The sequence below is a fragment of the Bradyrhizobium sp. 14AA genome (assembly GCF_054185205.1).
The window spans coordinates 1-55,946 of the sequence record NZ_JAVAYM010000013.1; the positions used below are offsets into that span (position 1 = coordinate 1).

Annotated in this window: 57 protein-coding genes and 2 pseudogenes (1 of these 59 running past the window's edge); 35 read left to right on the forward strand and 24 right to left on the reverse strand. The window is 60.8% G+C overall.

The genetic code is table 11. The features are described 5' to 3' along the window. A partial coding sequence (locus RAD15_RS22775) for an aminotransferase class I/II-fold pyridoxal phosphate-dependent enzyme (protein WP_458180436.1) occupies positions 1-662 on the forward strand: 662 nt, incomplete at its 5' end. 21 nt (positions 663-683) lie between these two features. Further along, positions 684-1,349, forward strand: a complete 666-nt coding sequence (locus RAD15_RS22780; RefSeq protein WP_458180437.1) for an RraA family protein — start codon at positions 684-686, stop codon at positions 1,347-1,349. 576 nt (positions 1,350-1,925) lie between these two features. Here RAD15_RS22780 and RAD15_RS22785 read toward each other — a convergent pair. The 3 genes from RAD15_RS22785 to RAD15_RS22795 form a co-directional block, all read right to left on the reverse strand. Then, on the reverse strand, positions 1,926-2,837 hold the full coding sequence (locus tag RAD15_RS22785) for a nucleotidyl transferase AbiEii/AbiGii toxin family protein (RefSeq protein ID WP_458180438.1): 912 nt from the start codon (positions 2,835-2,837) through the stop codon (positions 1,926-1,928). Then, positions 2,834-3,571: a type IV toxin-antitoxin system AbiEi family antitoxin domain-containing protein gene (locus tag RAD15_RS22790; protein WP_458180439.1), complete on the reverse strand. Its 738-nt coding sequence runs from the start codon at positions 3,569-3,571 to the stop codon at positions 2,834-2,836. The genes RAD15_RS22785 and RAD15_RS22790 overlap by 4 nt, the downstream gene beginning before the upstream one ends. Positions 3,572-3,880: 309 nt before the next feature. Beyond that, entirely contained in the window at positions 3,881-5,080 is a 1,200-nt protein-coding gene (locus RAD15_RS22795; protein ID WP_458180440.1) for an RHE_PE00001 family protein, read from the reverse strand. A gap of 2,099 nt (positions 5,081-7,179) precedes the next feature. On the opposite strand from RAD15_RS22795, the gene repA reads away from it, so the two are divergent. From repA to RAD15_RS22815, 4 genes and pseudogenes are all read left to right on the forward strand, one after another. Next, positions 7,180-8,394 (forward strand): plasmid partitioning protein RepA, encoded by a 1,215-nt coding sequence (repA, locus tag RAD15_RS22800; protein WP_458180441.1) that lies wholly within the window; start codon positions 7,180-7,182, stop codon positions 8,392-8,394. After that, entirely contained in the window at positions 8,391-9,410 is a 1,020-nt protein-coding gene (gene repB / locus RAD15_RS22805) for a plasmid partitioning protein RepB (protein WP_458180442.1), read from the forward strand. Before repA ends, repB begins: the two co-directional genes overlap by 4 nt. A 197-nt stretch (positions 9,411-9,607) precedes the next feature. Further along, positions 9,608-10,840 carry a plasmid replication protein RepC gene (repC, locus tag RAD15_RS22810; RefSeq protein ID WP_458180443.1) on the forward strand — a complete coding sequence of 411 codons (1,233 nt, stop codon included), beginning with the start codon at positions 9,608-9,610 and terminating at the stop codon, positions 10,838-10,840. Between the two features lie 521 nt (positions 10,841-11,361). Then, positions 11,362-11,642: pseudogene (locus tag RAD15_RS22815) on the forward strand (mannonate dehydratase); the annotation flags it as partial. A 1-nt stretch (position 11,643) separates the two neighbouring features. Here the strand turns inward: RAD15_RS22815 and RAD15_RS22820 are convergent. Then, the gene (locus RAD15_RS22820) at positions 11,644-12,369 is read right to left on the reverse strand and encodes an alpha/beta hydrolase (protein ID WP_458180444.1); all 726 of its coding nucleotides are present in this window, start codon (positions 12,367-12,369) and stop codon (positions 11,644-11,646) included. 159 nt (positions 12,370-12,528) lie between these two features. On the opposite strand from RAD15_RS22820, the gene RAD15_RS22825 reads away from it, so the two are divergent. Next, positions 12,529-13,512 (forward strand): helix-turn-helix domain-containing protein, encoded by a 984-nt coding sequence (locus RAD15_RS22825; RefSeq protein ID WP_458180445.1) that lies wholly within the window; start codon positions 12,529-12,531, stop codon positions 13,510-13,512. On the opposite strand, the gene RAD15_RS22830 is transcribed toward RAD15_RS22825, so the two are convergent. The 3 genes from RAD15_RS22830 to RAD15_RS22840 form a co-directional block, all read right to left on the reverse strand. Beyond that, complete coding sequence (locus tag RAD15_RS22830; protein WP_458180446.1) at positions 13,460-14,446, reverse strand: YihY/virulence factor BrkB family protein; 987 nt, start codon at positions 14,444-14,446, stop codon at positions 13,460-13,462. The genes RAD15_RS22825 and RAD15_RS22830 overlap by 53 nt on opposite strands. 70 nt (positions 14,447-14,516) lie before the next feature. Then, a complete protein-coding gene (locus RAD15_RS22835) occupies positions 14,517-16,430 on the reverse strand; it encodes a diguanylate cyclase (RefSeq protein WP_458180447.1) in 1,914 nt (637 codons plus the stop codon). Positions 16,431-16,702: 272 nt separating this feature from the next. After that, positions 16,703-16,993: a hypothetical protein gene (locus RAD15_RS22840; protein WP_458180448.1), complete on the reverse strand. Its 291-nt coding sequence runs from the start codon at positions 16,991-16,993 to the stop codon at positions 16,703-16,705. A 477-nt stretch (positions 16,994-17,470) separates the two neighbouring features. On the opposite strand from RAD15_RS22840, the gene RAD15_RS22845 reads away from it, so the two are divergent. Further along, the gene (locus tag RAD15_RS22845; protein ID WP_458180449.1) at positions 17,471-17,596 is read left to right on the forward strand and encodes a hypothetical protein; all 126 of its coding nucleotides are present in this window, start codon (positions 17,471-17,473) and stop codon (positions 17,594-17,596) included. Between the two features lie 11 nt (positions 17,597-17,607). Here RAD15_RS22845 and RAD15_RS22850 read toward each other — a convergent pair whose 3' ends face one another. Together RAD15_RS22850 and RAD15_RS22855 are read right to left on the reverse strand one after the other, a co-directional pair. Next, complete coding sequence (locus tag RAD15_RS22850) at positions 17,608-17,856, reverse strand: hypothetical protein (protein WP_458180450.1); 249 nt, start codon at positions 17,854-17,856, stop codon at positions 17,608-17,610. Further along, positions 17,849-18,079: a hypothetical protein gene (locus tag RAD15_RS22855; protein ID WP_458180451.1), complete on the reverse strand. Its 231-nt coding sequence runs from the start codon at positions 18,077-18,079 to the stop codon at positions 17,849-17,851. Before RAD15_RS22855 ends, RAD15_RS22850 begins: the two co-directional genes overlap by 8 nt. A 163-nt stretch (positions 18,080-18,242) precedes the next feature. Between RAD15_RS22855 and ku the strand changes: the two genes are divergently transcribed. Continuing rightward, positions 18,243-19,169 carry a non-homologous end joining protein Ku gene (ku, locus tag RAD15_RS22860; RefSeq protein WP_458180452.1) on the forward strand — a complete coding sequence of 309 codons (927 nt, stop codon included), beginning with the start codon at positions 18,243-18,245 and terminating at the stop codon, positions 19,167-19,169. Between the two features lie 209 nt (positions 19,170-19,378). Beyond that, a complete protein-coding gene (locus RAD15_RS22865) occupies positions 19,379-20,065 on the forward strand; it encodes an alpha/beta fold hydrolase (RefSeq protein WP_458180453.1) in 687 nt (228 codons plus the stop codon). 148 nt (positions 20,066-20,213) lie between these two features. Here the strand turns inward: RAD15_RS22865 and RAD15_RS22870 are convergent, their stop codons facing one another. Then, positions 20,214-21,098: an NmrA family NAD(P)-binding protein gene (locus tag RAD15_RS22870; protein ID WP_458180454.1), complete on the reverse strand. Its 885-nt coding sequence runs from the start codon at positions 21,096-21,098 to the stop codon at positions 20,214-20,216. Positions 21,099-21,891: 793 nt separating this feature from the next. Here RAD15_RS22870 and RAD15_RS22875 point away from each other — a divergent pair. Further along, positions 21,892-22,317, forward strand: a complete 426-nt coding sequence (locus RAD15_RS22875; RefSeq protein ID WP_458180455.1) for a hypothetical protein — start codon at positions 21,892-21,894, stop codon at positions 22,315-22,317. 5 nt (positions 22,318-22,322) lie between these two features. Further along, positions 22,323-22,454, forward strand: coding sequence for a hypothetical protein (locus tag RAD15_RS22880; RefSeq protein WP_458180456.1), 132 nt, complete (start codon positions 22,323-22,325; stop codon positions 22,452-22,454). A gap of 3 nt (positions 22,455-22,457) precedes the next feature. Here RAD15_RS22880 and RAD15_RS22885 read toward each other — a convergent pair. Then, positions 22,458-22,663 (reverse strand): annotated as a pseudogene (locus tag RAD15_RS22885) (SOS response-associated peptidase); the annotation flags it as partial. Between the two features lie 827 nt (positions 22,664-23,490). Here RAD15_RS22885 and RAD15_RS22890 point away from each other — a divergent pair. After that, positions 23,491-23,802 (forward strand): DUF736 domain-containing protein, encoded by a 312-nt coding sequence (locus RAD15_RS22890; RefSeq protein WP_104464661.1) that lies wholly within the window; start codon positions 23,491-23,493, stop codon positions 23,800-23,802. Between the two features lie 62 nt (positions 23,803-23,864). Then, complete coding sequence (locus tag RAD15_RS22895) at positions 23,865-24,008, forward strand: hypothetical protein (protein ID WP_458180457.1); 144 nt, start codon at positions 23,865-23,867, stop codon at positions 24,006-24,008. Between the two features lie 18 nt (positions 24,009-24,026). On the opposite strand, the gene RAD15_RS22900 is transcribed toward RAD15_RS22895, so the two are convergent. Together RAD15_RS22900 and RAD15_RS22905 are read right to left on the reverse strand one after the other, a co-directional pair. Beyond that, positions 24,027-24,149, reverse strand: coding sequence for a hypothetical protein (locus tag RAD15_RS22900; protein WP_458180458.1), 123 nt, complete (start codon positions 24,147-24,149; stop codon positions 24,027-24,029). A 105-nt stretch (positions 24,150-24,254) separates the two neighbouring features. Further along, the gene (locus RAD15_RS22905) at positions 24,255-24,515 is read right to left on the reverse strand and encodes a WGR domain-containing protein (protein ID WP_458180459.1); all 261 of its coding nucleotides are present in this window, start codon (positions 24,513-24,515) and stop codon (positions 24,255-24,257) included. A 738-nt stretch (positions 24,516-25,253) separates the two neighbouring features. On the opposite strand from RAD15_RS22905, the gene RAD15_RS22910 reads away from it, so the two are divergent. The 11 genes from RAD15_RS22910 to RAD15_RS22960 all read left to right on the forward strand — a co-directional run bounded on the left by RAD15_RS22910 (position 25,254) and on the right by RAD15_RS22960 (position 36,743). Next, positions 25,254-26,015, forward strand: a complete 762-nt coding sequence (locus RAD15_RS22910; RefSeq protein WP_458180460.1) for a ParA family protein — start codon at positions 25,254-25,256, stop codon at positions 26,013-26,015. Then, entirely contained in the window at positions 26,005-26,982 is a 978-nt protein-coding gene (locus tag RAD15_RS22915; protein WP_458180461.1) for a ParB/RepB/Spo0J family partition protein, read from the forward strand. The genes RAD15_RS22910 and RAD15_RS22915 overlap by 11 nt, the downstream gene beginning before the upstream one ends. Positions 26,983-27,406: 424 nt before the next feature. Continuing rightward, complete coding sequence (locus RAD15_RS22920) at positions 27,407-27,925, forward strand: MobC family plasmid mobilization relaxosome protein (RefSeq protein ID WP_458180462.1); 519 nt, start codon at positions 27,407-27,409, stop codon at positions 27,923-27,925. Then, on the forward strand, positions 27,922-28,995 hold the full coding sequence (locus RAD15_RS22925) for a relaxase/mobilization nuclease domain-containing protein (RefSeq protein WP_458180463.1): 1,074 nt from the start codon (positions 27,922-27,924) through the stop codon (positions 28,993-28,995). Before RAD15_RS22920 ends, RAD15_RS22925 begins: the two co-directional genes overlap by 4 nt. A 431-nt stretch (positions 28,996-29,426) precedes the next feature. Next, complete coding sequence (gene qatA / locus RAD15_RS22930) at positions 29,427-31,373, forward strand: Qat anti-phage system ATPase QatA (RefSeq protein ID WP_458180464.1); 1,947 nt, start codon at positions 29,427-29,429, stop codon at positions 31,371-31,373. 206 nt (positions 31,374-31,579) lie between these two features. Next, positions 31,580-32,272, forward strand: a complete 693-nt coding sequence (gene qatB / locus RAD15_RS22935; protein WP_458180465.1) for a Qat anti-phage system associated protein QatB — start codon at positions 31,580-31,582, stop codon at positions 32,270-32,272. Then, positions 32,269-33,621: a Qat anti-phage system QueC-like protein QatC gene (gene qatC, locus RAD15_RS22940; RefSeq protein WP_458180466.1), complete on the forward strand. Its 1,353-nt coding sequence runs from the start codon at positions 32,269-32,271 to the stop codon at positions 33,619-33,621. Before qatB ends, qatC begins: the two co-directional genes overlap by 4 nt. 8 nt (positions 33,622-33,629) lie before the next feature. Further along, positions 33,630-34,376 carry a Qat anti-phage system TatD family nuclease QatD gene (qatD, locus tag RAD15_RS22945; RefSeq protein WP_458180467.1) on the forward strand — a complete coding sequence of 249 codons (747 nt, stop codon included), beginning with the start codon at positions 33,630-33,632 and terminating at the stop codon, positions 34,374-34,376. A 160-nt stretch (positions 34,377-34,536) separates the two neighbouring features. Beyond that, entirely contained in the window at positions 34,537-35,022 is a 486-nt protein-coding gene (locus RAD15_RS22950; RefSeq protein WP_458180468.1) for a hypothetical protein, read from the forward strand. Between the two features lie 8 nt (positions 35,023-35,030). Continuing rightward, on the forward strand, positions 35,031-35,855 hold the full coding sequence (locus RAD15_RS22955) for a hypothetical protein (protein ID WP_458180469.1): 825 nt from the start codon (positions 35,031-35,033) through the stop codon (positions 35,853-35,855). 12 nt (positions 35,856-35,867) lie between these two features. Next, entirely contained in the window at positions 35,868-36,743 is an 876-nt protein-coding gene (locus RAD15_RS22960; RefSeq protein WP_458180470.1) for a pPIWI-associating nuclease domain-containing protein, read from the forward strand. A gap of 42 nt (positions 36,744-36,785) precedes the next feature. Here the strand turns inward: RAD15_RS22960 and RAD15_RS22965 are convergent, their stop codons facing one another. Continuing rightward, complete coding sequence (locus RAD15_RS22965; protein ID WP_458180471.1) at positions 36,786-37,958, reverse strand: hypothetical protein; 1,173 nt, start codon at positions 37,956-37,958, stop codon at positions 36,786-36,788. Positions 37,959-38,787: 829 nt separating this feature from the next. On the opposite strand from RAD15_RS22965, the gene RAD15_RS22970 reads away from it, so the two are divergent. The 4 genes from RAD15_RS22970 (at position 38,788) to RAD15_RS22985 (ending at position 42,900) form a co-directional block, all read left to right on the forward strand. Then, complete coding sequence (locus RAD15_RS22970) at positions 38,788-39,429, forward strand: type IV toxin-antitoxin system AbiEi family antitoxin domain-containing protein (protein ID WP_458180472.1); 642 nt, start codon at positions 38,788-38,790, stop codon at positions 39,427-39,429. After that, entirely contained in the window at positions 39,422-40,306 is an 885-nt protein-coding gene (locus RAD15_RS22975) for a nucleotidyl transferase AbiEii/AbiGii toxin family protein (protein WP_458180473.1), read from the forward strand. Before RAD15_RS22970 ends, RAD15_RS22975 begins: the two co-directional genes overlap by 8 nt. 216 nt (positions 40,307-40,522) lie before the next feature. Continuing rightward, a complete protein-coding gene (locus RAD15_RS22980) occupies positions 40,523-42,037 on the forward strand; it encodes a 5'-methylthioadenosine/S-adenosylhomocysteine nucleosidase family protein (protein ID WP_458180474.1) in 1,515 nt (504 codons plus the stop codon). A gap of 68 nt (positions 42,038-42,105) precedes the next feature. Continuing rightward, a complete protein-coding gene (locus RAD15_RS22985) occupies positions 42,106-42,900 on the forward strand; it encodes a hypothetical protein (RefSeq protein WP_458180475.1) in 795 nt (264 codons plus the stop codon). Between the two features lie 68 nt (positions 42,901-42,968). Here RAD15_RS22985 and RAD15_RS22990 read toward each other — a convergent pair whose 3' ends face one another. Further along, positions 42,969-43,985 (reverse strand): hypothetical protein, encoded by a 1,017-nt coding sequence (locus RAD15_RS22990; RefSeq protein WP_458180476.1) that lies wholly within the window; start codon positions 43,983-43,985, stop codon positions 42,969-42,971. Between the two features lie 406 nt (positions 43,986-44,391). On the opposite strand from RAD15_RS22990, the gene RAD15_RS22995 reads away from it, so the two are divergent. Beyond that, positions 44,392-45,801 carry a DUF2130 domain-containing protein gene (locus tag RAD15_RS22995; protein ID WP_458180477.1) on the forward strand — a complete coding sequence of 470 codons (1,410 nt, stop codon included), beginning with the start codon at positions 44,392-44,394 and terminating at the stop codon, positions 45,799-45,801. A 146-nt stretch (positions 45,802-45,947) separates the two neighbouring features. Here RAD15_RS22995 and RAD15_RS23000 read toward each other — a convergent pair whose 3' ends face one another. From RAD15_RS23000 to RAD15_RS23015, 4 genes are read right to left on the reverse strand one after another with little or no spacing between them, the layout of a single operon-like run. Beyond that, positions 45,948-46,667, reverse strand: coding sequence for a DUF6602 domain-containing protein (locus RAD15_RS23000; RefSeq protein WP_458180478.1), 720 nt, complete (start codon positions 46,665-46,667; stop codon positions 45,948-45,950). Then, entirely contained in the window at positions 46,664-47,476 is an 813-nt protein-coding gene (locus RAD15_RS23005; RefSeq protein ID WP_458180479.1) for a nucleotidyltransferase, read from the reverse strand. The genes RAD15_RS23000 and RAD15_RS23005 overlap by 4 nt, the downstream gene beginning before the upstream one ends. Positions 47,477-47,489: 13 nt before the next feature. Then, the gene (locus RAD15_RS23010) at positions 47,490-47,753 is read right to left on the reverse strand and encodes a DUF1883 domain-containing protein (protein ID WP_458180480.1); all 264 of its coding nucleotides are present in this window, start codon (positions 47,751-47,753) and stop codon (positions 47,490-47,492) included. Positions 47,754-47,755: 2 nt separating this feature from the next. Continuing rightward, positions 47,756-47,917: a hypothetical protein gene (locus tag RAD15_RS23015; RefSeq protein WP_458180481.1), complete on the reverse strand. Its 162-nt coding sequence runs from the start codon at positions 47,915-47,917 to the stop codon at positions 47,756-47,758. Positions 47,918-48,076: 159 nt separating this feature from the next. Here RAD15_RS23015 and RAD15_RS23020 point away from each other — a divergent pair, with 159 nt between their 5' ends. Together RAD15_RS23020 and RAD15_RS23025 are read left to right on the forward strand one after the other, a co-directional pair. Then, positions 48,077-48,430, forward strand: coding sequence for a helix-turn-helix domain-containing protein (locus RAD15_RS23020; protein WP_458180482.1), 354 nt, complete (start codon positions 48,077-48,079; stop codon positions 48,428-48,430). Between the two features lie 9 nt (positions 48,431-48,439). Beyond that, complete coding sequence (locus tag RAD15_RS23025; protein ID WP_458180484.1) at positions 48,440-49,012, forward strand: ImmA/IrrE family metallo-endopeptidase; 573 nt, start codon at positions 48,440-48,442, stop codon at positions 49,010-49,012. A 129-nt stretch (positions 49,013-49,141) separates the two neighbouring features. On the opposite strand, the gene RAD15_RS23030 is transcribed toward RAD15_RS23025, so the two are convergent. Continuing rightward, positions 49,142-49,291 carry an NYN domain-containing protein gene (locus RAD15_RS23030; protein WP_458180485.1) on the reverse strand — a complete coding sequence of 50 codons (150 nt, stop codon included), beginning with the start codon at positions 49,289-49,291 and terminating at the stop codon, positions 49,142-49,144. Between the two features lie 306 nt (positions 49,292-49,597). Between RAD15_RS23030 and RAD15_RS23035 the strand changes: the two genes are divergently transcribed. Next, complete coding sequence (locus RAD15_RS23035) at positions 49,598-50,008, forward strand: hypothetical protein (RefSeq protein WP_458180486.1); 411 nt, start codon at positions 49,598-49,600, stop codon at positions 50,006-50,008. 437 nt (positions 50,009-50,445) lie between these two features. On the opposite strand, the gene RAD15_RS23040 is transcribed toward RAD15_RS23035, so the two are convergent. The 4 genes from RAD15_RS23040 to RAD15_RS23055 all read right to left on the reverse strand — a co-directional run bounded on the left by RAD15_RS23040 (position 50,446) and on the right by RAD15_RS23055 (position 54,048). Continuing rightward, on the reverse strand, positions 50,446-51,036 hold the full coding sequence (locus RAD15_RS23040; RefSeq protein WP_458180487.1) for a Cap15 family cyclic dinucleotide receptor domain-containing protein: 591 nt from the start codon (positions 51,034-51,036) through the stop codon (positions 50,446-50,448). Between the two features lie 451 nt (positions 51,037-51,487). Continuing rightward, the gene (locus tag RAD15_RS23045) at positions 51,488-52,606 is read right to left on the reverse strand and encodes a hypothetical protein (protein WP_458180488.1); all 1,119 of its coding nucleotides are present in this window, start codon (positions 52,604-52,606) and stop codon (positions 51,488-51,490) included. After that, positions 52,587-53,231 (reverse strand): Cap15 family cyclic dinucleotide receptor domain-containing protein, encoded by a 645-nt coding sequence (locus tag RAD15_RS23050; RefSeq protein ID WP_458180489.1) that lies wholly within the window; start codon positions 53,229-53,231, stop codon positions 52,587-52,589. Before RAD15_RS23050 ends, RAD15_RS23045 begins: the two co-directional genes overlap by 20 nt. 565 nt (positions 53,232-53,796) lie before the next feature. Further along, positions 53,797-54,048, reverse strand: a complete 252-nt coding sequence (locus tag RAD15_RS23055) for a hypothetical protein (RefSeq protein WP_458180490.1) — start codon at positions 54,046-54,048, stop codon at positions 53,797-53,799. A gap of 530 nt (positions 54,049-54,578) precedes the next feature. Between RAD15_RS23055 and RAD15_RS23060 the strand changes: the two genes are divergently transcribed. Beyond that, positions 54,579-55,844 (forward strand): ABC transporter substrate-binding protein, encoded by a 1,266-nt coding sequence (locus tag RAD15_RS23060; protein ID WP_458180491.1) that lies wholly within the window; start codon positions 54,579-54,581, stop codon positions 55,842-55,844. A 96-nt stretch (positions 55,845-55,940) separates the two neighbouring features. Next, a protein-coding gene (locus RAD15_RS23065) for a branched-chain amino acid ABC transporter permease (RefSeq protein WP_458180492.1) crosses the window boundary here: on the forward strand, positions 55,941-55,946 show its start. It continues 891 nt past the right edge of the window; only the first 6 of its 897 coding nucleotides appear in the window; the start codon lies at positions 55,941-55,943; the stop codon falls past the right edge of the window.

Below are 55,946 nucleotides of genomic sequence, written 5' to 3' on the forward strand. Positions count from 1 at the left end.
ACTCGGCGGCGGAATATCGCAAGCTGGCCGACATTCTCGCACGGCATCCCCACGTGCTGGTCATGACGGACGACATCTATGAACACATCCGCTTCGATGGTCGCGCAACGCCGCACCTGCTGAACGCCGCACCCGAGCTGGCGGACCGCGTGCTTGCGGTCAACGGCGTGTCGAAGACCTACGCGATGACAGGCTGGCGGATCGGCTGGATCGCCGGGCCCTCCGATCTGATCGGTGCGCTGAACACGCTGCTGTCGCAAGCAGCCGGCAACGCCTGCTCGGTCAGCCAGGCCGCCGCCGTCGAAGCACTCAACGGAGATCAGAGCTTCGTGTCCGAAAGCGTCGCGATCTACCGTACCCGCCGGGACCGCATGCTGACGCGCATCAACCAGATCGAGGGCTTGAGCTGCCTGCCGCCCGACGGCGCGTTCTATCTCTACGTCAATTGCGCCGGGTTGATCGGTCGAAATACTCCGGCCGGAGCGTACCTCGAAACCGACAGCGACGTCGCGATGTACCTGCTCGAAAGCGTTGGCGTCGCCGTGGTTCAAGGCAGCGCCTACGGGTTGTCGCCGTACTTCCGCATCTCGATCGCCGCGTCGCTCGATGTGCTCGACGACGGCACCAACCGGATCGCTCACGCTGTTTCCGAACTCCGCTAACATCCCGATCGAAAGCATCTCATGTCAGACACCGGCATTGCAAAGCATCCCTCGGCTCCGCAGGTCGATCCGGCGGTGATCGCAAAACTGCGGGGCATCGCGGTCGCCCTGCTCAGCGATCAGTTGCACCGCAATTGCGGCAGCACCGGGCTGATCCCCTTTCACTTGCCGGCGCCGATGGTGGGTACTGCGGTGACGGTGAAGACGCGCGGCGGCGACAACCTCGCCATCCTTCGTGCCTACGACTTCTGCCGTCCCGGCGACGTGATGGTTGTGGATGCCGGCGGTGATATCTCCAACGCACTGGTCGGTGGCATCATGACGCTCGGCGCAGCCTCGCTCGGGCTCGCCGGCATGGTGCTCGACGGCGCCATTCGCGACGTCGCGGAGATTCGTCAGCGCACTTTTCCCGTGTACGCTCGCGGCGTGACTCATCGGGGTCCCTACAAGGACGGTCCCGGAGCGATCAACGTCCCGATCACTGTCGGCGGTATGCCCGTGAACGCGGGCGACATCATCGTAGGGGATCAGGACGGACTTCTCGCATTCCCACCGTCCCTGGCCGCAACGGTCATCGAGAAAGCATTGGCGCAGGAGCAAAAAGAGCAAGGCACCATCGATTCGATCCGCGAAGGCCGATGGGATCGCGCCTTCGTCGATGCGCTCGAGGCGCGCTGCGCGAACTGAACGGCAAATGATGACATTCTGGCCGCGCAGCAGGCCGACTTGCTCGCCGCAACATTCAAACTACGACGCGCACATGCTCGATCTGTACCATTGGGTTTGCGCGCGGTATCTCGTTGAACTGAGGGGTGCGTAGAAACTGGCGAAGAGAGTGGAGTCAAGCCCACGAATCGCGATCATTTGACTTCGGACAATCGAGACCGCGCCAGCATTCGTCCGCCGCCTGCCCTCGGAAATTCAGGTCCTGCACATGCGGCGCTCTCGCTCCAATCATGGGCTAATTCGAGCTAGTTCCCAGGCAGAGAATAAATGGTCCGCCTTTGCGCCAACAGCTGCCACTTCTCCCAAGTCAGCTCATGGCCATCTGCGACCTCGGAGAATGTCCGCACTTCAGCCGCGATCGGGGGCGAGCGGACATCAATCCGCCAACCGATTAATGATGAATACATGCCTGAACCCATGGGCGACGGCCCATCGCTTACATAGAAGGAATGCTGGGCGTTAGCGGTGCGGAACGGCTCCCGCGTGGAAGCATCCCTGTCGAATGGTTGAGGAGCGATTTTTCAAACTGATGCTTACCTATAATAGCCGAGCCAGCGCATCCGATTGCTCAGCGAATTTTCGGGCATTGGTCTTCCGAAGCCGTTCCAGGTTTTGCAGCTTCCATCGCAACCCGGGAAGCCGCTCCAAGTGCGGCACACCCAGTAGCGACCATTCGGGCGCTGCTGCAACCAGCGACAGCAGGAAGCGGCGCTCATCGGCGCTCAGACCTTGCTGCAGTTCGCGCATCATTCGCTCGCGCGCGGCCAAGAGTGCATCGAGTTCAACGGGCTCGGCAGTCATGCCCGCGAAATTGTGCTCGAAATCCTGTCGGATGTCGCGCAGCGACGGAAACAGGACTTCGTGCACCGGCCGGTTATGGCTCGCGAGATAGATGACGAAAGCACGACGGATGCCGGGCGTGATTCCCTCATGCGCGAAAAGCTGTGTGACGTCGAACAGATCGCGAGGATGCTGCCGGTCCATGGCCGCAACCAATTTGCCGCCATACACGTCTTCGAACGACACCACCGGGACTTCGAGATCCGCCTGCAGCGTGTCGCGCGCAGCCTCTGTCAGCGACGCCATGTGCACCGGGTGAACGGTACCGCGCATGACGAAATTGACCTCGATCTTCACTTCGATGCCGCCTCGACGCACCAGCAGCTTCGTCTCGCCGGAATCCGTTGCGGCCGGCGCATGGGTCTGGAAGCCCTGCTTCTGCAGGCGCGCGGCCGACTGGCGGATGGCCTCGTTGATGTGCTGCAGCGCCTGCTCGCGCGGCAATGTATGGTCGGGAAACACCAGATCGAGATCGACCGACAGCCGCGGCATGTCTCGCACGAACAGGTTGATCGCCGTGCCGCCCTTGAGTGCGAAGGTATCCTCGACGAGCACCAGCGGCGCCACGCGTGTCAGCAACCGTGCGCTGTCGAGGTAGATCTGGTTCATGGCTTCAGCACCAGGAGTCCATCACCGGAGCGTGACACCCAGGCCCTGTCGCTACCCTTGGGCAACTGAGACGGATCGAGCTTGCCGGCCCAAGGCTGGGCAAGTTCGCGGCCGAGCTGCAAGCACAGGCGAACGGTCTTGACGCTGGTGCAGCGCTTGAGCAGGTCTCGCAGCAAATCGGCACGCAGGTTGTAAGTGCTTTCGACCAGCTCGCGCGCTTCTTGCAACGGCTGCCGGACGCCGACTTCGCTTAACACCTCCAGCAATGCGCGTTCCGGCGTCGAGACGAGCGGGGCGCCCTTGCGGTTCTCGAAGGGTTGGACATGAAGCAGCGCGCCGGGCTGTTCCTCGAAGAGTCGCTTGCGGTGGTACTCGGCCGGGAAGCGCTCGGTGAACCACTCCGGAAGGCGCCCCGCTTTCCAGCCATAGAGGTGGAGGACAGGCCGTTGGGACAGGTAGTGCCGTATGCCGTGCCAGTCGAGCGCCGACTTGCCGCCGACATGCAATCCTTCGAAGCTTCGCTGCAGCAGGACGAGGCTCGGATGCAAGGCGGGCGGATCGTTCGGCCGGCAATACACGCCGCGGGCCAGCCGTTGTAGCCAGCCGGCACGGACATAGTGGACGGCTAGGTCGGCCGAGATCCCGAGCGCTGCGAGGTCTTCGGAAGTCAGCGGCGTGCCGGGTGCAAGATAGGTATAGAGCTTATTTAGTTTGTCCCTTTGAGTCGTAGCCATACTACGATAATAGGAACTATTCCAAAAACTTGCAAGGTTTAGATTTGATGCGATTATCGTAGTCTGGCTACGATACATCATGTCAGCATAAATCCTGTTTCGGGGCCTTCCTTTCCGCGAGGGTCCCCATGGATTAAAGGCCTTGGTCCCCGGGTATTGAGTGTCACCGGGGTTTTGCATCACACCCTCCCGGGGCTGGAAAAGGCCGCCGCCTGCGCTGAATTTCAAGCGGGCGGCGTTTTTGTTGTTGTCTTATTGACCCCAGCGAGGCGGCCTATCCGCCGAGCATCCACAGCCCAACTTTCGTCTCTACAGGACACCCCACGCCCGATAGCGTCCTCGGCCCGTCGCCTCGCGCAGGCCGAGCTCGGCGACCAGGTTTTGGGCGGCACGGGGAGTAATCCCGAGTTCCGCCGCGATCATCCCCGCGGAGACGATCGGCCTGGTCAGCACGTAGTCGAGGAGAGCCGGCAGTTTTGAAGTGGCGCGACGGCCGGCGAGTTTGCGGGCAAGCAGATTGCGGGTCATCAGCCAGCGGTCGTGGTCCTTACGGCCAGACTCGGCGGCGGCGGTCATGGCCTCGAGGTGCACGACCAAACGCGCGGCGGCGTCGCGTGGCCGCCGACGCTCGCGCGGAATACTTTTCAGCCCAACATGCGGGCACAGCAGATGCGAGCGCGTTTTGCCGCGGTCCCTCAACAATGCCGCGGCAAGCAGGCGGCCGAGCCAAGGCGTGTGCTCGAGCGGTTCGATCACGCCCCAGGCGTCGGCGGCAATCGCCCCCGCAAGGGTCGGCGGCAAGCCACGAGTCTGGTTGACCACGTCGCGCCAGTGATCGAGGCGTCCCTCCTCGTCCCAGTCGGAATCGTAGATGAGGGAATCCCGCTCCGGCCGGAACCGGGTCTCCTCGGCAAGCCGACGCTCCGTCCTGGCATTTGCGGCGTCGACGGCAGCGAAGGCGGAGGCCAAATTGGAATCGGCCTCGATGGCACCGATCGGCTCTTCGAGATCCACGTCGTCCCGCTCGCCGTCCTCGTCGAGCTCAAAACTTCCCTCACCTGCCTTCCAATTGCTCCTCTCCTCTTCTCGCTCGCTCCGGCCGCGCAGGTTGGCGAGTCCGGTAGCTGACAGCGCCCAATCGGGCTTCGCCTCGGCGATGCGTCGACGGGCGCGTAGCACGGCATGGGCGCGGGTCAGTTCATGGGTGGGAGCGCGGACGTCCATGCCGGCGTCGTGGAGCACGAGGTCTTCGAGGTGGACAAGTTCGCCATCTAGCCACAGACTGGCGCAGGCGTCCGTGAAGTGCGTCCGGCTGAGTGCGCCGTCGCGGATTGGACTTTTGGCCAGCCGCTCATCGAAGCGGGCCACAGCATCCTCGGCGGCGGCGAGCGGCCCGATGAGCTGGGCCCAGGGCAGCGGATCGGGGATTTTGTAGGTCGGCAGCAAGGTCCTGATAACCTTAATGGGAACCATCGAAACGGAAGCTAACATGGCTTTGGCTTCCGTCATAGCAATGTCGGTTCCGGGCCGTGCGGGAGTTTGATTCCTAGCAAACCAAGGGGTTCGGCGGGCTCTAGCTAGGCTGGTCACCGCGGTCGAGACGGATGGGTCTTGTCAGCCCCCCTGCCTCTTCCGGACGCTTTCGGCCATCGTCCTCGTGATCGCACTCAGATGGCTTTCATTGGTCAGAAGAACAGACCGAGCGGCTCCTCAGTTACGGCTTTCCGGCTGGCTTTGCGTAAATTCTGCGCGGTGACTTTGCAGCGAATCACCGTTCATGACTTCTGCCATGCCCAACCCCGCTCCGATAGTAGCGTTCATTAGCGCCTGAACATCAATGGCTCGCCAAGATATCGGGCGCATGCAGAGGCGAGACAGTCCCCGAAATTGAGCCGAGCCGGGTCGTAGCGGTCGTTGGCGTGGAGCGCAGTGCGGTCCGCTTCGGGTGCCACATTCACCGTCTTCCGGGAGGATTCACGCCAAATCTGCGTGATAGGGTCGCAAATAGGCGCAGGGGGCATAACTCTTATGGTTAGGATTCTATGAATCCCGGGCCTCCCCTCTTTCGGTGCTGTGTCCCCAAAAATCACGCGGCATGTCCCGGCTCGAGGCGAGAACGATCTTGTCCGGCCTTTCACCTTCCGCGCGGTGTGAATTCATCGGACGCGGATCGACGAGGCTGTTGCGATGCCGGCTTGCCTCAACTGGACGGACGTGCCTCGGGGACTTGGATCCAAATGGACCGCGGGGCACAGATTGTTGTCAGCTGACAACAATGCTTCAGCAGCTGGGTAGCTGGCACCGCAGTCGACTTTTCCCCTGCCCGATCGATCCCGTTTGACCCAACTCCGGGAAATTGGATTGTTGGTCCGCCCTGTGGCCCGCCAATGGAGTGCCGTTCCGAGGCCGGACGCCGCGGATCAACTTCTCGACGGATCGGATCGAGGCAGTGCCGCGAGCTCAGCCTGGCTCGTCGCCCGGGTCCCTTCCCCAGATGCACGGTCACGGCTCGATCGCCGATGGCGACTAGATCGTCTAGGGTCCGGCTTTCGCCCCCCGGCCGTGACACCGCCACCCCCTTGGGGGCGGCCCGGACCAAAGGAGCGGACGTTGTCAGCTGACAACAATCTGTGGGGCCTCCCCCGATGGACGGCGTCCCGCGATTCGAAGCGCCTTGCCCAAGAAGGGCCCGGGAAGGAGCCCGAAATCCGACGCGGCGCACCGATCCGCAGCGCGGCTTGTCGACGACGTGGTGGCCCGAGGCCACATGGCCTCTCTTCATGGTAAAGCAGCGCCGGGCGAGTGGTTGGCTTTGCGGCCGGAGGTCCGGGCCCCTCGGTGTGATCAGGCGGCGCAACAGCCAGCCGCGGATGCCTTCGGAACGGAGTCGGTCGATTGCTCGACACCTGATCGTCCGACCGCTTGGTGACATGTTGCCGTGTGGCGCTCACTTGTGCCTCGGACAAGCTGCGCCAGCGCGGTGCTGCGGTATCGTGTCGATCAACCGAGATCGCCCAGCCTCCCGCGAGACCTGCCGAGCCAAACTCCCGCAACGCCCCGCCGCTCGCAATTCTGTCCGGGTGTTTCAACCAGCCGGGGAGGGCGCTTTTCGCGGGACCGTCGCTCCCCGGCATCGGGTTAAGTAGCTGAACGAACTCCCCGTACTTTATGAGCGACGCGATTCTCCGGGGCAACGACTGGCGGGAAGGGGGAAAGGGACGCTCGCGCGACGATAGATCCACCGCTCATCAAGCGCCAGTGCGCGCTGGCTCGACACCAGCGGGAGGTTTTTGCTGTGCATACAAGGAGGCGCCAGCGCATCCACACGGTAGCAACACAGATCCGTGCCGCGGTGCAAAATGACGCTTGGGATCCGTGAAGCCCGGCCGAATCACGCTATAGTAAAGACTCGCTCCGCCGACCGGGGTCGTTGTTGTCAGCTGACAACCGCAGGGCGATGCCCAGAAAGACGCGGCGCGCTGTTGGGCACGCCATCGGCCGTTAAGAACTCGTTAACCCTTTATTTCTTGCTCAAATCATAGAATCGTGGCCATCTCTCAAGACGGATATTAGGCGTCTGACGCGCAGAAACCGTCTCGAGAGAATAGATGACGAGCTTAGCGGAAGAATCGGCGACGATGAGCGAGACTGCGTCAGCGCGGATCTCCCGGCATGCCGGCATTTTGTCCGGTCAGCTTCGCTCGCTCGCGACGACGCTTTTCCCGCCTTCAGCAAGCAAATCGCTCCGGTCGTTCACCTCAGGGGAGGTTGCGCGAATTGCGGGCGTTTCCGATGGGTACCTTCGTCAGCTCTCTCTCGACGGACTTGGACCGACTCCAACGACGGGGATCGGTGGGCGACGATCTTATACTCTGGCCCAGATTCACGAGCTGCGCGGGTATCTAGCCACCGCACGGCCTCGAGAAGCACTGGAATTCCTCCCGCGGAGGCGCCCAGGCGACAAGCTCCAAATCATCACCGTCGCGAACTTCAAAGGCGGCTCCGCCAAGACGACGACGGCATTGTATCTTTCGCAATACCTCGCCCTTGCCGGCTTTCGGGTTCTCGCGATTGACCTCGATCCGCAGGCGTCGTTGTCAGCAATGTTCGGATACCAACCCGAGTTCGACATCGCCGCGAACGAAACCCTCTACGGTGCCATACGGTATGACGAGAACCGGCGGCCAATGCGCGAAGTCGTTCGGCCAACCTATTTTGATGGGATAGGTCTCGTGCCAGGCAATCTCGAACTTATGGAGTTCGAGCACACCACGCCTCGAGCAATGGTCGAGCGGCGTGAACGCGGGCACGACCTATTCTTTCGCCGTGTCGCCAGCGCCATCGACCAGGTCGCCGACGATTATGACGTCGTCGTCGTCGACTGCCCACCCCAGCTTGGTTACTTGACCATGGGCGCGCTAAACGCGGCGACCGCGATGCTCGTGACTATCCATCCTCAGATGGTCGATGTCGCATCCATGAGCCAATTTCTCCTCATGACCTCGGACCTCATGTCCGTCATCGAGGAAGCGGGTGGGCGTCTCGATCACGATTTCATCCGGTATGTCATCACGCGTCATGATCCCAATGACGTGCCCGAAGCTCAAATCGTGGCGCTCCTCCGCACCCTTTTTGGATCGGATGTGCTCCAGGCCACGGTGTGGAAATCGACCGCGATCGCCAATGCTGGTCTCACCAAGCAATCACTTTATGAGCTGGAGCGAGGCGCCGTAGGGCGGGGTGCTTACGATCGGGCATTGGAATCGGTCGACGCGGTCAATGCCGAAATCGCGCAACTTCTTAAGAAGGTGTGGGGCCGATGAGCAAACGTACTGACACCATCAAGAGCCTGTTCACGGCCCCGCAGCCACCTGCGTTGTCAGCTGACAACATGCCCGGTGCCTTGCCGCGGGTCTCCTCGGGCTCAGTCCGCTCGTTGAAGGACACTTTTTCCGGAGTCGAGAAAGAGAACGAGGAGCTTCGTGACAGGCTCGCGTCCGGAGCTATGATTCTTGAGATCGATCCCTCGCTTATCGATCCATCACCGCTGGCCGACCGGTTCCGCGACCAGGATGATAGCTCGTTCGAGGCGCTTAAACAGTCGATCTCACAGCGCGGCCAAGAAGTGCCCGTACTCGTTCGGGAGCATCCCGAAGTAAAAGGGCGCTTCCAAAGTGCCTACGGTCATCGCCGCGTCCGCGCTACGCGGGAGTTGGGTATTGCCGTCAAAGCGATTGTGCGATCGCTGTCAGACGAAGCGCTTGTCGTGGCGCAAGGGCTCGAGAACGCACCGCGCGAAGATTTGAGCTTCATTGAGCGCGCCACCTTCGCGATGCATATCGAGGATGCCGGGCATAGCCGGTCAATCGTACAAGACGCGTTGTCAATTGATAAAGCAGAGACCTCGAGACTCCTCGCTGTTGCTCGATCAGTTCCAGCCGAAGTTGTTCAAGCAATCGGGAAGGCTCCGAAAGTTGGTCGCCCCCGCTGGCAGACGTTCGCTGAATTGATCAAGGATGCCGCGGCGCTCAAACGAGTCAGAGCGGCGATCGCTGAACCGAAATTTGCAGAGCGAGAGACCGATGCACGGTTTCTCGCAGCATTCACAGCGGCAAGCCGTCCATCTTCTGCGGGGACATCGAAGACTTCCGAAGAGAAGCCAGTCTTTTCCGCATCCGGCGATAAGATCGCGCACGTGCGCCAGGCCGAGCGCGAATTGAAGCTTACCCTCGACAAGACTGTCTCGGCGACATTCGCGGCATTTCTCGTCGACCAACTCCCGGCGCTGTTCGACGCCTTTTCCAAGACGAGCAGCGGTCAGGAAACTAGCGAGGCCTGACGGCCTCGTCCCGTAACCACGAACCAGGAGCAGACAAGGCAAAAGAAAAAGGCCCCCGAAACGGAGTTCCGGAAGCCCTTCTCTTCAAGTTTGGCGACTGACAGAGAATCACTTTCGCGAATCGCAGTCAAGAGTTTCTACGCGATTTTATCGTCGTTTCGGCGAGCAGGTTTCCTTTGCCCAGCTGAGGCAAAGACATGCAGTCACACTCTCCAACGACGCCCTTCGGGCGGCGATCGCTGACGCTTGCCCATGTGGCAAGCCAAATGGTCGCAACAGAACGCCCTCCCGAAAAGATCGTCCACAAATGGAAGATCTTTCACGCCATCTGCACGGCACGGCCGCGCCTTGGCGTGTCGGAGCGATCGCTCTCCGTATTAAATGCACTCCTGACTTTCCATCCCGAGACCGCGCTTACAGGAGAGGATGATCTGATCGTCTTCCCGTCGAACCATCAGCTCAGTCGGCGGGCGCACAGCATGCCGGCATCGACGCTGCGGCGTCACCTGGCTGTGCTGGTCGATGCGGGACTGATCGTTCGGCGCGATAGTCCAAATGGCAAGCGCTTCGCGCGGAAGGACAATGCCGGCGAAATCGAGCTCGCCTTCGGCTTCGATCTGTCACCGCTTGTCGTGCGCTCGGAAGAATTCGAGAGCCTAGCGGCCGATATCGAAGCGGAAGCCCGAGCACTCAAACTGGTGCGTGAGCGGATCACGCTGTGCCGGCGCGATATCACGAAGATGATTGCAACTGGCATCGAGGAATGCGTTCCAACGCGAAGGGCAGGGCAGGGGCCCGCTGATTGGCAGGAGGTGCATGCCGCCTTCCGCGAAATGGTCGCTCAGATTCCGCGCACCGCGACGCGCCAAGAGCTTGAGCCGATCGCTGACGAGTTGTCGCAACTCGCTGACGACGTCCTCAATCTTCTGGAAGCACACATCAAATCCAAGAATCCGAGCGCCAATGAGTCCCATTCTGAGCGCCACATACAGAATTCAAATCCAGACTTCCCTATTGATCTTGAACCTAGCCTTCGAGAAGGCAGGGCGGCGGGAGCTGAGCCAAAACCTCAACCATCGCGAGTCGGGGAAGCGGCGTATCCGTTAGGAATGGTCTTGAGTGCGTGCCCAGACATCGTCGACTATGCCAAGGGTGGAATTTCGAACTGGCGCGATTTCTTCGCCACGGCGGCTGTTGTGCGGTCGTCGCTGGGGATCAGCCCAAGCGCCTGGGAGGAGGCGCAAACCGTCCTGGGTGAAATGCAGGCGGCGGTCGTTGTCGCCTGCATCCTGCAGCGTGGCACAGCGATTAGATCGGCTGGTGGCTACTTGCGCGGGCTGACCCGGAAAGCGGAGGTCGGGGAGTTTTCGCTTGGGCCGATCCTGATGTCGCAGATCAACTCCCGGCTCCATGAAAAACGAACGGCCTGACGGATGCGCCATGGCCTTGGCTCGGGCTGACGCGTCGTGGTCTGAGTTTGCGGTTAAGGCCAAATGGGGCCCTTGGCTCCGGCGTCAATCCCTATCACGCGCTGCCCAGGCGACTGGGGCCCCGAGATCGTCCGTGTGGCGATTGCGGGCGTTGAGGTCGCTATGCGCGGGGGCGCGGGGGCACCCGTCTTCAACTAGTCATGACGCACTACCGGCCGAGCATGCGGATGTTCGAGGCGTTTGGCGATACGAGCGCTGCGGCGACGCGCGGCTCCAATCTTGCGGCTAGCGTGTTGGCGGTCGGCCCTAACTTTGGCCGGAGACGGCGCGCGGGCTTCTCGTACATTCCGCGGAGTGGACTCCGGCAATGCGCGCGCTTCGACGCCGCCGCTACCTAGGCCCGGAAAAATGGCGATGCTGCGGCGCTACGGCTAGGGGCTAGGGCGTGCCCGACCTTGGTCGGGCTCTATGGAGCGCGACGGACGAGGCCAACTTAAAGGTGGAGGACGCGTTGCTGCACCAAGTCGCCCGACGGCTCCTTCATGGAGGCCGAACATCTCGGCGGCGACTTCGACATGGTCGCCGTCGTCACGACGCTGCTCAAGGGGCAGCGTCCGTCGCAAGCAGGCCGGCGACCAGAACTGGCGGATTCCGTTCCGTCCTGAACCACGGCCATGGGTTGCTCGACGACATCGGTCGCGGCACCCATCCAGGCTATCCCCTGATCGGGCGCCTGAAGGGGCTTGCCGAAATCCGCGGCGTGATGACGGCGGTGGCATCCAACGCCGGTTTGCCGATGTGAACTAATCCCGGCCCGCGTCGAGGAAGGCCTGCGCCAGGCGCTGCGGATTGGAGAAGCACAATTCGTGGCTGCCCGGCACCTGGACCAGGCGGAACAGGCCGAGCTTCTCCGAGAGCCGCGGATGCCAGGGCAGGCCGTGCGGCATCGCCGTATCCTCCGTGCAGTTGACGTAGGACTTTGCGATTGGCATCTCGGCCGGATTGCTCTTCAGCGAAATCCTGTCCTGAAATGTCTTTAGCGGATGCGGATTGAGCACGTCGTAGGCGCGCTGCGCCGTCTCGAGGTCGGCATCGTTGATGAAGGCTTCGCGCCAGATCGGGAAGGGCAGCACCACCGAGCCGTCACCACGCTCGGCACGGATCGCGTCGAACAGCCCGACATAGTGCGGCGGCACCATGTCGTTGAGGCTCTCGCCATTGTTGGGCACGAAGGCATTCCAGTAGACGAGGCGGCGGATGCGTTCGCCGGCGCGATCGGCGACACCGGTGATGACCATGCCGCCATAGCTGTGCCCGACCAGCACGACGTCCTTCAGATTCTTCTCGGCCAGATAGTCCACAATGGACTGGATGGCTTCGGCGAGGCCGGTGTCCTTCCTGTCGCCGGGGCGATTGCCCTTGATGGTCGGTGTGTGCACCTCATGGCCGTCTTTGCGGATCGCTGCGGCGACTGGCTCAAACTCCGTGCCGGTATGCCAGGCTCCATGGACAAGAACATAGGTCGACATGGTGTGCTTCTCCAATTGTGCTTCTTCATGCGGTTTGATTAGATCGACGCCTGCTTCCTGTTGTGGCGCGACGTTCGTTCGGCGGTTTGTTAGATATTGCGGTGGCCGAGCCGGTCGCGCTTGGCCGAGGCTGCACTGGACTAGGCTCGGAGTGAACTGATGCAACAAATCGCTCGCTCGGGTCCTGCACCGGGCCTTGCCTGGAATACCGAGGATGTCCGGCCCTCGGAGCAGTTCGCTTATTACCGGGAGGCGATCTGTCAGGTGTTCATGAAGCTGACGCCGGAGCCGACCGATCGGTCCAGCTTCCCTGCACGGATCGAACGGATCGGGCTTGGCGCCGGTGCCATCAACCGCGTCAGGTTTCCTGGGCATCTCGTGCTTCGCTCGGCGAGCGATATCGCGGCCTCCAGCAGTAGCTGCTTTTACCTCAATCTCAAGCTCGCCGGCCATTGCCGCATCGAGCAGGACGGGCGCAACGTCGACCTGTCACCGGGCCAGGTCGGTATCTTCGACAGCGCACGGCAGTTCGCGCTGCGTCACAGTCACGGGACATCCTTGCACGTCGCGTCCTTCTGGGTCCCGACGCAACTGCTACAGGATCGTCTGCCACCATCGTTCGCTTTCGCGCCGGCGCGGGTGTCCGATGACCCGCTCATCGGGCATCTGACCGTGGAGACCGCGCGCGCGTTGAATTCAGCGGCGCCGAACACGTCGGGAGAGGAGAATGCGCGGCTGTTCGGCGTGCTGCTCGACCTTGTGGCGTTGAGCCTGACGCGCGGCAGCCGTCGCGGCGCGGAGTCCATCGGTCTGGTCGAGGCGACCTGGATTGCGTTGCGCCGCGCGGTTGACGGCGGACTGCGCGAACCCGGCCTGACCGTCGCCGCGGTTGCCGCATCCGTGTCCATCAGCGAGCGCTACGTGCACAAGCTGTTCGAGCGCGCAGGCACGACATTCGCCTGCTACGCAATGGAACGACGCCTCGAAGGCGTGGCGCGCGATCTCAGGGATCCGGCGATGGCCGGGCGCGCAATCGGCGACCTTGCATTCGACTGGGGCTTTGCCGATCTCTCCCACTTCGCGCGCCGCTTCAAACAGCGCTTCGGCGCGACGCCGCGGGATTGGCGCCGCGGCACGTTGTAGGATAGTCGGAGAACAGCCCGGACGCGCCGAGCCATAGGATGGTCGCGATTACGCTGCCCCAGGTGATCCAGCGCCAGCGTGGCGCTTCGCGGCTCGGCCCGAAGCGATAGATGAGCGCGAGCGCCAGCGCGACCGCGGCGAACATCGCGGGCCATCGAGCGATCCGAACGAGAAGATCGGCGGCCTTCGATAGTCCGATGAAGTTCAGCACCATGGGCAGGACAACCACCGCGCCGAGTGCGATCAGGACGAAGGCGATGCCGGCGAGCGTGAAGGAGAGGGAAAGCGCGTTCAGCTTCACGAAGCCTCGCTTCTCTTTCTCGCCGTAGACGATGTTGAGTGTGTCGAACAACGACTTCATGGCCGCGTTCGCGCTCCACAGCGAGACCGCCAGGCCGATCGCGAAGGTGAGGCCGAGCGTCTGATTGCCCTTGGAAGCGACGCGGGTGAGCTGCTGCCTCGCGACATCGACGGCGTCCTCGGGAAGGAATCCGGAAACCTCGTCGAGGTGCTTGGCGATGCTGCCCGGATCCGAGAAGAGGCCGTAAATCGCGACGAGGGCCGCCAGCGCCGGAAAGATGGCGAGCAGGCCGTAGTAGGTCATGCCGGCGGCGAGGGCGAGGACGCGGTGCTCGGAGATGTTGCCGTAGACCCGCAGCAGGATGTCTTTCCATCCGCGCGCCGGGATCTCGGAGGGTGCGGAAGCGAGCCGGCCGCGGTCCTTGCCTTCCGTCGCGACAACGGCGGGCGAGGCGTCCCGACCGTGCTCCAGCTTCTCGGGAAATGCTTCGTCTTTGTCGCGCGGCGGGGCCACGTTGTCGGACGGGGCAAGGCGATCCCATATGAAGGCTACGGTGAGCAGTCCCAGCGCTGCCGCCAGACTCCATCCGCGGTTATCTGCAGGCGGGGCATCCGACTTCGAGATCTTTGCCATCCTCCGCGGAACTCAATCGCAGCCCGGAGAATGAGTTCCTCTCGCTTGCCTCCGAGCGACGGAGGCAGGCTCAGGCGCTCTTGGCGCCGGGCCAGGCGACCACCTGTCCGGACATGACGAGCCGGTCGCGGCCGCTGTCCTTGGCGGCGTAGAGCGCGCGATCGGCCGCCGCCACCAGGGAGCCGCAGTCCATCGCACCCTCGGAAGGCATGTTGGTCGCGCCGCCAAGGCTCACCGTGACGATCTTGGACGGCTGATTCAACGTGTGCAGCATGCCGAGGTCGCGCACCGCCCGGCGCACGTTCTCGCCGACAAGTTCGCAGCCATCCGCGTCCGTGTTGGGCAGCAGCAGCGCGAACTCCTCGCCTCCGTAGCGCGCGGCGAGATCGGCCGGTCGGCGCACCTGCGCGGCCAGGATCCGCGCCAACGCGCGCAGGCAGGCGTCGCCGGCCTGGTGGCCGTATTGGTCGTTGAACTTCTTGAAGTGGTCGACATCGATCAACAGCAACGAGAGCGGAGTGCCGTCGCGCTTGGCGCGCGCCCATTCTTCCACGAGGCGCTCGTCGAAATGTCGGCGGTTGGCGATTCCGGTCAGGCCGTCGGACGTGGCGAGGGCGGAGAGCTTGTCCTGCAGGTCCTTCTGCTCGGTCATGTCGCGCGAGATCGCCACGACGCCGTCGATCTCATGGGTTTCCGAAGACCGGGTGACGCGCAGCGCCGTCTCGACCCAGATCTCCTTCTTCTGGCGGTGATTGGCGCGATAGATGATGCGCGCCTCTTCGGCCTCTCCGGCCTTCAGAGCCGAAACGACCTGCTCGACGCGCGGCCGGTCCTCCGGATTGACGCCGTCGAGAGCCGAGGTCCCGAGCAGCCTCACCGGGTCCCAACCCAGGATGCGGGCGCAAGACGGGGAGGCGTAGAGAATGCGCTCGTCGAGCCCGACGCGCATCACCACGTCGCTGCACTGTTCGGCGATCAGCCGGAAATCGCCCTCCTTGGCGACGAGGGCCGCGGCCATGCGCTGCCCCTTCGAGAGATAACGCACCAGGAAGAAGCCGATCAAGGCCATCGACAAGGTCAGACCGGTGACGATGCCGAAGCGCGTGACGGCCTGCTGGCGCCACGGGGCCAGGACATCGCTCTGCGCCTTCGTCGCGAGGACGACGATCGGATACCGGCCGCTTTTCTGGTAGAAGCTCAATCGCTCCTGCCCGTCCAACGGCGACTTGAAGTAGTAGGCCCCCGCATCCGGCCGCTGGCCCATGGTCCGGAACAAGGGCGAGCCCGACATGTCGCGTCCGACATAGGCGCCCTCGTCGTCGCGACTCCTCGCCAGCATGATGCCGTCGGCGGTCAGCAGCGAAACCGCGCCGTTCGGGCCGATATCGAAGCGCCGGTAGAACTGCATGAAATAGGCGACGTCGACGCTCGTCAGCACAACGCCGGCGAAGCTGCCGTCGGGATGATTGAAGCGGCGCGACGCGGTGACGATCCACTGTCCGCCGGACCGGCTCTTCACCGGCCGACCGATCCACGTCCCGCGGTCTGCCGCGGCGCGATGGCGTTGGAAGTAGTCGCGATCGCTGTTGTTGAAGCTGGAGTAGTCGCCGTCTTCGGTGGTCGCCAGCCAGCGGCCGCTTTCGTCGTAGACGAAGATGCCGCGGATGCGTTGCCTGTTGTACTTGCGGGATTGCAGGAAGCTCTGGATCTTCGCCACCGCAGCCGGGCTGGTTCCGCCGACCTCCATCCGATCGACCATGCCTGCAAGGATTGTGTCCGCGAGCTCGAACGTGTCCTCGGCATGCTGCGTCAGCGACTGTGCGAGGTTGGCCATGTCGACTTCGGCGTTGCGCAGCTCGACCTGGCGGGACTCCCACTCGCGCCATCCGCTCAGCGCCAGAATGGCGACGCAGGCGAGCGCCACGAAGCCTGCCGCCCACAACGGGAAGCGAGCCTTCTCGACCTCGCGGCGGCTACTTGGCATCTGACGGTGGCTCCTTTCCACGCAAGGTCCCATCCGGGCGTTAATGGCGGGTTTGCAGCCGCGGCAGCATGCGGGGTCCGGGTAAGCGTTGCCTCATCGTGGTGTCCGGGATCTTACGCGTCATGGTGATCGTCCGTTAACCAGGTGCAACCGGGCCGCGAGAAGCGGGTTGAGTTGCCAAGACGCGAAGACCCGATTGCTCGCGGAGGCCCAGGTGCCGGCGCCTGTCGGCCTCGATCAACGATCCGGACGTCGCTGCGCGGCTCAACGCGCTAGCCGACGAATACGAACGGCGTGCCAACGCTTCGCAAGCCGCGAACGGCGGAAACGGTGAGCTTTCCCGTCAGGTCTCGCCCGACGTGGGTAGGGCCGTGACCGGTGGCGATTCGCAGCGGCGGCAATGGACGCTCGGTGGACCGGGACACCGGTGAAGGCTTGCCGCCGTTGGCGTCGTATCGTTCCGCCAGCGCCAGCAATCGCCTTCGGGTAAATGGGTCGGCTCTTCCGGCGAGCTCACGCACGCGATGCGCCATCGTCCGGTAGAATTCCTGCTCCAGCGCCACGACCCGCCACCCCACCAACGCTACCGAAGCGTGAAGTTGAGTAAATCGGCCGGTGCCGTCAAGTGGCATCCGCTCGCTGCGGCGTGCTCGGCGATTCCTCTTGAGCGAGCGCTCGTCGCGGAATTAAGCTGGTCGCGGTAGGGGAAATCCAGATGTCGGAGCTACACCTGATCCGAAAGCGGTGTCCGCACTGTGGGAGAGCGATGAAGCTTGTCCCCGAGCCGACAGGCCGGGGCGACGAGCGATACGTCTGCCACGCCTGCGAGGAGGACCCGCTGCACGACCCGGCTGCTTTGAAGTGGGTCGAGAGTCCGCTGCGGCCGCCGGCGAAGTAGCGCTCGGCATGGGCCGCCGATCGAGGCGACAGGACTGGCGGGATGGTCGCCGGCGTACCAAGTCTCTGGAAGATGCCGCTCAGAACCCCGGGGGAAGTCGATGTCGACGGTCGCGAATTTGCTTGCGCGGAAGGAACGGCTCATGGAGCAGCTCGACAGCGATCCCGGGCCGAACGAGCGCGCGGAAATCGAAAGGCTGCTCGCGAAGATCGAGACCGCGCTGAGCCTGCTCGAACCGGGAGAGGCCGCCAGTCCGAGCGACGAGTGAGCTGCCGTCGGTTAGAGCGCGCTCAGGTCGTCCGGCACGTCGCCGAACTTCCGGATCAGCTTGGCGTCACTGAAGTCGCCGCTGGACGGGTCCCCGGTCTGGGAGAATGCGACGGCTCCGGCGTGGCCCGGCTTCCGGGACAGCGCCTCGGCACGCATGACCGCAGCGTTGGCGCTGAGGCATTCGGTCGCCTCGCCTGCGGCGACGCCGTCGTCGGAGAAAACGAACGGTAGGGCGACGAAGTACGTCACGTCAGTCATCTGGCTCGCTCCTCCGCTCGCGCGCCCCTGGGAGCCGTCCCCGGGCGTAGCCCGTCGATACCTTCCTCCGGAGGCCGTCGAGTTGGGCCTCGAGGAAGTCGTTCGCGACGATCAGGGCCTTTACGGCTTCCCGCGCGCCGCCGCCGCAGGCCGCGATCGCCTGGTCCGCGGCGGCGTCGAAATCGTCGGGGGCCGGCCCCGCCTGCTCGGAGATGGCGTTCATCCGATCATGTTCCCGTTTTGTTCAAAGAGTCAAGAGATCCTCTCCCGAATTCCCGTGGCGCAGCGGACGTCGAATGAATCTCGGGGATGGCAGGCCGGCCTGTCGGAACTGGCAGTGCTCGTTCGTCTTGAATCCAGGCCACCACCAACGGAGTTCTGCGTACATGGTGCCGCGTGCCAACTGGAAAGGGTTCTTGAGGCTTTCGCTCGTCACATGTCCTGTGGCGCTTTATCCGGCGACCTCGGAGAGCGAGAAGATCTCGTTCAACCAGCTCAATCGGCAGACGGGTCACCGCATCAAGTACCTGAAGCTCGACGCAGATACCGGGGACGAGGTGGCGAACGAGGACATCGTCAAGGGCTACGAACTCGAGAAGGGCCAGTACATCGAGGTCTCGAAGGAGGAGCTCGAGGAGATCGCGCTGGAGTCCACGCGTACCATCGAGATCGACGAGTTCGTGGACAAGGCCGACATCGACCCGCGCTATCTGATCCGGCCCTACTACATACGCCCGGACGGCAAGGTCGGACACGACGCCTTCGCCGTAATCCGCGAGACCATCCGCGAAATGGACAAGGTCGCGATCGGGCGGGTCGTGTTGACGAACCGCGAGCACATCATCGCGCTCGAGCCGATGGACAAGGGGCTCGTCGGCACGCTGCTGCGCTATCCCTACGAGGTCCGCAGCGAGCAGGAGTATTTCGACGAGATCCAGGACGTGAAGGTCACCAAGGACATGCTGGATCTCGCGAAGCACATCGTGAACCAGAAGGCGGGACGCTTCGATCCGGAGAAGTTCGAGGACCACTACGAGACCGCGCTCATCGACCTCATCAACAAGAGGCGCGCCGGCAAGCCGATCACGCCGAAGGAGCGGCCGGCATCGACCAACGTCGTCGATTTGATGGAGGCGCTGCGCCGATCCGTTGGCAAGCAGGCAGCGCCGGCGAAGGCGACCAAGCCGGCCAAGAAGCCGCGTAAAGCGGCGGCCGGCCAGAAGGAAATGCTGATGCCGATCGAGGGACGGAAGCCGGCCAAGGAGGTCCCAGCGAAGAAGCCGGCGGTCAGGCCGCAGCGGAAGTCGGCGTAGAACTCTCTTGGCACGGTCCTTGGTCCGCGCCTACGCACGGGAGCGGACATCAACCAACCATCCCCGCCGAAATCGGCCCTAAGCCGAGGATCAGCCTCGGTCCCCTCGATTTTGATTTGGCAATGAACGAACTCATTGAAGGATCAATCTTGATCAACAAAGCCCCCCATATTGCGCATCTAATCCGGCAGTAACGGAGGAGAACCCAAATGACATCATTCGTCCTTATCCCAGGGGCGGGCGGCGTGGCTTGGTATTGGCACCGCGCGGTGCCACTCATTCGCGCGGCGGGGCATGAAGCCATCGCGGTCGATCTACCAGGCGACGACAGGTGCGCCGGTCTCGCAACGTATGCGGACATCGTCATCCGCGCGATCGCGGAACGAAGCGACCTTGTTCTGGTCGCTCAGTCGCTGGCGGGCTTCACCGCGCCCCTTGTTTGCGCGCGTGTACCGGTGCGGATGGTCGTGTTCGTCAACGCGATGATTCCAAAGCCGGGGGAGACCGCTGGTGCGTGGTGGGGCGCAACTGGCGCGGTCGAGGCGAGGGAGCAAGCTGCGGCGCTGCGCGGCTATGCGACGGAATTCGACGTGGGAACGTACTTTCTGCACGACGTGCCGCAGGACGTGCTGCGCACCGGCCCAGAGCAACCACGCCAGGAAGCCGAGACCGTCTTCCGCGAACCCTGTCGCTTCGAGCGCTGGCCCGACATCCCCATTCATGTTCTTGCGGGGCGAGACGACCGCTTTTTCCCAATCGAGTTTCAACGGCGTGTCGCGCGTGAAAGGCTCGGAAAGGAGGTGGAGGAAATTCCTGGTGGTCATCTCGTCGCGTTATCGAATGCGGAAGGGCTGACCGAGCGCGTCCTCGCGTATGGGAAGGGCCTGACACCCTAGTCCCTTTCCCTTGTCGTTCAGCACAAAGCCAAACTTGTCTGTTGGCCAAGGCGGCGGCGGGGGGGGGGGGACAGCCCGCGTGCTTCTCTGCGATGCAGACGGCAGGCTACGCCTGGTAATGATGAGCACTGCAATTTGCGCTGTAACACTACTCCCCTAGAGCAGCGTGCGAGCCGCGCGACTTGGCGACAAGCGCGCGGATATAATCTTCGAGCGTGGTCTCCCCGCGTTCGAAGGGCTCCGACATGGCAAAGCCACTATCGACGCTGACCGCGGTCATTCGCGCGTAAGACTCGGCCGCTGCGACAGAGAAGCCCAGCTTCCTATAAGCCGCGATCCATTGGTCGCGCGGTATGATCTCGACTTTCACAGGATTGCCAAGCACGGCCGCGAAGGTGTCCGCGACATCCTGCGCCGAATACCGCTCGGGTCCTTCGACGTAATGCACATCCTGATCGTGGGGCGGCTCCAGCAGATGGCGCGCGGCCGCTTTGCCGAGATCGGCGGGCGCGACCATCGGGATCTTCATGTCTGCCGGCAGCATGGTCGGCAACACGCCGTCCTTCGCCGCATCGAGCACTGCGTCCCAGTTGCTCATGTAGTAGGCGCCTCGCTGGATGGTCGCTGGTATCGGCTGCGCGGCAAGCGCCTGCTCGAAATCGTAGAGGATATTGAGATCGCCGCAGCGCTCGCCCGGCTGGGCGCCATAGGTGGATGCGGCCACGACCTTCTCGAGCCCGGATCCTTCGAGCGCCGCGACGATGCTCCGAACAGTAGCATGTTCCTGACGATCCGTGTCCGTCGAGACATCGGCGTTCGGGTTAAGCAGGAAAGCGCGCGCGCCTCTCCTGAAAACCGCTCGCAAGTCATCGCGGTCGCGTACGTCCACGACCGCAGTGTGTGCGCCGCGTTTGCGCCAACCGGCAACGCTGTCGCTGCTGTGAAGCAGGGCCGTGACCGGCCGACCCGAATTCAGCAATGTCGACGCTACCGCCGATCCGACACGCCCGTTTGCCCCGATCACGATGAACACCGCTCCACTCCATAAGGCTGAACCGAGTAAAGATTCCGCTTCCCGCAAAGTTCCGCAAATCGAGGCCAATCGGACAATGGGACGGGCGCGAACCACAGTCGCGCTGCCTCATCCCGCTTGCCAGGTCGACGCGCGGGCTGGCACGGTAGGCGGCAACAGGAGGGGTTTTGCACCGACCCGGTTGGACTAGGGTCGCGCATCGTCCAGCTCCTCGCCCAACAACTCGATGGCGAAATCGCGTATGAGCGGCTGGATCCGGGTCTGCGCTCCGGGTGCGGGCGCGTCCGCGTTAGCGGGACGTGGCTCTTTCCTCGGACGCACTGAGCCGATCAAGCAGAGATTTCAGGGACGGAGGAAGTTTTCTCTCGACGGGCATCCACGGGCGCAGCCGCTCGCCGATTTACGCAGCGATGGCGCGGCTTTCCTTGGCATCAATCGCGATCTGGTTCCGCATTGGATTGGCTAGGCTCCTCGATGCTGCCAACCTTCGAACTTCCGTTTAGTTGCGGCCCCCGCCAATGTTCACTTTTGAACATTTCCACGGAACGAATCGCTAAAGTTGTACTTTCCGTCTGGGAGCTGAAATCCGAATAGCGACTGTTGGGAAAGCAAGACGTGGCGGGACGGGAGTATCTGAACCGACAGGCGGCCACCCTGCTCAAGTTCGCGAAGACGACCACCGATCCGGTGGTCGCCGCCGGCTTGGTCGAGAAGGCTGCCGCGTTCCGCGCTGCTACCAACAGCCCAGAGATTCGAAATCACCGGGGCTGCGCTTTTCCACGTGTTCCCCGCTGTGCTGATCGAGGAACAAGGTGTGGCGCCCATTGAATCGGTGCGTGTGAGTTGCGTAGAGTTGGCCGATGACCGCCGAGAAGCGGGTGCAGAAAGCCGTCGAGCGGGCCAGGCCATCCTGGCGCGCTACCTAGAACCGGGCGAGCGGGACTGCGAGCGCACGACCAACGATCTCCTCGACGTTCTCGATCGCGATGAGGTCGTCGGTGCGGTGGAGGAGCTCGAACGGCGCGGCGAGGCCGTCGACGAGCTTCGGCGCCTTCTTGATCGAGGTCCGCCTTCTTGGAGTTCTCCGCCCCGCAATGCGGCCGATCCCGACCTGCCGCCGATGCCGCCCGAGAAGCGGCCGCAGGATCCGGGCATGGAAGGCAGCGACATGCGCTTCGGGGGCTACCGCGTGGAGACCAAAGAGCATGCCGGCGAGTAGACACGATGCCGCAGGTCATCGAAGTCACCGACGCCGAAGGCCGGAAGGCGGCATACCGGCCGCTCAGCCGCGACGGCAAGGTCGTCGAGAGTTCGGCGGTCGTGGACAAGCTCAAGCAGTGTGAAAACGGCGACTGAGACTTAGGCCGCGGCGGGCTCGTCTTCCTTCACGCCGGGGCGGCCATCCGCACCGTCCCATCCGGAAGCGGCCGCTGTAGCTTCAGGGTTTTCTTCCGCGGGCCCAGTTATCCAGGTCTCGATTCGTCGGGTGTCGTCAGGATTACGGGCATCGCTTTGGGATGGATCGCGTCGACCTCGGCGTTCGCCTCCGTCGTCAGGAATGCGATGGCTGCGCTAAATCGAGCCGCACGCTGTGTCTGTCGTGCGGAAAGGCGATGACGGCCATTCCGCACGATGTTGCCGATGGGCGCCAGCGTTAAGTTTGCCTTGCCTGTGAGGACGATCCGCTTCACGACCCCGCCGCCCGGAAGTGGGCGGATAGTCCGATGCGGCCGCCGGCTAAATTGAATAGAGTCCGAACGACATCGAGCCCGGCAGCGGGATTGCTGCTGAGGCCGAATGTGCTCACAAAGCTATCCAATCTTGCGGCGTCGCAACCCGCACTTCCAGCTTCGTTCCATCGCGCGTACTCTGTCCGACACCTCGCATGGAGATGAGTCGCATGGATGCGAAAGGAGGCGAGGTTGCGTCCACATGGCAAGTACGTCGGCAGCCTCTAATCGATCTTGCGATTGCGACTTCGACAGGTGCACCGAGGTTGCCGACACGATGACGCGGCTCCTAGGTGGCCTGCCTAAGGTGAACTGCGTTTTGCTGGTACGTCCGTTGCCTTGAGATCCGAATGGCTGAGATTGGGGCCGCCTGTCTTCATCCCATGTGTTTTCGCGAGGGGCGCACCCATCTGCGTCCTCGATAGAGGCTGGTCTGACCGAAGGCCGATCCCGCTTCGCGGGCTCTCGATCTTGTCCCCGCAACGTCCGTCCTCGACTTTCTTCCCCTGGCGCTGCGCACCATTCCTCGCGGTCCAAGAAAGTCGCTGCCGGCCGCCCTCCATTTCATTTCGGCCCTGCGCGTGCAGGTCGATCGCCTCCGGTCTCACGACCGCCATCGAGGTCGCGATAGGCGCGGCCCGAGTAAACAAGGGAATGAGACAATGGCTACCATCGGCACCTTTACCTCCACGGGCAACGGCTTCTCCGGCGCGATCAAGACGCTCAACCTCAACGTGAAGGCCAAGCTGATCCGCGTCGAAAACCCGTCCGACAAGGGACCGCACTTCCGCATCTACTCGGGCAACGTCGAGTTGGGTGCGGCTTGGCAGAAGACCGCCAAGGAAACCGAGCGCGACTACCTCTCCGTCAAGCTGGACGATCCGAGCTTCCCCGCTCCGATCTACGCCACCCTGACCGAGGTCGAGGGTGCCGAGGGCCTCCAACTGATCTGGTCCCGGCCGAACCGGGACTGAAGCTCAGCTAGCAGGCTCCGCCGCAAGGCGGGGCCTGCTTCCCTTCGACAGGAGAAGCGATCATGGCCATCGACACCATTGAAGAATTGCGCGCCGAGCTGCGCGAATGCGTCTTCACGCCGGCGGAGCGCAAGGCGCTGGAGAGCGAGCTGGCCGAACTCATCCGCCAGCGCAACGAAGCGCTCGCAGCCGAGGAGGGGGCATAAGCCCCCTTGTCTTGCGACTTACAACGCACCGTCGCTAGGGGCCGCTCCTCCGTTCAGAACATCCTTGATGGCTTTGGCAGGCGTAAACGTCAGCTTCTTGGAAGCTGCGATCGTTTCGGCGATCTCATTGGCAGTCGTCATAGGATGAGTTCCACTGGTTTCGATTTTGCTCGTCTGACATCAAAGCGGTGGAACAGATAGGGCCGCCATCAGAGGTGGAGCCGCAGTCCCGGATAAATTCCGGGACTATGGTAGCTTTTCGTCCACTGTAGCGTAACCGCGCCTCCGCTTGGGACGCTCCAACCGTCGGAACGCTTCGATCGCTTCTGCACTGCCATCGAAGGTCTGCATCATGGTCTGGCCATTCGTGCCAATCCGGCCCCAATTGCGGATCAGCGACATTTCTCCGAACAAGATCGGCTGCGTAGATAGCGCATAAAACCGCCGCATGTTGCAAGCGGCATTGATGCGTCGCAGATGAAGCGGTTCTGGTTCGGGTTTCGGCACGGACGGATTTTTGCTTCCTTCGCAAGCGCCGTCCAATGAGTTTTAAGAATCGACCGGGCAGTTCGATTCGTTTTATCGATAGGTCAGTTGCTCCGGAAAAACCGGGACCGGTGCCTGATTAAATCTTCCCAACGGAGACTTCGCTTTCGGGACGCGCGCGTCGCAACGCCAAGCTTGCAATTGCTCCGGTCTTTATCACAACAGCCGGCCGCAAGAGATCGGCCCTTGATTCAAAGCTTCCTACGGCCAGTTTTTGGCAGTGTCGGAATTTTTGTCGCTATAGCGGGCGGCCTCAAGAGGAACGACACGAATCTTTCTCGCGATGCGTAGAACGTATTTCCTTCGATGCAGATAGCCCTCGTATAGAAGAAATCGTTCCAGCTTCTCCACTCTTGCAGCGGTATCCGCTTGGGCGAGCCCCTCCGGAGACGGCTCAACTCGCGCCGCCGCGGCGACGCTCCCGGAGCCCACAAGCGGTCTCCGCGCATTCGCGTGACGATCCTCTCGCGACGGCGTCTCAGTGCCACAGTAACGAGCACGATCCAGTCTCGCTTCCCAGGGTTTTCTCCTCCCGATGCCCGGAGTGACCTGACTCTTCTGGCAGGGGATTCGCTGGATGAATTTGGGGATCGTTCCCACGATCGGATTCGCGATCGCTGTTGGTTCAAACCAACATCCCCCACGACATGACGGACGATGGATACCCCCCGCGCCGTCAGACCCATTTCGGACCCTAATATGAAGACCATTGTCATCAACAATCAAAAGGGCGGGGTCGGCAAGACGACTCTCGCTGTGCATTTGGCTTGGTTCATGGCGGAAGCGAATCTTCGTGTTCTCGTGATCGACGTTGATGCGCAGAGCAATGCGTCAGACACTTTGAGGCAGTACGCCGGTTCGACGTTGGCCGCGGATTTGTTTAAACCGGGGATACGGGTCGTACCTCGAGCCGATGAAGGCCTGACGCTCGCGCCGGCCGATAGCTCATTGACTGATCTCGATCGCAGCAATGCGGCCGCCATAACGACCCTGCAAGAGAACCTTGCGATCGCGTCGGGTCAGTTCGATGCCTGCGTGATCGATACGCCGCCGTCACTTGGACTTCGAAGTGTCGGCTGTTTGGTTGCGGCGTCGCATGTGCTGGCCCCTATCTATCTGGAGGACTATTCGATCAAGGGCGTCAAAGGTCTGATGCAGACCGTGATCGGCGTGCAGAGGCGCTACGGGCGCCAGGATACGAAGTTCCTCGGGCTGCTGCCCTCGAACTTCAACACGAAATCGCCGCGTCAAAGGACGCATCTTGAGCAACTCTTGCGCGAGGCTGGCAAATATGTGTTCCCGGGCCAGATCGTTGCAAGGGACGGCTACGCTGAAGCCGTCGCGGAACGCCTGCCGGTCTGGAAGCTGAAGCGCCGCTCTGCACAGGAGGCTGGTCGGGAAATCCGCGATGTTCTCGCCAAGATCGTCGCGCAGATGGACGAGTCGGCACATGGCGCTTGATCTCAGCTTTAAGCAGCTCATCTCCGCCGCGGAAGATGGTGCCGCCACAATCGGGCAACCGACTTGCATCTCTATCGACCGCATTGACGAAGACCCGGACCAGCCCCGTCGCAGCTTCGACGAACACAAGCTCGAGGAGCTTGCGGAATCGGTCCGTCAGCATGGCGTGCTGCAACCGATCGTGCTGCGGCACGCGACCGAGGAAGGCCGGTATGTGATCGTCATGGGTGCGAGGCGGTATCGTGCTGCCAAGCGCGCCGGGCTCCGTGACATCCCGGCTTTCATTCATGCGGCTGGTTCCGCGGATCGTTATGTTCAGATGATCGAGAATATCCAGCGCGATGACCTCGATGCCCCCGAAATTGCGGCGTTCATCGCGGACCGCTTAGAGCAGGGTGACAACCAAGCCGACATCTCGCGCAAGCTGGGCAAACCCAGGGACTGGGTGTCACGCTACGCCTCGGTCCAGAATATGCCGGAGTTCCTTCGGTCGAAGCTTGCCGGCTCATCAATCCGTGCTGTGTATGAACTCTACCAGGCTTGGCGTGAGCAGCCCAACGCCGTCGAGGCCTTATGCGCAGCACAGGAAAGCTTCACCGACTCACACGCCCGCCAACTGGCTCGCCAAGTTCGCACGAAAGTCCGCGGTTCCTCTGATGACGAAGGAACTCCTGGAGCTCAATCACCACGAGGCCCGGTCGCACCGCAAGTGGCATCGCAACCCATAGAGAGAAGCTGTGGGGCGGCTGCCGCGGGAAAGCTCCCCAATTCCTCGGTCAATCGGCGCGAGCGAATGGGTCCATCGCTGACGATCAGGGTGCGTCACCAAGATCGAACGGGCTGTCTTCTGATCGATCGGCTCGCGTCTCTAGGCCCACGCCACGCCGTGCTGCTGATCGATGGCGCAGAAGTAGCGGAAGAGGTTCCAGCATCGACCCTCACGATCGAGGAGATCGTGTCGGCATGAAGCTGCTCATAAACAGCGTCCTCAGAAACACTGCTGCAGTTGGTGCGCCGGCAGAGCGGATTTCCCATCCGAAGGATGGCGCGTTAGCGCAGCAGCCGGAGGCCGAACGCGCCCCCCACAGCGCCGTAGAGAGGCCGGAGGCTGCTGGAAAGCCGCGGTCCACATACTCGGTGCCAATGTTGCGAGCCCGCCCGCGCGATGTTCGTGAAGTACAAGTAGTAGGGGTGACGGCTGCGCCATTCCCGGAAGAGCTCTCCCCATCGGTCGTCGGCTGTGTTGGATCTCACCTGCGTCAACGGCAGAATCTTGACCGCCGAGCCCGATGGTTTGAACCAACATGGAGGGGGTGGAGGGATTCGCGTTTTCTAGTGCAGGATAGGCTTCGCGCCAGCGATGTATTACATCGCGATTGGGATTGGCGTGCATGGCTCTGATCTCGCTTCGCGTCTCCGATGAAGTCGCGGCGGAGTTTTCTGCGTTTGCAGCGACCCAGGGCGGCAAATCCGCGCTGCTGCGGCGTCTCATTGCTGATGCACTAGCTGCACCAAGGCCACGCATCTTGGCGTTGCCGATAGGACGACCGGAAAAGGTGACCGTGCGGTTTCGCGAGAGCGAGATGCGGCAGCTCGCGGAGGTCTCACATCAGCGTGGCATGACGCGAACTGGCTGGATCGTTGCGCTGGTGCGCTCGCGGTTGGGATCACCCGTGCAGCATTCCCCGAACGAGCATGACGCGCTTCGTGCGATCGTTCGCGAGCTCAATCGGATCGGCGGCAACATCAACCAGATCGCGCGTGCCGCAAATACTAGTGTGCTGCAGGGCAGGGCAGTTGAGCCCGATCTATCGGAAATTCAAGAGGCCAAACTGGTCATCGAAAGAGAGCTCGCGCAATTGCGCAATGCGCTGTGCGGCAACGCGGATTATTGGGATGGACGGCCATGAGCCGGCGCCCGCCACGACCGACCGACCTGGCGTCCGAACTTCCGCCGATCTCGTATGTCTGGGAAACGCCTAATCGGCGCCCGCGGAGGGCCGAGTGGGATATCCCCGATCCTGCCGCTCCGGGCCGCCTTACGCCGGCGATGAGCGCAAAGCTCGAACGCATCGTGCGCCGAGCGCCGGAGGTGATGGTCAAGATTACCGGCCGCACCAAGAGCGTGGGGCATCTCAAGTCGCACCTCGCATACATCACGCGAAACGGCGAGCTCGACGCAGAAACAGAGCAGGGCGCAATGCTGGCAGGTCGTTCGGGATTGAAAGACCTGCAGCAACGCTGGGAGGATGATGCCGGTCTCGACAACAAGCGCCGTCGCGACGGATCGCTTTCGGTCAACATCATTCTGTCAATGCCGGCTGGTACCGATGCCGTCGCGGTCAAGGATTCAGCTCGGGCATTTGCCATCGAGACGTTCGGCTACGATCACGACTACGTCTTCGTCCAGCACCTTGATGACAAGCATCCCCACGTGCACTTGACCGTTCGGTCGCTGGGCCATGACGGCAAGCGCCTTAACCCTCGCAAGGCGGATCTTCAGGCCTGGCGGGAGCGGTTTGCCGGCGAACTCCGGCTTCGCGGGATCGCGGCGGAGGCCACGCCGCGGCGAACCCGCGGACGGGTTCGAAAGGCCGATCGTGGGGCGGTCCTCGCTATGCGCAAGCGAAAGATCACGCCCGATGTCGATCGGCTCGCTCGTAAAGAGGTGCTTTCGGAGGTGAGGGGTGGCAAGACTGCCAAACATCCTTGGGACGAACAGATCAAGTCGCGTCAGGACGCGATCCGGCGGCGTTATCTCGACTATGCCGCCGAGCTACAGCGCTCTGGAGCGGAAGCAGATCACGGGCTGGCGCAACAGATTCGACAATTCGTCGACGACATGCCTGCTGTCGAAACTCGCCAGCATGCGCTGAAGAAAGAGCTTTCGGAACTGGCCAGTACTCGGCGTCGCAGCGCGGAGCAAGGCGTTGGTAAAGAGGAGTGGCACAAGACAAGAGGCCAGGAGCCGACCAGGTAGGTTGGGCCAAATACTCTCGAGCTGGATTTGGTCTCTGCCGCCATGGGGAGTCGCCAAGGCCGCTACGGACACCGTCAGGCTCATAAGCTGAAGGTCATAAGTTCAAATCCTATCCCCGCAACCAAGCTAAACTATTGATATAGAACGACAAAAGCACGCCATTGGAGGGCTTTTCCTCGTTTTGCAAGGGGTTCCCAGCCCTTGTCGGCAATTCCAACATTGTTCTAGTTATATCAATGTACTACGGGGTGTCGCTCCGATTGGTTGCCGAGCGTTACAATTTTCTACATGGCACATGATTGGCACAGGAAATCCGTTCCGATTTCTGTTCTTATCAAAGCTGTTCGATGAACAAGACACGCGTTTAGCGTGCGATTGAAACGTGCCAGCGTTCGCATACTTGATGAGTATTCTCGGGGGATACGGCGGCCATGATACTTGCCGACAACGAAACACGCGTCGATCTGCTCAACAACGAAGCCATAGCCGCAACCATCACGAAGCTGCTTCGTGATCAGCGTGCCCAGCCCGTCACCGTAGGCGTCCATGGGGATTGGGGCGCTGGCAAATCGAGCATCTTGGAGATGATCGAGGCGGGCCTCGCCGATGACCACGATGTGCTGTGCCTGAAATTCAATGGTTGGCGCTTCCAAGGCTTCGAGGACGCGAAGATCGCGCTGATCGAAGGCATCGTCACTGGCCTACTCGAAAAGCGTCCCTTGCTGACGAAGGCAAGTGCGGGTGTCAAAGACCTCTTCCGCCGCATTGATTGGCTGAAGGTCGCAAAGCATGGCGGCGGCCTGGCCTTTACCGCCTTCACCGGAATTCCAACACCAGAACAGATCCAAACCATTACCAGCGGCCTCCACGACATGCTGGCCGATCCCACCAAACTGGCCACGAAAGAGAACATCACCGCGGCGATCGAGGGTGTAAAATCTGTCTTGAAGCCTGACGCCGAGCCGAAGCACGTTCCCGAGGAAATTACTGAGTTCCGCAAGGCATTTGATAAGTTGTTGAGCGACGCCGGCATCAAGCAATTGATCGTCCTCGTTGACGATTTGGATCGCTGTTTGCCCGACACCGCGATCGAGACGCTTGAGGCCATACGTCTCTTCGTCTTCACGTCGGGTACCGCTTTCGTGGTCGCCGCCGATGAGGCGATGATCGAGTATTCCGTACGCAAGCATTTCCCGGAGCTGCCTGACACGACGGGACCACGCGACTATGCGCGCAATTACCTTGAAAAGCTGATTCAAGTCCCGTTCCGGATTCCAGCGCTTGGCGAGACTGAAACGCGCATCTACGTGACGCTGTTGCTTGTCGGGGCGGAACTCGGGGACACCGATCCTAGCTTCACGAAACTGATCGCGACAGCGCGTGAACGCCTGAAGCGACCGTGGGAGAGCGCGCCGCTCGACTTTGCCGCGATCAAGGAAGCACTTGGCGCCAACGCTACGACTGCCCAGAATGCAGTAACACTGAGTGACCAGATCGGGCCAATCCTTGGCCGCGGCGCGCAGGGCAATCCGCGGCAGATCAAGCGGTTCTTGAACTCGCTGCTGCTTCGCCAGCGCATGGCCGAAGCACGCGGGTTCGGCGATGATGTCAAGCTGCCCATATTGGCGAAGCTGATGTTGGCCGAGCGATTCATCCCGCGATTATTCGATCAGATCGCCTACGCTGCTGCCGCCCACAAGAAGGGCTTGTGCGAAGAGTTGGCAGTGCTGGAAAGTGTTGCGGCTGAGCAACCATCCAAGAAGGGAACGGCGGAGCGGAAGTCCGAGAAGGCAGCCGAAGCCGTGCCCGATGTAAGCGAGAGCGCTCTTCTTACCGAATGGTTGTCATCCTCCCCCATTCGTGCCTGGGGGCAGATCACGCCCTCACTCGCGACCACGGACCTTCGGCCTTATCTGTTCGTCACGAAGGACAGGAAGGACTATTTTGGTGCCGCCTCTGCGCTCGGTCATCTTGCCGGTGTCGTCGACAGGCTGCTCGGGCCAAAAATTGGCGTCCAGGGTCTTGAACCGGAGTTGGGAAAGCTCGCGGCGCCAGAGGCAGCGCAGGTGTTCGAAGCGTTGCGGGCGCGGATCATGGGCGAGGATTCATTGGTCACCGAGCCGCCGGGGGTCGCGGGAATGACCGTCCTCGTGAAAGCGCACGCGGCGCTACAGCCCAATCTCCTGGATTTCCTTGAGGCGCTCCCGACGGATCGCTGCGGAGCGTGGCCAGTGTCAGGCTGGGCGGACGCCATCACCGAGCCGTCAGCGGCGGCGCGGTTGACGAAATTGATCGAGGGATGGGCCGCCTCGGCAAAGAACCCGGCGCTGAAGGCAACCGCGGGGGGTGCTCTCAAAGTGAGGGCGCGACGCGGCTAATGGGGACATCGGGATCATATGGCGGCCCCGGCAACGGTACGCCGCTCGTTCCGAGCTGGGTCGATGATCCAGTGCCCGGAGCGGCATCGCCGCCTGCGAGTCCGCCAAGCGCGGTCCCCACGATGCCGGAGAGCCCCGATGGGAGCCCAAGCCCGCCGCCGTCTCTACCGGATCAGCCTCCCGTGAGACAACAGCAACAGGCTCCCATGCCGAGCCGATTTACGGCTCCCCGTACGAACTTCTCGAAGTTCGCACGCTCTGGCGGATCGGACCGCGGCTCACTTGGACGCGCCGTCTCAGGTTATGTGTCGACAGCGGCCGGAGGCGCCCGTCAAGCCGCACGCCGCATGGGAGCATCACGCGGCGCCGGCGCGCGACTTTATGCTTTCCTTTCGGATGCCCAGGCGCGCGGACCTGTTGAGGCCTTGCGCGCCCTGAATCTGGGCGCCCTTGCGGGAAGACCCATCGACGAAGTTTTCGTGGGGTTGGCAGACTACGTTTGTCCGGAAGGCGGGTCGGTCGATGATGGCATAGCCCGTGATGCATTCATTGACACCATCGCCGATCTAGCCGGAGAGGGCATAAGCGATCTCAACAGCCTCACGGCCGACCAAATGCAAACCGTTTTTGAAATCTTTGCAACGCATGCGATCGAAGCGCGCATTTTCAATGACATCGGTAAGAACGGAATCAAGCTTCCGTCCGATGTGGCTGCGGTAACGCGGGTCCAAGACCAACTTCACGATTTCGTCCAACGCGCGGTCAGCGACGCGCTGACGTCGGCACGCGCCGAGGCCGGCCCTCTCACGCAAGACCGGGCATTGCGGTATGTCGAAAGCGTGTATGAAGCCGCCTTCGATGTGCTGCAGACTCTTGGAGAAGGTGTCGCTCACCTATGACCAAGCATCTCGTTCAAAGTTATTTTGGTGCGAAAGACCGCGGCAACCTTGCTCCTGCCGCTATGGAAGAGGTTGGGACGCAGTTCGATCTCGTGAGTTACGACAAAGTCCTCGATCACGGGATCGGTGGCGCGCTCACGGACCTCAAGGCGATGCACGTGTTTCCAAGCGAGGTGGCGCTGGATCTCGTAGTCCTCGCCGCGCAAGTGTACGCTGCCGACACGAGGATCTCGCGCTCCACTGAATCTCAAGATGACTGGACACGTGAGCTTCGGCTCGTGGTGCCGGTCAGTGACGTGGCGCGATGGAATAATGCTAGGCCCGTCCTGCACCGAATGTTGAATTTTCTCACGGGTGATCGCTGGGTCGTCGAATTTCGGCCACGCCCGGCTACATTCGGCCAAATCGTGCCGCAGGCCGATTTAATCGCGCCCCCCTTTACGATGGTAAGCTTGTTTTCGGGCGGCCTCGACAGTTTGATCGGCGCGATCGACCAGCTGGAGGCGGGCGGTATCCCGCTTCTTGTGAGTCACGCGGGTGAGCCAGCCGTCAGCAAATCGCAGGATGATTGCTTCGACGCTCTCACGCACCAATACAAGGAAAGCTCGTTCAGGCGGCTCCGAACCTGGATGGCTTTTGCAAAGAACCTCGTCCGCGACGTGGCTTCGGAAGAAACCACGCGGGGTCGGTCGTTTCTCTTCTTCGCGCTCGGCGTATTTGCGGGATCGGGCTTGCGCCGCGACTTCGTTCTCTATGCGCCTGAGAACGGGCTTATCGCCCTCAATGTTCCGCTCGACGCATTACGCCTCGGGGCATTGAGCACACGAACTACACACCCGTTCTATATCGCCCGTTGGAACGAGCTGCTGAGGGTTTTGGGGATCGCTGGCCGCATCGAGAACCCATACTGGAACAAGACCAAAGGCGAAATGGTTGGGTCGTGCTGCAATTCAGCTCTTCTCCAAACGATCGTGCCGAGCAGCCTTTCCTGTGCGTCTCCGACCAAGGGGCGATGGCAAGGGCATGGCACGCAACACTGCGGATACTGCTTGCCGTGCCTGATCCGGCGGGCGTCGCTCCATGCCGTGGGAGATCCGACGGTCTACACCGTTCCCGATCTTCGCGCCCAGGCGTGGGACCCACGAACCGCACGAGGGGAGCAAATTCGATCTTTCCAGTATGCGGCAGAAAGGCTGCGAGCGCGGCCGGGCCTTGAAAAGCTCTTAATACATAAGCCAGGACCACTATCTGACGATCCTCAGGCAATTCCCGAGCTTGCTGCCGTGTATAAGCGTGGACTGGAGGAGGTTGGCGCGTTGTTAAGGGGTGTCCGGACCCAGCCTTCCTGAGTATCCGCATGACCAGCCATCTTGTTGACTTTCATTGTCATCTCGACCTCTACCCCGACCATCCCCAGATCGTCGACGAGTGCGATCGGGCAGGCATTTTCACGCTTGCCGTGACCACGACGCCGCGCGCATGGTCGCGCAATCAGGTTCTCGCATCGAAAACGAAGTATGTGCGGGCGGCCCTCGGGTTGCACCCTCAGCTGGTCAGGGAACGCGCGAGCGAGCTTGGCCTCTGGCGCGAATACTTGCCCAGCTCTCGCTATGTTGGCGAAGTTGGCCTCGATGCCGGACCCAGGTTCTACTCGTCCTTCGATATCCAGAAACAGGTCTTTGAGACCATCCTGCGCGATTGTGCCGATCAAGGCGGGAAGATCCTCACGATTCACAGCGTACGAGCGGCACGCCAAGTGATCGACATGCTGGAGGCGTTCTTGCCGCGCTCTCGTGGAACCGCCGTCCTACATTGGTTTACGGGAACACGGTCCGAAGCCGAGCGTGCGATCAGGCTGGGCGCATATTTTTCGATCAACCGCGAGATGTTGCGCCATGAACGGCACAGCAAGACCGTTGCGGCCCTGCCGATCGACAGGTTGCTTACGGAAACAGATGGACCGTTTGTCCAAATCGAAGGTCGTCCCGCGAGGCCCTCGGATGTCCGCGAGACAATCGAGGACCTCGCGCGGCTTCGAGCGATGCCGTCGGCGGAACTTGCCGAGATCGTGGCGAAGAATCTCAAGCGGCTCGTTTCTGAATGATGTCTCGATTTCTGAGCGCGCCAACGGTTATGTTTCAAGCCTGACGAGCAAGGCGACAATAACATGAGCGAGGCAAGCCCGGGCCGGCACGATCCGATCGGAGAAAGATTCCGCGAGCCTCTTGAGATCGCAGAACGTTGCTTGGATGGACGGCGTCTCAATGCTCAGTACCGTTGAACTTCTCAATGGCCTGCCGGCCGACGAAACCTTGAGGTTCTTCGCGACCTTCGCCCGCTTTGAGTTCGCGATGAAGCAATGCGGCTACCTTCAAAGGACCGAGCAAGGAACGGTCGCGCTTGCGTCACGAGAGCGCCTGGCGGCGGACTTGCCTGCCGAGTTTTTTGCGACCATCCGGGACGCGGCCATCGCCCCCGTGCTCGTGGCGCGTCCGCCCAAGGACCTCTACGTTCAGGATGACGCACAGCCGCAGTTCGGCAATCAAGATCCTGCGCTCACGACGACCAGGCAATTGCTGAATGCCGTCTGGCGGGTTCGCAATAACTTATTTCACGGCAACAAGATGTATCCTTTCGACCGGGACCGCGATGCAAACCTGATGCGCGATGCCCTCGCAGTCATCGACGCGATCATGCAACAGAGGGATGACTTGTCATCCGCCTTCCATGATCCGCAGCAATTCTTTTGAGATGAGTGATGGCGACAGACGATGAGTCTCACCGCACTGATGACACGGAAAATCCTCTAGAAGCGATTTTCCGTTCGATGCGGGTCAAGCGCGAGGAATACGAGAAGGAGACGCTGAATAGACGGCCGTTCCAGGACGGGTTGCGTTACCTTGAGGGCATCACGGCGGATCTGCTGACGGCCCAGTCCTACATCCGCTCGCAGGGTACGCGTTATGGCGCGGCCGAGGATTACCTCATGTTCCGCTTTGCGCCGCCCCTCAGCGAGTCGGTCCTGGCGGTGACGATAAGCGCCAAGGAGGGCCTGCAGAACGCCGCACGGCGGGAGTTGCGGTTCCTTCTCGAAGCCGCTGTCAAACTCTCTTCCCGCGATTTTCATACCGATGCGAAGACATTCGAGGAGCGGCTCGCCGGCCTTGCTGATCGAGGCAAGCACTTCGAAGACTATGTCGGCGAATTGCGCTATTTCGATGAGTTCGAGAAACCTCAGGAAGCCAACGCAGCCATCCTGTCGCTGTATGGCGACCTCTCGCTCTATGTGCACGGCGCTGTTCCGCAGTTCCAGCATGCGATGATCCGCACGGACAAGGGTGAAAATCCAGGCATGGAAAGTGTCGCCACGCTCAATCGCTTCAATAGCCTTGCCTTCCAAGTTTACGATCTCGTGCTGGTGCGGATGTTCTATGGCCTTGGCGTCAGCATGGCCGGTGACATCTTCACGATCGTGCTTGACCACGAGCCGAAATGGCGTTTCCACAAAGGAAAATTCGTGAGCCGCATGTCCCGCTGTTTCGACTACAAGCACGAGCGGCGGGTCCGGCGTGGTGAAATCTAGCGGGATACGTCTATGGCACTGCCGTGGCTGAATGATCAACTGGCGGACTTGAAGCCAAAAGCGCTCGATGATTTCTCGCGAACCACGATCACCGGGGCGCAGCACGCGCTTGGCGATTTCGACAATCCGCTGCGCCTCAATTTCTTCAGCACGGCCATGCGCATCCTGTTCGAGCACATGATGGGGACGCTTGCCCCGGTCGAAGAAGTCATTCAATCACAATGGTTCGTGTCGGAGCGTGAAGGAAACGTGCCGACCCGAGGCCAACGGATCGTGTTTGCGATTCAAGGCGGCTTGAGCGACGCGTTCGTCAAGGACACGCTTCAAGTCGATATCGCACCGATCCGGAAAAAGCTCATCAAGGCCGTCGATAATCTGAGCAAGCACGTTCACGGCCGCGAAGACACGATCATTGAGGGGCGCGACGAGCAGGACGCCGCAGCCTCAGGCGCGATCGAGGCGCTGGGAAACTTCCTCGACACCTATCACGAATGTCGCAAGACGATTCTGGATGCCATCCAAGACGAACTAGACGATACGACCGTGAATGCCCTGATGACCGACACGATCCTGGAAGTAGATGAGTTGGCGACCCATCACTCCGTCGAGGAAGTCTATGTGGGCGCGACATCGGTACGTTCGATCGGCGCGCACTTCATTAGTTACCGTGCGACGGGGACGATCGCGGTCGGTCTGCAATGGGGATCGAATTCGGACATGCGGCGCGGCGATGGAGCCGAAGCCGATTTATCCTTTCCCTTCCATTGCGATATCCAAGTCTCGCTAGACGATCCGCTCAACATGGCCTTCAGCGAGACCGAGTACGCGGTCGATGTGAGTTCATGGCGAGACGGCATGGCGCCGGACGACGACGATTTCGATGATTAGCTAGCCGCCCCGCCCTCCCTCGCGCTCTCCACAACGATCTTTTCAAGCCTTCGGGGCGGAGGGAAAGGCTCGGTCCAATGCCTCGGTGAGCGCGCTAAGTCGCCTCTCGAAGTAAGCCAAGCATCGCCGTGTGTGTCTCTCCCACTCGTCCCAGGCCATCGAATGGCCGGGCGGCCGCTCGGGATCATTCAGGATCGACGAGCGCGAGATGATCTGGGCCCGCGTCGCGCGGATCATTCCAACCGTATCGTCTAAGTTGATGTCGGGATCAGGTTTGAACGATTCACTTAGGGTGTACTGGATGCTTTCCTCGTCGCGGGCTTCGGCAGCACCCTCCATCGCCTGAAGCTTGCCTTCGGACAGCAGCTCAAACGCAAGCGCATCAATGACTCTCGCTTTCCGTTTTACTTCCCTTTCTTCCTCTCCATCCGGTAGCCAACTTGCGGCCCTGCAAAGCGCACTGATGAATTGCAAACATTCGAAGAAGTTGGTTGGCTTATGTTCGGTCAACGTCGGATGCGCGGCCATGAGTTCATCAATAGGCTCGCATAACCTGCCGAAATAAGACCGAAAGAGCGCCGACTGGCCCGCCATGGGGGAGGGCATTCGGGCGCCGTCAAGCGCATTCATTTCCTCGATGTTATTGGGCGACAAGATACGTCGGCAGAGATCGTCGGTGACGTCATGGAAGTGTGGCGATTTTTGCAGCCACGCGGGTGTCACTCTCATGGGGTCGACCGCCGCGAATTCCGGCGCGCCAGCGGTGCGAAAGGCGGCTGCGACAACTGCGGAACAGAAAATGCCGTCGTCCTTTGGCCGGAACCGCGGCGCATCCGGCAGCACCGATGCAACGGCGCGCGGCACCGAATAGCCCTTTGAAAAAAATAGCATCCCAGCGCTTGCGGCGGCCCGCGCGATGGCGGGGTCGGAATAGCGAAGGACGCGGATGTGCTTGAGGTTGTGAACGAAGCAATTCTGCGCGTTCAGGTTCGTGACCCCGTCGCCGATCGCCTCGATGAGCGTCGGTGGCACGGTACACATCAACGCGTGGCTGTAGTTCCCCCGCGAGACGAATGCGATCAGGTTGGACGTCATCTTTTCTTTTGCCGTCGCTGCCTCTGCGTTACGGGTCAGGATGACGTCGCCGGGCTGCATCGCGTTCAAATCGAGCTTGAACACATGGAGCCCGTCATATCGCGGATTCCTCTCAGTCATGCCCAACCTCCCGCATGGGATGTCTCCCGTATGTCGGCTTACTTATATTATGTCGGAACGCGCAACGGTCTTTCAAGCGCTTGAGGGTCACGCCGCCGAGCAAGGAGATCATGCGGCAGCTCATCGCTTGCCGAAGGGGAATTCCGCGTTGAATTGATGTTCGCCGCCGCGACAGGCGTCCGCGCCGGGGAATTGCACGCGCTGCGCTGGCGGCATGTGGACTTTGACCGGCTGGAATCAAGCATTGAGAGCCGCGTCGATCCCTATGGCAATGAGGATATACCCAAGACCGTCGCGGGCCTGCGGACCATCCCGCTCGGGGAGGGCATGTTGACCCCTTCTTCGCGAGTGGCGCGGCAAGACGCGTTTCCCCGGCAAGGACGATCTCATCTTCCCGAACCGAGAGGGCACCTACAAGAATCACGAGAACCTCGTGAAGCGTTATCCAGCCGCTGTTTGCCCGATTGGCCGCGCGTTGGAAGGAAGAGCGCCGCAACGAGCCATTTGAAATCTTCAACTGGCACGCGCTTCGGCATTTTGCGATCTCGTGCTGGATCGAAGCCGGGCTCCCGCCAAAAGCCGTGCAGAGCTTCGCGGGTGGATCGCTATGGCCATCAGGCCGTCATGGACGGCATCGCGGCCAGTATGGCTGGGCCGACCACGCCAATCGCCCCCTCCAACGGGTCGTCCCCGATCGGATGTTGTTCCATAGGAAAGCTAGACTTATCAGCAGGTTGCGTAGTAATTTACCGATTGTTAAGCCGAAATTCCATATGATACAAAATGTCGGATATAAATATGTTATATCCGACCAATTGGATCATGAGCCATGGCTAAGCCCTCGACACAACAGGATCGCGCGATCGCTCTCCTCAAGCAGCGCGGGATCGCACGTCCTTCCGAACTCGCCACCGCAGGCGTCTCGACGGCGACCATTGCCCGCATGAAGCAAAACGGCCTCGTCGTCCAACTGGGGCGCGGGCTCTATCAACTCCCCGACGCGCCCATCGAGACCCATCACTCCCTTGCCGAAGCCGCCAAGCGCGTGCCGAAAGGCGTCATCGCGCTGACCTCGGCGCTTGCCTTCCACGACCTCACCGACGTCATGCCCTCCATGGTCTGGATGGCCATCGGTCCCAAGGACCGCGAACCGCAGGTCACCAACCCACCCATGCAGTTCGTTCGCTTCAATCCCGAGCGGCTTCACGAAGGCGTCCAAATCCATACCATCGAAGGGTGTCCGGTAAAGATATTTAGTCCCGCCAAGACTGTGGTCGACCTTTTTCGCTACCGGCGAAGTGCCGGGACGCGCTATCGTCATAGCACCGGCCTCAATCTCGCACTCGAAGGCCTGCGCGAGGCGCTCCGTACCCGCAAAGCCAAGGCGTCCGAAATCGCGGATTTCGCGCGCAAGGCCGGGGTCTGGAAAGCGATGCAACCCTATCTTGAGGCCATGACTGCCAATGGCTAACCCACCTAAAAACGTCGGCGCCTCGGTTCGCGACCGTCTGCTCACCCTCTCGCGAGAGCGCAAGCAGCCCTTCGATCTCCTTCTCACGCGCTATGTGCTAGAGCGGCTCCTCTATCGCCTCGGCTCCACCGACTATCGCGAACGCTTCATCCTCAAAGGCGCGGTGCTGCTGTCGACGTGGGTCGACAACGAATTCCGCCCAACGCGTGACCTCGATCTCCTCGGCTCGGGCGATCCTGATCCCGACGCGCTGCTCGCGATCTTCAAGGAGATTGCCGCCGTCGACGCGGCCGACGGCGTCGTCTTCGATCCAAAGAGCTTTGTTGTCGAGGCCATCCGCGAAGAAACCGAATATGGCGGCGTCCGGATCAAGGGCAACGCCACCGTCGTCAACGCCCGCGTCCGTGTCGTGATCGACATCGCGTTCGGCGACGCCATCGAGCCCGGTGTGCAGGAAACCGACTTGCCCGTATTGCTGGATTTTCCAGCGCCGAAACTGCGGTCATACCCACGTGAAACCGTTGTCGCCGAGAAATTCCAGGCGATGGTCGCGCTCGGCCTCGCCAACAGCCGCCTCAAGGACTTCTACGACGTATGGGTCCTGATCGGTTCATACAAGTTCGAGGGTGATGCGCTGGCGCGCGCGATCAAGGCGACCTTCGCCCGCCGCAAGACGGAGATTCCGACCACCCTGCCGGTCGCGTTCACAGCCGCCTTCACCGAGGACGCCGGCAAGAAAGATCAATGGGCAGCCTTCACCAAGCAGGTCGCGGTCGATCCGGGCCCGCTGACGGATGTGGCAAAAGCGCTCGCAGAGTTCTTGATGCCGCGGGCAAAGGAAGCCCTGGCCCTCGAGGGCGGCGAGAAGGCGACCTAGCGGGGAAGACCATGATGATCATGCCGAAGATCATCATGATGACCAGCAGCAGCAGCACCAGACGATCAGCATCACGATCATGATCGGAATCGGCTCCAGCACGTGCTGGCCGATCACCCACATGCCGATGACCGGCATGATCGCGAATATCGCTAGGCGAAGCCAAACGGTCACCTATATATTTAGCCGTATCCCCTTACCCACCGAGCCTGCCGAGTGCCAAAACGCCCATCTGCCACTGCCGTCATCGTCACCGCCCTTGAGGTCGAGACGCGCGCCGTCTTGCGGCAGCTCGGGAAATACGACGTCGAGACCGTCAGCGGCACCGGCTTTTTCAAAGGCCAGTTCGAGGATTGGGAAATCGCGGTGGTCGAGGCCGGCCCCGGCAATGCGGGCGCGGCCGCCATCGCGGTTCGTGCCCTTGAGCGCTACAAGCCCCAAGTTGCGCTATTCGTCGGCGTCGCTGGCGGCGTGAAGGATGTGGCCATCGGCGACGTCGTGGTCGCAACCAAGGTCTACGGCTACGAGTCCGGCAAGGACACCGCCAAAGGCTTCCAGCCGCGTCCCGACGTTCAGAACACAGCGCATGCGCTGGAGCAGCGCGCCCGCGTCATCCGCCAGGGAAGCGACTGGAAGTCGCGGCTTGATCCTGCGGTCAAGCACGCAAACCCCGCATTTTTCGTCGCGCCGATCGCGGCGGGCGAGAAGGTCGTCGCTTCAAAAAAGGCTGCCACCGCGAAGCTGATTAAAGAACATTACGGCGATGCCGTCGCCGTCGAGATGGAAGGCAGTGGATTCCTGAAGGGGGTGCATATCAATCACCCCACGGAGGGCGTCGTCATCCGCGGCATCTCGGACTTGTTGTCCGGCAAGGCGAACGCCGACAAGGCAGGGTCGCAACAGTGCGCAGCCGATGCCGCCAGCGCTGTGGCCTTCGAGATCCTTTCAGGGTTGGATGGCGGTGAGGGTCAGGGGCGGAAGGCAAAGCCTGCCTTCCTGCGAACAGCCTCGACCTTCAGCAAGGGTAGTTACTTCACGCAAGGCGAGGTGCTCGCCGAGGTCGGCGTGCCCGACGTCGACCAGGTCCGGTTTGCCTTCGCAGGCGCCCCCGATGGCTACATGCGTATCATTCCCATGGAGCGCCGGGAAAAACCGCTGACGCTGTCGAGCCTCCACGCATGCGTCGATCAGTCCGAAATGATACGGGCAACCGGCCACGGTGGCCTTTCGACGGTGAACGCCTACGGGGCCATCTACTACGATCCCGCAGGCAGTTACCGGATGGGGCCAGCGCCGCTACGATGGGCGACGCAAATCTTTCAGAATGGCGAGCTCTGGAGCCTCACCGATACGCTGATCGTTCGCGAGCGCGCATGGCGCCTGGCAGACATCCCGCTGCCGCTCATTCCTGTGCTTACGCTTGAGCAGGGTTTTTATCGTGCGCTCCATAAGAACGTGCCGTTCGCTGTCGCGCATCTCGGGCTGACATTCCCGTGCGAGGTCGAGCTCGGCCTATTGAACATGCGGGGAGCGCATCTCGGCGTTGATCAGCGCGACATTCGGGGGCCCATCCAATTCGACGAAGCCATCGTGCAAATCGAGCTCGGCTCGGCCGATGCAGCGGAGGTCGACGCGGCGTTGCTGGCCTTCTGCGAGGAAATATTCGACAAGACCGGTTACGCGCGGCCTGAAGGATTGAACAGGTTTCCGCCTGGACCGCCTCGTTCCTAGGCCGCCAAGTTAGCCGCCGGCCTGAAGGAGCGCCTTTCCCTGATTGCAATTTCCGGTATTCTCGACGGATGGGGATCGGCAAGAACCTTTGGTTGATGGCGAAAACAGCCGGCGGACGTCGCGCCTTGAGCCGTCCCGATCTCTTTGCATATTGCGAATCCATGATCCGTCAGCCGCCGGCTCCTGCGGAGCTGGTCCGGGCCATGCAGGATCGGCATGTTCGCTGGGAAGGCGTCCAAATCTCGCTCATCGAATATTATCGACGCCACTATCTAACGCCGGCCTTGGAAAGGATTGCTTCGGAGCCGACGTGGGAGCGCCAACGCGCGACCTGCCTGCGGGAAATCCTGAATGAAGCGCATTGGGCGAATTGGGAGTATTGCCTCAAGCGGGCCCGAACGCCGTTCGGAAAAGAGATCATTCTTCAGAAATTACGCCAATTGTGGTCGGATCGGACCATTGAGGAATTGCGGCACTATGTCCTGCAATTCTATCTCGTCGCCCTCTGCACCAATGCCGTGCTCACGACCGTTGGTAAATCGTTCTACAAGTTTGACGAAGCCACCGAGCTGCAAATCAAGCTGTATGAGCAATATGGCCGCGACATCTATATGCTCGAAATCGGCATCATGGATCTTGCGCACGACGTATTTGCGGACGATGAAGCGCACGCTTACGAAATTGCGACCTTTAAGGATGAGCGCATGGCGCCGTTGGTGCAAGACATGTTCCGGCACCTCACGACGACAAAAGAGCAGATCATCGAGGGGACTTTCGACATCGCAGAGTTCAAGCGAGTCGATGAGTCCATCGGGCGCCAGAAAACGGCACTCGCGGCCGAGCTGACGAGCGACGCGCCTTAAGACGTCCAATGCGTTCATCACAAGTGCGCTGAGGAGCGCACAACTGCCACGTCAAGAGCGCCAGCCTTTCATGGCCGAGAAGCCTCGGCTGCCGCTTGAAGCGCTGCGCCGAGCTTCCGTACGAGCGCCACACACTCTCCCGCAGCGGCCTCGCGGATGACCAAGCGTTGGCCCAGGCGATAGGCTGTGTCGCCGCTGCGAGTGAGATAATCCTCATCAACAAGACCCTCCCGGTGCGCGAGCAGGTGTCGTTGCTGAAAGTAGCGCACCAGGGCTGTTAGCTCGGGAGGTGTCAGATAGCCGTCGTAGCCTTTGCCGACGGCCGACTGCCACAGCGTCGACCCTTCCGTGAGGTTCTGGAAAACGTTGCGACGGGCCGGTGCGACATTCGGAATTCGCGACCACATAGCCTCCGCAAATCGCTGGAAGGCCATGACCGATTGCACGATGCTGTTCTCGATCAGGAGGTTAGTGGTGTTTGCGGCGGCGTCGGCATCCTCAAGGCTGCTCCGGATCAGGGGCAGGGCATTTAATGCAGCCTCGATCTTATCAAGCGATTGTCCGAACACGTGATCCGCAGAACTCACACCGCAGGATGGACAAAAGTACGCGGAGCCGATCACGCTGAAGCGGCACTGACACGCGTTGCAGGTGACCTTGAGGCGCATCGAGTCAGTCGCACCGATGGGCAACAGCACTGGCTTCGGCGTCCGAGTAACGTTCATCGTCATCCGAATGAACGCGTTGCGCGGCTGCCGCCGGTTCCATTCGTAAGAATCCTGCTCCATCGCATCATCAAGTCGGCTGGAAAGCTGTCTCACCGCAACCTTCTGCGCCCATTTCACCTGGTCGGTGGTCCACCAGCTCTTGGCGGGAGCGTCATGCCCGCACGATGGGCAGAACACCTGCTCATCTCGAACGATGTTTCTCCAATCCTCTTGGTGGATCTTGAACAGAAAGAGGCATTCCTTGTTTGGGCACTCCTTGTCGACATACCCCTCGGCATCCGGCTCGGCCTTTAGTGGGACCGACACCTCGTGGGTGCCTTCGAGATCGCGTAGCGCGCGGATGAGATGATCGAACATTGGGGTCCCGCATCATACGGTGGGTAGGCAAAAACGAAGTTAATCAAACCTTAATTTGCTGAAATTGCTTGCCCTGACAATTACTTGAGTCGGGATCAATCCTCCTAAGGGGCTCTATCTAATCGCTGTTTTGCCCGACGATGCCAGCTATTTTACGGATGGACGATGCCAGCTATTTTACGGATGTCAGAGTAAGCCTGACTCGAAAATCAGGGGATTTCCGGCTGAAAATGCGCTGTCTTGCCGCTTATGGCTTGACCCTCCCGCTCGGGGCGTTCTAATTTTGTTCTCACGCGAGTCTGGCGTGCCGGCCGTCGCACTGAAGGAACATCGGCAGCCCCAATTCGGTTCGTCAGAATTTTTCCGAATGATAGTGCTTGCTGCGACGAACCTTTGGACCGGGAAAATGCACGAGATCATCTGTCCCCACTGTGACAAGGCCTTCAAGGTCGACGAATCCGGCTATGCTGAGATTCTGAAGCAGGTCCGTGACGCTGACTTCGCGCAGCAGCTCCACGAACGGCTGGAATTGGCCGAGCGCGACAAGCAGAGCGCGGTTGAATTGGCCAAGGCCCTGGTGAGCAGCGATCTGCAGAAGACCGCGGCCGCCAAGGATGCGGAAATCCAGGAGTTGAAATCGAAGCTTGATGGGAGTGGCGTTGCCCAGAAGCTGGCCGTCAGCGAAGCGCTCAGCGCCGTCGAGAAGGAGCGGGACAGGCTCGCGAACGCGCTGGCCGAATCTGAGCGCGAAAAGAAGGCGGCCTCGGAGGTTGCTGAAGCGCTTCTGGCCAGCGAGCAGCATAAAATCACTGCTGCCAAGGAAAGAGAAATCCAGGAGCTGAAAGCCAAGCTCCAGGCCGTTGAGCTTGAGAAAAAGCTTGCCGTCACTGAAGCGGTCGGCGCTATCGCGAAAGAGCGCGATGAGCTGAAGAACGGCATCAAGCAGGTTCAGCTTGAAAAGCAGCTCTCAGAGCAGTCGCTCAAGGACAAGTACGAAACGCAGATCAAGGATCGCGACGACGCGATCGAGCGCCTTAAGGACATGAAGGCCCGCCTCTCGACCAAGATGGTCGGCGAGACCCTCGAGCAGCACTGCGAGACCGAGTTCAACAGGGTGCGCGCGATGGCGTTTCCGCGGGCTTATTTTGAGAAAGACAACGACGCGCGGACCGGCAGCAAAGGCGATTACATCTTCCGGGACTTGGATGAGGCCGGCACGGAGATCATCTCGATCATGTTCGAGATGAAGAACGAGAGCGACAGGACCGCCACGAAAAGCAAGAACGAAGATTTCCTTAAGGAGCTCGACCGCGATCGCACCGAGAAGGGCTGCGAATACGCCATCCTGGTCTCACTGCTTGAACCGGACAACGAACTTTACAACACTGGCATCGTCGATGTCTTCCACCGCTACCCGAAAATGTATGTCATCCGGCCGCAGTTCTTCCTGCCGATGATCACGCTGTTGCGGAATGCGGCCATCAACTCGCTTAAGTACAAGACGGAGCTGGCGCTTGTGAGGGCGCAGAATATCGACATCACCCAGTTCGAGAGCCAGCTGGAAACGTTCAAGACCGCATTCTCGAAGAACTACGATCTTGCGTCCCGGCACTTCCAGACGGCGATCGCTGAGATCGATAAGTCGATTGATCACCTTCAGAAGACCAAGGACGCATTGATCGGCGCGGACCGCAATCTCCGGCTTGCGAATGACAAGGCGCAGGACGTGACGATCAAGAAGCTGACCCGGGGCAATCCGACGATGGCGGCGAAGTTTGCTGAGCTGAAGAGCCCGCCCGCTGAAGCCGCGGAGTGATCTCAGAGGCAGCTAAAACACTGTCTAGTGAGGTTAAAGAGAGAGCGCCGGACATTTCATGGAGAACTTGCCTAGGTTGGTCAAGACCGCACGGCGCCTAGTAGCGGTCCTACGCAAGCGAGAGCCGGTCCGAGGTCGAGGTTCTCTCAGCTTTTTAGGAACTTCGCATAGGCGCGAACATCGATCATGGGCACCGTCGCGATCGTTTGCAGTCTCGCGATCAGCTCCAACAGGAATGCCGTTGCCGCGCGCTTGTCAGCTTCGATCGTGTGGCCATTCTCCTGCTTCATAAAGATCCCGTAAGCGGCCACGCATCCCAGGTCTATCGGCGCCATCACATCAGCCGCCGTCAGCGCCTTCAGCAGCGGTTCGCCCATTGCCGGTTTCCACTCGCTCTCAAAAGAGAGTAAACCGCCAATGATGTGTCTCGGCGGCTTGGCCGGCTGCATACCACCGGCGGAGGGAATCGGCAGGCTAGTTCGATGAAGAGCCCGCACGCTCGCGATTTTGCGCGCGGCGTATTCGACCTGATCCGCATCGATTGACTGCTTGGCTTCAAAAACGGCGTAGACGCTTTCGGCGGGGATCACCAGGGTGCCGTCTTGCTTAAAAATGAGCGGGGTGTACTGGCGGTCATAGATGACGATGTCGATCTGCTGGCTAGTGGTATCCGTGCTGTCGATCACAAAGGCCCGATCAACGCGATATCGCTCCGGCAAGTAGTTCTTGAGCAGTTCGATCCAGATGCCCTCCGTCGCGTCGCCCTTGGCGACCGGATGGCCGATGACGGCGCGGCTTCGCTCGAGCCGAAGTGAAATCTCCCCATGCAGGCCGGCGAGGAGCTTCTCAAGCGACCAGCCGCTCATATAACGATGTCTCGCCAATACGGCGCAACAAGAGCAGCCGCCGCGGCCCCCTTGAGGGCCTGCTTTTCGGCCACCGTGAGATCGTCGGAGATGATGTTGTTGGTGTTTGACGGGTCGACGAAGCGCGCGGTCATGATGTTATCGCGAAGATAGGTAAAGACCGTGCGCATGTTGTCGGCCAGCGGCGCCAACCAGGCAGTTTCAAGCGCCTTAATGACCGCCAGTTCGAGGTAAAATGAGGGAAACTCCAGCCCCTTCTGGGTCCGCCAGAGCTTAATGAGCCGGATTTCGGCTTGCCGACCGGAGTTCTTCACCTTCATGATGTGCTGCGAGATGTCGGTCTTGGTCCACGTGTCGCCGCGCCGCTTGTACAAGCTATGGTCATTCAGCAGCCAGTTTTGGCGCTTCGCCGGGACCAAGTCGACGGAGTAGCCATATACCTTAATCCCGATCGATACGTTCTGTTGGCGCGGCTGGTAGCCCGCCGCCCTTAGTGCGATGACAAGGCCCTTGTGGATGTCGGAGAGCGTCTCCGTGGTCTCCGGCGACAGCGAGATGAAGAGGTCCAGATCGGTGCCACTGTGGTTGGCCGTGCCCTTGGCGAAAGAGCCGCTCGCCGAGACGTCGAGCAGGTAGCGGCCGGCCCACTGATCGATGACGGGTCTGATAACGCCCGGGACAAAGAAGGCAGGCGAGGCCAGTCCGGTCGCCACCTGCTCCCGCAGCAGAATGGCGTTCAGGTAGTCCTGTTCGGACATCATGCGCCAACCCTGAGCGTTCGATAAGCCGTACAGGTCGAGCGCATTCATCAAAGTGCGTCCTTTAGGAGAAGACCCGGACGCCGGCCCGGATGGTGCCGGCGCGACCGCCCAAGTCGATTGCGACATGCCAGTGCCCGGACTGCGGCACGCGCAGCCGGACCGGTGAGCGGCGGGCTTCGCCCCCGAAGTACCGGTGCTGCCCGCCCTGGCGATAGCTCTGGAAATTGCCGGCATCCATCAGGCGCACATTGGCGGCGTGGTCGAGGGTGACCTCGACCACCGCACCGCTGTTGAGAAAGCCCAGGTCGTTGTGGAGGAAGTCCATCGCTACTTGTCCTTCACGGTGGTGTTGGGGTGGGACTGGCCGTGCTTGGTAGTGACATAGCGGCCGGAGATCGCGCTGCGGTAGTGCGGCCCACTGGAGCCGTGCTTGCCCGGCGCTTCGTGGACCGTTGTGCTCGCGTGGCTGCGACCATACTTAGGAGTCACATACTGCCCAGTGGTTGCGCTGCGGTACGGACCGCTGCCTTTAGACGATTTCGACATGGTTGATATCTCTAGATCGGCAATTGCCGGAACGGAATCAATTGCTATCTTGCAATTGTGGCTCGATTCGGGCCCGAGATCAAGGCATGCGGTCAGGGAATAATGGCGTCAGGAAAATTCGACGGGGAGGCATTCTTTGCCGCAATCGACAGCGTGCGAATCACGCGCGACCTCACTTGGAAGAAAGTAGCCGAGCAATCCGGCGTGCCGGCATCGAGCCTGACTCGCATGTCCCAGGGAGGGCGGCCGGATGTGGATAGCTTCGCCGCTCTTTGCGCCTGGTCGGGCCTCAAGGCCGATCAGTTCGCAGGCGGCACTTCAAAAACCAAGGAGGGAAAGGAGCCGCTGGCGGAGCTCACCGCGCATCTACGGGCCGATCCTAATTTGTCGAAAGAGGGGGCCAAGGCGCTGGAGGCGCTGATCAAGGCCGCGTACCAGCAATTCAGGAAGAGGTAGCGGCTCGGAATGGTCTTGCGTCGGGGGTTCAAAGCAGAAGCGAACTGGTATGCGACCAGCCTCCGCAAGGAGCTGGATATCGCGCCGCATTTGCCGCTTTGCCCCTGGCGTCTCGCTGAGCATCTGGAGTTTCCGGTTTTTCCGCTCAGCGACTACGCGAAGTTGGCTCCTGAGGCGGTGGCCTATCTCCGAACAGGCGACGGTCAGAAAGACTTCTCGGCCGTGACGCTTGCCGTTGGCCAGGAGCGCTTCATCGTCCACAACGACGCACACGACAGGAAGCGGCAGGCCGCCGATATCAGCCATGAACTCGCGCACGGTCTGCTGTTGCATCCACCCATGCAGATCTTCGACCCGTCAGGGACGCGCAACTACGACAAGACCATGGAGGAGGAGGCCAACTGGCTTGGACCGGCGCTCCTGGTCTCGGACGAGGCCGCCATGCACATCGCCGCGCTCAGCCTGACGATTTCGAAAGCGTCTGACATGTACGGCGCAAGCGAGCCGCTGGTCCGCATGCGGCTCAACGTGACCGGCGCCTACCAGCGAGTGGCGAATCGCCGTCGCTTCGCGCGGGCCTAGCTGCGCTCGCTGGATCGCGGGAGCAATTTAAGCGGCTGCTTGCGGCGTCGCGCGGGTGAATTCATCAAGCTTGCCATCAAGCTCGAAGAAATTTGCGGCATCTTGGCGCAGTTCCCGAGCCGCTTGACCCTAAAACGCCACCTCGACCTTGAAGCCGCGCTCGATCAGCTTCTCGATGACCGGCACATAGTCTGAATCCCCGGCGAGCAGCAAGATATCATCGTTTTTCTTGTCGATGACGTTGAACGCGTCATCCATCATCGCCGTGGCGATCGCCACGTCGACCTTCTTCTCATTTCCGGCGTTCTTGTTGTAGACGTGGCCACTGCCGGTGAAGCAGAGCCTTGGCCAGCTTCAAGCAGTTGGAGCACTCTATGCGCGAGGCGGTCACGCCGCCGACCATTCGCGTCAACTATCCTCAAATCCCCGACGCGGGCATGACCGTGTTCCGGGCTAGAGTCCCAAGCCATCACCACGCCCGCACCTCCAAAGCCAGCGGCTGAATGTCGTGAGTCGACAGGGGTTATCGAATGCCCCTAAGATGTGGAGGAAGTAAGTTCGCGGAAGCCGGGTACGGGTGGGGCAGTGAACTTCCAGGTGACGGTTCTCAAGGTGCTGGTCAGCTATCCAGACGGGTTCGCCGTCATGGAGGATATCAAGCACGATATGGCGATTCTGGCGACCAGCGGGCGGGATTGGGCCGAACGCACGAAGCGATTGGCAGCCCGCATGCCTGACCTGGATATCTTCTCCCAGGGTCTGATCGAGCGGATGAACGGCGGCTGGCGTGTCACTGATAAAGGACGCTCGGTTCTCGAGATCATGGAGGCTCGGCCTGCACCGGCCCAAGCAACGGAGCTGCCTGATGTCCGCGCGGTCGAGGAGCCGACACCAACCACGACTTTGTCACCGATGCCTTCGATAGCTTCAACTCGACCAATGCGGAAACGAAGCCGACGCGACGCTATCCGGCGAAGACAAGCGAGGGCGTCGTAACAAACCTAGCTAACAAGCAAGACCTTGTATTCGGAAAATACGAAAATATTCCATAATCTATGTTATGCGAAGTCATTTGTCTCAATAATTACATAGGGTTACCGCCGCTTTCTCCGTGACGGTCCAGATTGATCGCATATTCTCTCTCATCATCTCATCGATGATATTTGCCAGTTCTTTGCGAATCCCGCGCAAACCGAGAGGTTGACTTATCAGCCGTCGTAGAACACGCAGCGAGCGCCCACTCGCATAGTCACACCGAGTGATTAGCTGCTCTCTTCGAGTGAACGATGTTCGCTTCGGAAGATCCCGCAGCGTGACCGATTGCAATTTCTCTGCTCGCGCTCAACGGCGTGACGTACTGGCTGGCGAGCCGAGATCGCTCGCGAGAGTGGCGACTAGTGTCTGAAGCCCTGCTACGCAACTTGCGATCGTCTTCAGAGCCATGATTGCTTCTGTAATCTGAATTGCGCGACGCCCTTCGTCGGCTGATCGGTGAAATACTCGCCGCTCAGCGTCATCGGGCTCGCCATTCCAACTTTCATGATCGCGACGCCTCGGTATAGTATGGGGTAGCCCGGCTTGATGTACTGCGGCTTGCGCCTGTTCTCGAAAACGTAATAGACGTGATATTGCGTTCCGGTCGAGTCGCGGGTCGCGACGACTGCGAGCGTGGTGGAGGTGGATTCTTCTGTGTCCAGGACGAGCGTCATCCCGCCTAGACGATGTCGGATGATGAGTGTGGCCTCCCGAAAATCCTGGTCACCAGCGCCAAAGCGCAATTCCCCGACCCAATGCCCACCCAGATAGGGGAACGTCATCTGTTGAAGCACCGGGATGGCTCGCCAAGCGATGTAAATAGCGATTACCAGGGCCGCAGGGATTCCCAGAACGTATCTGGAGAAGAGCCAGACGTCCTTGTATGCAGGTCCCTGGAAGGCCTCCGTGACCTCCAGAAATGCGAATATTGCTACCGCCAGGCAGACGGCTATCGTAAAGAGGGTCCGGGTCTGAAGAAAGCTGATCATGCCGAAGACCGAAATCGAAATGAGCGCATACGACGAATTATTTAGGACACTGTCCGGCCTTCCGGCCTTATCAGACCCACTGATCTGTTGCGTGTATCACGAGGATAGCCCACCCGGCTTCGCCGAGCCAATGCCTCGCGATCCGAGTCCTGAAGTCGGGCAGACTGTTGACAGGAGTTTCGCAGAGGTCGTCCGCTCGGTTGTCGGATTGAATGACGCGATCCATGACGGGGCGATCATGGCGGCGTTGGATGATCGCGGGTGCTGCCGCGTGACCGGCTGGTCCTACCGTCTATTCCCTCCCCCGGCGAAGCATCCGTTGCCTCCGAACAGAGGATCCGCGTTCAACAGCTGCCTTGCGATGTCGTTGGTTCCGGGAGTTGTGGCTCTCTATCTAACCTCAAAGGGCAGGGCTTGGCGGTTTGAACGGGGTTCTGCCAACCGACTTTAGTCAGTCTGGTATCGTAATCGACGAGACGGCGTCCCGGACAGCGCTCCAGGGAACGCCGGATGCGATCGGCAGTTGCGGCTTCTGCTCCTTGACCACGTTCCGCAACAGGTCGTCGATCTCGTGCGAAAGGGCTTTCATACCCTCGTACTTCTCTTCCGTGTCGAAGATGACCCGCGAGCCGTCGGGCACCTTCAGCCGCTTCGCTTCCTCGGGATGGAGATAGAGATAGTCCAAGTAGCGCTGGACCTCGGTCAGAATGCGCAGCTCGTAGAGATATCCGATCTTAAACGCGGTCTGGTCGGCATGGTACATGGTTGCCGCGATGTCGAAGCTGGGAAAGTTGATTTTGGTCCCCTCCTCGATGGAGTCCGCTCTGACGTTCTTGCAGAGTCGTATAGCTTTCCTCAAGCCGCCAAGACAAGAGTCGCAGCGCTCTTCGATCAGCTTGATGTGCTTGAACGGAAAATTCTCAACCGTCTTCGGCACTTTGCGATCGAGGATGATCACTCCCCGATCGGCGAGTTGTCGGGTCTGCTGATAAGCGGTCGTCTCGTACCAGTGAGACGGAACGACGTCGACTGGCCTGGCGAGCGAGCCTCCGGAGATCGCGATGGCCTTTCCTCCCGACGGATCGACATCCGCTGCGGGAAACGCCGAAGGAAGGATCTTCTCGATCGACGAGCGTAGCTCAGTGAGGACACTAATCGAATTGCGCGTTGAAGCGGTGTACGTACCGGCCAGAGCACCCGATGAACTGTAGATGAAGAAGTCGGTCTGAAGTGCGAGCAAATCGACGTCACTGACGCCACGAATGTGGACGTTAAGGGGAACCGACCCTTGAACGCGAAATTCGATGGAGGACAGGCTTTTGGCGATCTGATTACCAACCCGATCGGCCGTTTCGAGGCTGATCCTGGTATATTCCGGCCCGACCTCTTGCATCGCACCGAGAGCGTAGCGCGTGTAGGATTGGGCGGGCGCGCGATTCTGCCATTTTTCCGCGGCGGCGCTCTTCGCGATGATCTCCTTGCGCGCAGCCTCGTTGAGCCTGCCGACCCGATCCACACCCTTGCGGCGGATCCTTAGCTTTTCTAGTCGGCTATTGATATCCCGCGCCATGATCCCTCTTCAATGTAAACGTGCCGAAGGTAAACCGGCCATGTCCATTGAAATATTCACCTTGGCCGGACTTCAGGTCCTTTGCGAACAGAAGCATGCATGAGCCGAGATGGCTCCTGAGATCGACCTCTCCGATGTTCGGATCATTGCGGTAGTTATAGAGCAGTCGATATCCGTCTTCGTCGTCGCAGATTAGAGCGGCGGCGATGCTGTCAGAACCGGATTGTTCGGCCTTGAGCCGCACGCGGATCTTGTCCCAGCTCTGGAATATCGTGAGTACCGCCTTCCATTCGTGGCCCAGCTGGCCGTCGGGCTTGAGGCTTCTTCCCTCGACCGTCCAGTTACCTGCAAGGTCCGGGACCTTCAGGGCCGTGTTCAAATAGGGCCAGCGCCAAGCATACTTGTTGAGTAGCCAGTAGAGGACAGCGAAGACCATTCCGGCTCCCACAAGTGACAGCACTGAGGGCGGCAGATTTGCGTTGATTCCGTATCGCTTGGCCAAATCTACGACGGAGAGCAGTACGAAAACCACCGATGACGAGACTGATGCGGCAAACAGTGTTAGATAACGGCCGACTTGTGCCCGGTTCAGCCCGCCGTGCAGCGAATAGTCATGTTCTTTCAAAACAACTCCCCTGCCTGAAAAAGGCTCGCGAGCAAAAGCACACGGGACGGCCGGCACCCGTGGTACCAGAACAGCATTGCACGCCGCACTGCGCGTATGCTCCCGCAATGCTCATACCGGAAGAGCGCAATGGAAGTCAGCCGTACTTCCCCCCAAACGCTACGGGGTCTGCAGCACGAAAAATCAAAGCTTTAATGACTATAGTTCATATAGGCCAAAGTTCCCCTGCGCAAGCCTGGCACCAGCGCGGAAACTTATCCCGCGACGTCTAACCCTGCCTTCTCGGACCGCGGCCGCGACACGGCATTAGGGAAATCCCCAGTTGTCGTCGAGGCGACGGAAGCGAGAGAACGGCGCCCCCGAAGAGCACGGCTTACGCACTCATCCCGGGGTCCACCGCGAGGATGCTCTATAGTCGCTTCGCGTGCCTGTGATGGCTGAGTCGCCGTGGCAAGTGCGAGCCAGCAGTTCGGTTTAAAGTTCGCGTAACCTTCATTATGGAATATCCGAAGTCGAGTTTGCATCAAGCTCGTGTTTCCAAAAGCTCATCTGATTAGTTAGTGAGCTAGAGGGATTCCATGCGCGACTTTAGTACGTCAACCGTCGCAATCAGTCCCGCAGCTTCCATCATGAGCAAGAGCTCCGCCGGCGTCATTTCCGGTTTCTTGAAGCGCTCGCGCATACGCCGAATGGCTGCAACAGCGCGGGCTTCGTCGAGTGCGATAGTTTCCGCAATGAAAGCGTCGGCCGATTTTGCCTCCATGTTCAGGTCGGAAAGAACTGCCGCCGGAAAGTCCTTGGTCTGGCAAGATTTCAAGAACCATTATTTTGGTAGAATGGCCGCTTCGCGCTAGGAGCACCGCTCACATCGGTCGCGGTCACTTTAATTCGCGACGCTCGGTGTCCGCTTGACGCGGGCGGGCGTCTCGTGGTCTGGTCTCACAAAAGTATACGTACGTAAACATTCTGCGTGGGGCTGAGCATAAAGACCGTGCCGGCCAGCGAAGCGAGTTGAGGAAATTTGCTGGTCGCGCAGATGTTGTGGAAGGTGCTGCTGTTGGAGAAGCGCATTGTCACGGGAGGACTTACGCAGTCTACTCGCGGAATGACTATCGATGGAGGGGTAGCCTGAAAGGACGTCGGCTAATCACAAGCCCCTCAAAATTCGCAAGGATCGTCAGAATGTGACAATAGCGCCCCGTATAGGCGGGTTAAATGCTTGACGAAATTTGCGGTAATGAAGGCTGATGCAAGTTACCGAACAAAAAGCAGGTATAATGCGGTGGAACAGCCGCGCACATCGGGGAGGAAATTATGGATCGTACTTGGCGAACTAATCGGACTATCTTGGCTGTAGCTGCAACACTTGCGGTGGCGACGCCGGCATCTGCGCAGGAAACCTTCAAGGTCGGTATCGTGACGTTCCTTTCCGGACCGGCGGCGGACAGTTTTGGCGTTCCCGCCCGCAACGGCGCGCAATTCGTCATCGATCAGTTGAACAAGGGCACGGCCCCCGCGCCGTACGAGAAGGTTGGCTTCGGTGGGATGAAGATCGAGCCCGTCATCATCGATGAGAACGGCGGCGCTACCAAGCAGGTCCAGGAATTGCGCAACCTCTATCAGCGCGACAATGTCGACGTGGTGCTAGGTTATATCGGCTCCGGCGACTGCCTCGCGGTGGCGCCGATAGCGGAAGAGTTGAAGAAAATGCTGGTGCTGATGGACTGCGGAACGCCGCGCATCTTCGAGGAAGGCAAATATAACTACGTGTTCCGTACCGCCGCACACGCCACGATGGATAATGTCGGCCTTGTCCGGTACATGAAGTCCAAGAACATCAAGATGGACACGCTTTCGGCCATCAACCAGGACTACGCCTGGGGTCAGGACAGCCGGGCCGATTTCGTTGCCGCGGCCGGACAAATCTATCCCAATGCCAAGCTCAATATCGACCTGCTGCCGAAATTCGGCGCCGGCCAGTATGGCACCGAAATTTCGGCCCTGGTTGGCGCCGGCTCGGACGTCGTCTATTCGAGCCTGTGGGGTGGCGATCTGCAGGCCTTCATCCTGCAGTCCGCACCTCGCGGCCTGCCCAAGCGCAGCCAGCTCGTATTCAGCGCAGCGGACCACGTGCTGCCGCCGCTCGGTGACAAGATGCCCGACGGCACCATCATCGGCGCGCGCGGCGCCTATGGCCTGATGTCGCAGAAATCACCCCTGAACGATTGGCTGTTCAAGGGTTACGAGGCGGCAAACAACGTCTACCCGGTACAGGCCGCCTATCGCATGACGCAGGCAATCCTCGGACTGAAGGCGGCTGTCGAAAAGGCGATGGCCAAGAACGGCGGCAAGAAGCCTTCGACCGACGAGCTGGTGGCGGCGATGACTGGACTCGAATGGCCCACGCCCGGCGGGCTCATCCAGATGAAACTTGCCGACGGCCATCAGGCGATCCAGCCGATCGCCTTCAGCCGCACAAAATACAATCCTGATACGAAGCGGGTCGATCTGGTCGATATCCAGTACTTTGCGGCCGAATGCGTCAACCCGCCCGCAGGCGTAAAATCGCTGGATTGGATTAAGGGCGGCATGCAGGGCGCCAAGTGCGAGTAGGCAGGCCTCAGCTCTCAATGAGCGCCCATAAGCGACGCGCGCGCAAGTTCGCGTTGCTTATCCCTGCCCGCCACTGATTCCTGTGACACCAACGACATGAAT

Coding starts and splice junctions, on each gene's coding strand:
- repC (WP_458180443.1), top strand. CDS start 9,608: ATGCAGTCACACTCTCCAACGACGCCCTTCGGGCGGCGATCGCTGACG.
- RAD15_RS22850 (WP_458180450.1), bottom strand. CDS start 17,856: ATGACTGACGTGACGTACTTCGTCGCCCTACCGTTCGTTTTCTCCGAC.
- RAD15_RS22880 (WP_458180456.1), top strand. CDS start 22,323: ATGCCGCAGGTCATCGAAGTCACCGACGCCGAAGGCCGGAAGGCGGCA.
- RAD15_RS22820 (WP_458180444.1), bottom strand. CDS start 12,369: ATGTCGACCTATGTTCTTGTCCATGGAGCCTGGCATACCGGCACGGAG.
- RAD15_RS22990 (WP_458180476.1), bottom strand. CDS start 43,985: ATGTTCGATCATCTCATCCGCGCGCTACGCGATCTCGAAGGCACCCAC.
- RAD15_RS22950 (WP_458180468.1), top strand. CDS start 34,537: ATGCTCAGTACCGTTGAACTTCTCAATGGCCTGCCGGCCGACGAAACC.
- RAD15_RS22925 (WP_458180463.1), top strand. CDS start 27,922: ATGAGCCGGCGCCCGCCACGACCGACCGACCTGGCGTCCGAACTTCCG.
- RAD15_RS22895 (WP_458180457.1), top strand. CDS start 23,865: ATGGCCATCGACACCATTGAAGAATTGCGCGCCGAGCTGCGCGAATGC.
- RAD15_RS23025 (WP_458180484.1), top strand. CDS start 48,440: ATGGTCTTGCGTCGGGGGTTCAAAGCAGAAGCGAACTGGTATGCGACC.
- repA (WP_458180441.1), top strand. CDS start 7,180: ATGACGAGCTTAGCGGAAGAATCGGCGACGATGAGCGAGACTGCGTCA.
- repB (WP_458180442.1), top strand. CDS start 8,391: ATGAGCAAACGTACTGACACCATCAAGAGCCTGTTCACGGCCCCGCAG.
- RAD15_RS22790 (WP_458180439.1), bottom strand. CDS start 3,571: ATGGCTACGACTCAAAGGGACAAACTAAATAAGCTCTATACCTATCTT.
- RAD15_RS22960 (WP_458180470.1), top strand. CDS start 35,868: ATGGCACTGCCGTGGCTGAATGATCAACTGGCGGACTTGAAGCCAAAA.
- RAD15_RS22920 (WP_458180462.1), top strand. CDS start 27,407: ATGGCTCTGATCTCGCTTCGCGTCTCCGATGAAGTCGCGGCGGAGTTT.
- RAD15_RS22915 (WP_458180461.1), top strand. CDS start 26,005: ATGGCGCTTGATCTCAGCTTTAAGCAGCTCATCTCCGCCGCGGAAGAT.
- RAD15_RS22955 (WP_458180469.1), top strand. CDS start 35,031: ATGGCGACAGACGATGAGTCTCACCGCACTGATGACACGGAAAATCCT.
- RAD15_RS22890 (WP_104464661.1), top strand. CDS start 23,491: ATGGCTACCATCGGCACCTTTACCTCCACGGGCAACGGCTTCTCCGGC.
- ku (WP_458180452.1), top strand. CDS start 18,243: ATGGTGCCGCGTGCCAACTGGAAAGGGTTCTTGAGGCTTTCGCTCGTC.
- qatD (WP_458180467.1), top strand. CDS start 33,630: ATGACCAGCCATCTTGTTGACTTTCATTGTCATCTCGACCTCTACCCC.
- RAD15_RS22970 (WP_458180472.1), top strand. CDS start 38,788: ATGGCTAAGCCCTCGACACAACAGGATCGCGCGATCGCTCTCCTCAAG.
- RAD15_RS23000 (WP_458180478.1), bottom strand. CDS start 46,667: ATGAGCGGCTGGTCGCTTGAGAAGCTCCTCGCCGGCCTGCATGGGGAG.
- RAD15_RS22855 (WP_458180451.1), bottom strand. CDS start 18,079: ATGAACGCCATCTCCGAGCAGGCGGGGCCGGCCCCCGACGATTTCGAC.
- RAD15_RS22995 (WP_458180477.1), top strand. CDS start 44,392: ATGCACGAGATCATCTGTCCCCACTGTGACAAGGCCTTCAAGGTCGAC.
- RAD15_RS22845 (WP_458180449.1), top strand. CDS start 17,471: ATGGAGCAGCTCGACAGCGATCCCGGGCCGAACGAGCGCGCGGAAATC.
- RAD15_RS23005 (WP_458180479.1), bottom strand. CDS start 47,476: ATGAATGCGCTCGACCTGTACGGCTTATCGAACGCTCAGGGTTGGCGC.
- RAD15_RS22900 (WP_458180458.1), bottom strand. CDS start 24,149: ATGACGACTGCCAATGAGATCGCCGAAACGATCGCAGCTTCCAAGAAG.
- RAD15_RS23045 (WP_458180488.1), bottom strand. CDS start 52,606: ATGGCGCGGGATATCAATAGCCGACTAGAAAAGCTAAGGATCCGCCGC.
- RAD15_RS22825 (WP_458180445.1), top strand. CDS start 12,529: ATGCAACAAATCGCTCGCTCGGGTCCTGCACCGGGCCTTGCCTGGAAT.
- RAD15_RS22985 (WP_458180475.1), top strand. CDS start 42,106: ATGGGGATCGGCAAGAACCTTTGGTTGATGGCGAAAACAGCCGGCGGA.
- RAD15_RS23020 (WP_458180482.1), top strand. CDS start 48,077: ATGGCGTCAGGAAAATTCGACGGGGAGGCATTCTTTGCCGCAATCGAC.
- RAD15_RS22835 (WP_458180447.1), bottom strand. CDS start 16,430: ATGCCAAGTAGCCGCCGCGAGGTCGAGAAGGCTCGCTTCCCGTTGTGG.
- RAD15_RS22780 (WP_458180437.1), top strand. CDS start 684: ATGTCAGACACCGGCATTGCAAAGCATCCCTCGGCTCCGCAGGTCGAT.
- qatB (WP_458180465.1), top strand. CDS start 31,580: ATGCCGAGCCGATTTACGGCTCCCCGTACGAACTTCTCGAAGTTCGCA.
- RAD15_RS22795 (WP_458180440.1), bottom strand. CDS start 5,080: ATGACGGAAGCCAAAGCCATGTTAGCTTCCGTTTCGATGGTTCCCATT.
- RAD15_RS23040 (WP_458180487.1), bottom strand. CDS start 51,036: ATGATCAGCTTTCTTCAGACCCGGACCCTCTTTACGATAGCCGTCTGC.
- RAD15_RS22910 (WP_458180460.1), top strand. CDS start 25,254: ATGAAGACCATTGTCATCAACAATCAAAAGGGCGGGGTCGGCAAGACG.
- RAD15_RS22865 (WP_458180453.1), top strand. CDS start 19,379: ATGACATCATTCGTCCTTATCCCAGGGGCGGGCGGCGTGGCTTGGTAT.
- RAD15_RS22785 (WP_458180438.1), bottom strand. CDS start 2,837: ATGAACCAGATCTACCTCGACAGCGCACGGTTGCTGACACGCGTGGCG.
- RAD15_RS22965 (WP_458180471.1), bottom strand. CDS start 37,958: ATGACTGAGAGGAATCCGCGATATGACGGGCTCCATGTGTTCAAGCTC.
- qatA (WP_458180464.1), top strand. CDS start 29,427: ATGATACTTGCCGACAACGAAACACGCGTCGATCTGCTCAACAACGAA.
- RAD15_RS23010 (WP_458180480.1), bottom strand. CDS start 47,753: ATGGACTTCCTCCACAACGACCTGGGCTTTCTCAACAGCGGTGCGGTG.
- RAD15_RS22830 (WP_458180446.1), bottom strand. CDS start 14,446: ATGGCAAAGATCTCGAAGTCGGATGCCCCGCCTGCAGATAACCGCGGA.
- qatC (WP_458180466.1), top strand. CDS start 32,269: ATGACCAAGCATCTCGTTCAAAGTTATTTTGGTGCGAAAGACCGCGGC.
- RAD15_RS22975 (WP_458180473.1), top strand. CDS start 39,422: ATGGCTAACCCACCTAAAAACGTCGGCGCCTCGGTTCGCGACCGTCTG.